At 68.9% G+C, this 42,598-nt stretch carries 39 protein-coding genes (1 of these 39 cut by a window edge); 16 read left to right on the forward strand and 23 right to left on the reverse strand.

What is annotated here, in order from left to right; genetic code table 11:
• Both AB7P10_RS14640 and AB7P10_RS14645 read right to left on the reverse strand, forming a co-directional pair.
• Window positions 1-1,352, reverse strand: the 5' portion of a protein-coding gene (locus AB7P10_RS14640; protein ID WP_428294581.1) for a PhoX family protein. Its footprint begins 895 nt before the window's first position; only the first 1,352 of its 2,247 coding nucleotides appear in the window; its start codon is at window positions 1,350-1,352; the stop codon falls past the left edge of the window.
• A 112-nt stretch (window positions 1,353-1,464) separates the two neighbouring features.
• Complete coding sequence (locus AB7P10_RS14645; protein ID WP_428294582.1) at window positions 1,465-2,664, reverse strand: glycosyltransferase family 4 protein; 1,200 nt, start codon at window positions 2,662-2,664, stop codon at window positions 1,465-1,467.
• 130 nt (window positions 2,665-2,794) lie between these two features.
• Here AB7P10_RS14645 and AB7P10_RS14650 point away from each other — a divergent pair, with 130 nt between their 5' ends.
• Window positions 2,795-3,397, forward strand: a complete 603-nt coding sequence (locus AB7P10_RS14650; protein WP_428294583.1) for a hypothetical protein — start codon at window positions 2,795-2,797, stop codon at window positions 3,395-3,397.
• Between the two features lie 7 nt (window positions 3,398-3,404).
• Here the strand turns inward: AB7P10_RS14650 and AB7P10_RS14655 are convergent, their stop codons facing one another.
• Complete coding sequence (locus tag AB7P10_RS14655) at window positions 3,405-5,051, reverse strand: aminotransferase class III-fold pyridoxal phosphate-dependent enzyme (RefSeq protein ID WP_428294584.1); 1,647 nt, start codon at window positions 5,049-5,051, stop codon at window positions 3,405-3,407.
• A gap of 61 nt (window positions 5,052-5,112) precedes the next feature.
• Here AB7P10_RS14655 and asd point away from each other — a divergent pair, with 61 nt between their 5' ends.
• On the forward strand, window positions 5,113-6,003 hold the full coding sequence (gene asd / locus AB7P10_RS14660) for an archaetidylserine decarboxylase (RefSeq protein ID WP_428294585.1): 891 nt from the start codon (window positions 5,113-5,115) through the stop codon (window positions 6,001-6,003).
• Window position 6,004: 1 nt separating this feature from the next.
• Here the strand turns inward: asd and arsH are convergent, their stop codons facing one another.
• The 11 genes from arsH to AB7P10_RS14715 form a co-directional block, all read right to left on the reverse strand.
• A complete protein-coding gene (gene arsH, locus AB7P10_RS14665; protein ID WP_428294586.1) occupies window positions 6,005-6,721 on the reverse strand; it encodes an arsenical resistance protein ArsH in 717 nt (238 codons plus the stop codon).
• Window positions 6,708-7,145 carry an arsenate reductase (glutaredoxin) gene (gene arsC / locus AB7P10_RS14670; RefSeq protein WP_428294587.1) on the reverse strand — a complete coding sequence of 146 codons (438 nt, stop codon included), beginning with the start codon at window positions 7,143-7,145 and terminating at the stop codon, window positions 6,708-6,710. The genes arsH and arsC overlap by 14 nt, the downstream gene beginning before the upstream one ends.
• A gap of 4 nt (window positions 7,146-7,149) precedes the next feature.
• Window positions 7,150-8,175, reverse strand: a complete 1,026-nt coding sequence (arsB, locus tag AB7P10_RS14675) for an ACR3 family arsenite efflux transporter (protein WP_428294588.1) — start codon at window positions 8,173-8,175, stop codon at window positions 7,150-7,152.
• Window positions 8,176-8,247: 72 nt separating this feature from the next.
• Entirely contained in the window at window positions 8,248-8,748 is a 501-nt protein-coding gene (locus tag AB7P10_RS14680) for an arsenate reductase ArsC (RefSeq protein ID WP_428294589.1), read from the reverse strand.
• A 23-nt stretch (window positions 8,749-8,771) separates the two neighbouring features.
• Window positions 8,772-9,098 carry an ArsR/SmtB family transcription factor gene (locus tag AB7P10_RS14685; RefSeq protein WP_428294590.1) on the reverse strand — a complete coding sequence of 109 codons (327 nt, stop codon included), beginning with the start codon at window positions 9,096-9,098 and terminating at the stop codon, window positions 8,772-8,774.
• Window positions 9,095-10,351, reverse strand: coding sequence for an organoarsenical effux MFS transporter ArsJ (arsJ, locus tag AB7P10_RS14690; RefSeq protein ID WP_428294591.1), 1,257 nt, complete (start codon window positions 10,349-10,351; stop codon window positions 9,095-9,097). The genes AB7P10_RS14685 and arsJ overlap by 4 nt, the downstream gene beginning before the upstream one ends.
• Window positions 10,352-10,353: 2 nt before the next feature.
• The gene (locus tag AB7P10_RS14695; protein ID WP_428294592.1) at window positions 10,354-11,397 is read right to left on the reverse strand and encodes an ArsJ-associated glyceraldehyde-3-phosphate dehydrogenase; all 1,044 of its coding nucleotides are present in this window, start codon (window positions 11,395-11,397) and stop codon (window positions 10,354-10,356) included.
• Window positions 11,398-11,533: 136 nt separating this feature from the next.
• Window positions 11,534-13,129, reverse strand: a complete 1,596-nt coding sequence (locus AB7P10_RS14700) for a Na/Pi cotransporter family protein (RefSeq protein ID WP_428294593.1) — start codon at window positions 13,127-13,129, stop codon at window positions 11,534-11,536.
• Window positions 13,126-14,472: an SLC13 family permease gene (locus AB7P10_RS14705; RefSeq protein ID WP_428294594.1), complete on the reverse strand. Its 1,347-nt coding sequence runs from the start codon at window positions 14,470-14,472 to the stop codon at window positions 13,126-13,128. The genes AB7P10_RS14700 and AB7P10_RS14705 overlap by 4 nt, the downstream gene beginning before the upstream one ends.
• Window positions 14,469-15,371: a universal stress protein gene (locus AB7P10_RS14710; RefSeq protein ID WP_428294595.1), complete on the reverse strand. Its 903-nt coding sequence runs from the start codon at window positions 15,369-15,371 to the stop codon at window positions 14,469-14,471. The genes AB7P10_RS14705 and AB7P10_RS14710 overlap by 4 nt, the downstream gene beginning before the upstream one ends.
• The gene (locus AB7P10_RS14715) at window positions 15,368-17,035 is read right to left on the reverse strand and encodes a cation:proton antiporter (protein WP_428294596.1); all 1,668 of its coding nucleotides are present in this window, start codon (window positions 17,033-17,035) and stop codon (window positions 15,368-15,370) included. Before AB7P10_RS14715 ends, AB7P10_RS14710 begins: the two co-directional genes overlap by 4 nt.
• A 375-nt stretch (window positions 17,036-17,410) precedes the next feature.
• Between AB7P10_RS14715 and AB7P10_RS14720 the strand changes: the two genes are divergently transcribed.
• Complete coding sequence (locus tag AB7P10_RS14720; RefSeq protein ID WP_428294597.1) at window positions 17,411-18,892, forward strand: SulP family inorganic anion transporter; 1,482 nt, start codon at window positions 17,411-17,413, stop codon at window positions 18,890-18,892.
• A gap of 57 nt (window positions 18,893-18,949) precedes the next feature.
• On the opposite strand, the gene AB7P10_RS14725 is transcribed toward AB7P10_RS14720, so the two are convergent.
• The 4 genes from AB7P10_RS14725 to AB7P10_RS14740 are packed head-to-tail and all read right to left on the reverse strand — an operon-like array spanning window position 18,950 to window position 23,076.
• The gene (locus AB7P10_RS14725) at window positions 18,950-20,404 is read right to left on the reverse strand and encodes an NAD(P)-binding protein (protein ID WP_428294598.1); all 1,455 of its coding nucleotides are present in this window, start codon (window positions 20,402-20,404) and stop codon (window positions 18,950-18,952) included.
• A 20-nt stretch (window positions 20,405-20,424) separates the two neighbouring features.
• Entirely contained in the window at window positions 20,425-21,630 is a 1,206-nt protein-coding gene (locus AB7P10_RS14730) for a vanadium-dependent haloperoxidase (protein WP_428294599.1), read from the reverse strand.
• 46 nt (window positions 21,631-21,676) lie between these two features.
• Complete coding sequence (locus AB7P10_RS14735) at window positions 21,677-22,225, reverse strand: DUF3455 domain-containing protein (protein WP_428294600.1); 549 nt, start codon at window positions 22,223-22,225, stop codon at window positions 21,677-21,679.
• Between the two features lie 23 nt (window positions 22,226-22,248).
• Entirely contained in the window at window positions 22,249-23,076 is an 828-nt protein-coding gene (locus tag AB7P10_RS14740; RefSeq protein ID WP_428294601.1) for a class I SAM-dependent methyltransferase, read from the reverse strand.
• Between the two features lie 205 nt (window positions 23,077-23,281).
• Here AB7P10_RS14740 and AB7P10_RS14745 point away from each other — a divergent pair, with 205 nt between their 5' ends.
• The 3 genes from AB7P10_RS14745 (at window position 23,282) to AB7P10_RS14755 (ending at window position 25,435) form a co-directional block, all read left to right on the forward strand.
• Complete coding sequence (locus AB7P10_RS14745) at window positions 23,282-24,280, forward strand: AraC family transcriptional regulator (protein ID WP_428294602.1); 999 nt, start codon at window positions 23,282-23,284, stop codon at window positions 24,278-24,280.
• A gap of 109 nt (window positions 24,281-24,389) precedes the next feature.
• Window positions 24,390-25,091: a glutathione S-transferase family protein gene (locus AB7P10_RS14750; protein WP_428294603.1), complete on the forward strand. Its 702-nt coding sequence runs from the start codon at window positions 24,390-24,392 to the stop codon at window positions 25,089-25,091.
• Entirely contained in the window at window positions 25,085-25,435 is a 351-nt protein-coding gene (locus AB7P10_RS14755; protein ID WP_428294604.1) for an EthD family reductase, read from the forward strand. Before AB7P10_RS14750 ends, AB7P10_RS14755 begins: the two co-directional genes overlap by 7 nt.
• Here the strand turns inward: AB7P10_RS14755 and AB7P10_RS14760 are convergent.
• Window positions 25,399-25,989 (reverse strand): sigma-70 family RNA polymerase sigma factor, encoded by a 591-nt coding sequence (locus tag AB7P10_RS14760; RefSeq protein WP_428294605.1) that lies wholly within the window; start codon window positions 25,987-25,989, stop codon window positions 25,399-25,401. The two genes, AB7P10_RS14755 and AB7P10_RS14760, sit on opposite strands and share 37 nt — an antisense overlap.
• Window positions 25,990-26,212: 223 nt before the next feature.
• Here AB7P10_RS14760 and AB7P10_RS14765 point away from each other — a divergent pair, with 223 nt between their 5' ends.
• Entirely contained in the window at window positions 26,213-26,401 is a 189-nt protein-coding gene (locus tag AB7P10_RS14765) for a hypothetical protein (protein WP_428294606.1), read from the forward strand.
• Window positions 26,402-26,427: 26 nt separating this feature from the next.
• On the opposite strand, the gene AB7P10_RS14770 is transcribed toward AB7P10_RS14765, so the two are convergent.
• Together AB7P10_RS14770 and AB7P10_RS14775 are read right to left on the reverse strand one after the other, a co-directional pair.
• Window positions 26,428-27,048, reverse strand: coding sequence for a DAPG hydrolase family protein (locus AB7P10_RS14770; RefSeq protein WP_428294607.1), 621 nt, complete (start codon window positions 27,046-27,048; stop codon window positions 26,428-26,430).
• A gap of 8 nt (window positions 27,049-27,056) precedes the next feature.
• Window positions 27,057-27,545: a c-type cytochrome gene (locus AB7P10_RS14775; RefSeq protein WP_428294608.1), complete on the reverse strand. Its 489-nt coding sequence runs from the start codon at window positions 27,543-27,545 to the stop codon at window positions 27,057-27,059.
• A gap of 279 nt (window positions 27,546-27,824) precedes the next feature.
• Between AB7P10_RS14775 and AB7P10_RS14780 the strand changes: the two genes are divergently transcribed.
• The 3 genes from AB7P10_RS14780 to AB7P10_RS14790 all read left to right on the forward strand — a co-directional run bounded on the left by AB7P10_RS14780 (window position 27,825) and on the right by AB7P10_RS14790 (window position 31,908).
• Window positions 27,825-28,133, forward strand: a complete 309-nt coding sequence (locus AB7P10_RS14780; protein ID WP_428294609.1) for an ArsR/SmtB family transcription factor — start codon at window positions 27,825-27,827, stop codon at window positions 28,131-28,133.
• Window positions 28,134-28,194: 61 nt separating this feature from the next.
• Entirely contained in the window at window positions 28,195-29,652 is a 1,458-nt protein-coding gene (locus AB7P10_RS14785; protein WP_428294610.1) for an FAD-dependent oxidoreductase, read from the forward strand.
• A gap of 78 nt (window positions 29,653-29,730) precedes the next feature.
• A complete protein-coding gene (locus tag AB7P10_RS14790; protein WP_428294611.1) occupies window positions 29,731-31,908 on the forward strand; it encodes a PhoX family protein in 2,178 nt (725 codons plus the stop codon).
• Between the two features lie 32 nt (window positions 31,909-31,940).
• Here the strand turns inward: AB7P10_RS14790 and AB7P10_RS14795 are convergent, their stop codons facing one another.
• Entirely contained in the window at window positions 31,941-32,888 is a 948-nt protein-coding gene (locus AB7P10_RS14795) for a LysR family transcriptional regulator (protein WP_428294612.1), read from the reverse strand.
• A 123-nt stretch (window positions 32,889-33,011) separates the two neighbouring features.
• Here AB7P10_RS14795 and AB7P10_RS14800 point away from each other — a divergent pair, with 123 nt between their 5' ends.
• The 5 genes from AB7P10_RS14800 to AB7P10_RS14820 all read left to right on the forward strand — a co-directional run bounded on the left by AB7P10_RS14800 (window position 33,012) and on the right by AB7P10_RS14820 (window position 38,520).
• Window positions 33,012-34,223, forward strand: coding sequence for a hypothetical protein (locus AB7P10_RS14800; RefSeq protein WP_428294613.1), 1,212 nt, complete (start codon window positions 33,012-33,014; stop codon window positions 34,221-34,223).
• 25 nt (window positions 34,224-34,248) lie between these two features.
• Window positions 34,249-35,214: a Bug family tripartite tricarboxylate transporter substrate binding protein gene (locus AB7P10_RS14805; RefSeq protein ID WP_428294614.1), complete on the forward strand. Its 966-nt coding sequence runs from the start codon at window positions 34,249-34,251 to the stop codon at window positions 35,212-35,214.
• Window positions 35,211-35,693, forward strand: a complete 483-nt coding sequence (locus tag AB7P10_RS14810; protein ID WP_428294615.1) for a (2Fe-2S)-binding protein — start codon at window positions 35,211-35,213, stop codon at window positions 35,691-35,693. The genes AB7P10_RS14805 and AB7P10_RS14810 overlap by 4 nt, the downstream gene beginning before the upstream one ends.
• Complete coding sequence (locus tag AB7P10_RS14815) at window positions 35,690-37,795, forward strand: molybdopterin cofactor-binding domain-containing protein (protein ID WP_428294616.1); 2,106 nt, start codon at window positions 35,690-35,692, stop codon at window positions 37,793-37,795. The genes AB7P10_RS14810 and AB7P10_RS14815 overlap by 4 nt, the downstream gene beginning before the upstream one ends.
• A 71-nt stretch (window positions 37,796-37,866) precedes the next feature.
• Window positions 37,867-38,520, forward strand: a complete 654-nt coding sequence (locus AB7P10_RS14820; RefSeq protein ID WP_428294617.1) for a glutathione S-transferase family protein — start codon at window positions 37,867-37,869, stop codon at window positions 38,518-38,520.
• A gap of 21 nt (window positions 38,521-38,541) precedes the next feature.
• Here the strand turns inward: AB7P10_RS14820 and AB7P10_RS14825 are convergent, their stop codons facing one another.
• Complete coding sequence (locus tag AB7P10_RS14825; protein WP_428294618.1) at window positions 38,542-40,962, reverse strand: UvrD-helicase domain-containing protein; 2,421 nt, start codon at window positions 40,960-40,962, stop codon at window positions 38,542-38,544.
• 235 nt (window positions 40,963-41,197) lie between these two features.
• On the opposite strand from AB7P10_RS14825, the gene AB7P10_RS14830 reads away from it, so the two are divergent.
• The gene (locus AB7P10_RS14830; RefSeq protein WP_428294619.1) at window positions 41,198-42,175 is read left to right on the forward strand and encodes a GMP reductase; all 978 of its coding nucleotides are present in this window, start codon (window positions 41,198-41,200) and stop codon (window positions 42,173-42,175) included.
• Window positions 42,176-42,598: the final 423 nt, after the last annotated feature.

Below are 42,598 nucleotides of genomic sequence, written 5' to 3' on the forward strand. Positions count from 1 at the left end.
AACCGGGCCACGTACAGCGTGCCCTCGTCCAGGTACTTGTGGCCGGCGGCCATGCCACCGCCCACATCGGCCGGGTCCCACGGCGCGGCGGAGACGAACTTGTAGACGTACTCGTTCTGCGAGTCACAGCCCATGTAGAAGGCCAGCGGCTGGCCGGCCACCGGGATGCTGCAGACGGCGGCCTCGTGCGCGAAACGGCCCATGGCCACGCGCTTGGCCGGCGTCGCGCCCGGGCGCAGCGGGTCGATCTCGACGATGTAGCCGAAGGTGTTGGGCTCGTTGCGGTAGTCCTGCGCGGCGGTCGCGCCCGGAGCGGAGACGTCCCAGCGGCCGAAACGGCTGTCGGTACCGGCGGAGGCCACGGCCGACCAGCCCTGCGATCCCGCGGTGGCCGCCGCGTGGGGCGCGCGGATCACACCGTAGCGCTGGCGCGCAGCCTTGGTGCGTGCATCCACGTCCACCGATCCACCGGGCATGAAGAAGTAGGCGGCCCAGTTCTCCTCGCAGGCCAGGTAGGTGCCCCAGGGGGTCTTGCCATGGCCACAGTTGTTGAGCGTGCCACGCGAGGTGGCACCGCTGGTGTCGTAGCGGGTCACCATCAGCGACCGGATGTCCGCCAGGTGCGCGGCCGGGCCGGCGATGTCCATCACGGTCTGGGCCGTGACGCGGCGGTTGAGGGCCGAATCGAGCTGCAGCGCCCAGTTGCCACCCGTCCTGCGCAATTCGGCGATCGACACACCGTGGTGGTTGATCTCCTTGAGCACCTCGGACTCCAGGCGGGTGCCCAGGTCCCAGCCGCCGAACTGCGAGAACTTCTTGCCACTCACGCCGTTGGTGGTCTGGCCGGTGGGGTGGAAGAAGTGCGCGTCGGCCGAGCTCTCGTGGTTGACGGCCAGCACCGCGCGGCCGGTGTCCTGCGTGGTGTAGTTGCCCAGCGCGTCGACGTAGAACAGGTCCATGCCGTCGTGGTGGTCGCCGATGCGGCGGCTCCAGTCGTCGGTCTCGGCGCCCGTGTTGGAGTACGCGGTTTCGGTGCTGAAGAGCCGGTCGCCCGTGGCGTGCAGCACGCTGTAGCTGTAACCAGCGGGCAGCACCACGTCGTCGAGCAGGCTCTTGTCGATGGCGCTGAAGCCCAGCCCGGGCGCGCTGGGCGCGGTGGGCGCGGGGGCATCGTCGCCACCGCCTCCACAGCCCGCCAGCAAGGGAATGCTGGAGAGCGCGGCCAGGCCCACGCCGCCGCGGATCAGGTGGCGGCGCGTCAGCGGCGCGCGCGTGCCGCGCGCCAGCACCTGCTGGAAGTGCTCGTTGGGGGAGTCGTTGAAGCTGTCGTCGTTGTCGTCGTGGTGAGACATGGGGTGCGGTTCCGTGATGGGTTGAAAGACCCGCGCAGTCTCCGCACAACGCATGACGATCCCGTGAATCGGGCCAAAGCCTCCGCGTGTCGCTCTGGAACCGCCCGCTTCATCAAGGCGTCACATCCGGCATGGTCTGCAGGAACAGGTCTTCCACCTGCCGCGCGATCTGCTGCCAGTCGAGCTGCGCGACCTGCGCGCGCGCCTGCTCGCTGGCCTGGGCAATGCGCTGCGGCTGCGCCGCCAGCTCCGAGGCCACGCGCAGGTAGGCCGTGTCGTCGTTGACATCCACCAGCCAGCCATTGCCATCGTGTCGCACCCAGTCCGCCGCCGCCGCGGTGCTGAAAGCGAGCACGGGCAGGCCGCTGGCCAGCGCTTCAACGGTCACGTTGCCGAAGGTCTCGGTGACGCTGGGAAACAGGAAGAGATCGGCCGACGCGTACCAGGCAGCAAGTTCCTCGTGCCGCCGCATGCCGCCAAACACCGCCTGCGGGCAGCGTTGCTGCAGGCTCTCGCGCAGCGGGCCGTCGCCCACGAACACGAGTTTCACGTCGGCATGCACCGCGCGCATCGCGTCGAAGGCTCTCACCACCAGGTCCAGGTTCTTTTCGGCGGCCAGGCGACCCACCGCCAGCAGCACGATGCTGCGCGGCGTGGCGCCCCACGAGGCGCGCAAGGTCTCGCTGCGCTGCCCGGGGTTGAAGAGCTGCGTGTCGACGCCGCGCGCGACCACCTGCACGTTCTCGAAGCCGATGCCCATGAGGTCGGCGCGCAGCGCCTGCGTGGGCACCATGGTCAGGCGCGTGAGGTTGTGGAACTTGCGCAGGTAGGCCACGATGGGTTCGCGCAACCAGCCCACGCCGTAGTGCTCGCTGTAGGCGTGGAAGTTGGTGCGGAAGTCCGAGGTGACTGGCAGGCGCAGGCGCCGCGCCGCCTGCAGCGCCGACCAGCCCAGCGGCCCTTCGGTGGCAATGTGCACCAGGTCGGGCCGCTTGAGTGTCCAGGCCTGGATCAGAGCGCGCTTGCCCGGCAGCCCGAGCTTGAGTTCGGGGTAGCGCGGAATCGGCATGCCGCGCATCAGCACCTCTTCGTAGCCGCTGTGGCTCAGCGCCTGGTCCACGCGCGTCTGGCGCGGCCGGATCAGCTGCACCTGGTGGTTGCGCGCGCACAGGCCCTGCACCAGGCGCGAGAGCGTGAGCGAGACGCCGTTGATCTCGGGCGGCCAGGTCTCGGTCACCACCGACAGGCGCAGCGACGGGCGGGGGGCGGGGTATTCCTCCACCACGATCTGATCGGAGTGCACGGTGGTCATGCGGCGATCTTGCGCAGGCATTGCAACAGTCTCGTGACAGCGCGCGGCTGTCACCGGCCTTTCACACGCCGACAGGACCATGTCATGCGTTTGACGCCTTCCCTCCGACTGCAACCCACTGGAGCCCTTCGTGAACGACTTCTTCAAGACCCTGGACATCCAGCGCTGGGACGACCACCGCTACTACCACCACAGCCGCATCAACCAGACGCTGCATCTGGTCAGCGCGGTGAGCTTCGTGGTGGCCTATGCGCTGCTGTGGACGGACCCGATCCTTTCGGCGCTGATCGCCTGGCTGGTGTCGATGACGAGCCGCCAGGCGGGCCACTTCTTCTTCGAACCCAAGGGCTACGACCATGTGAACCAGGCCACGCACGAATACAAGGAAGAGATCAAGGTCGGCTACAACCTGCGCCGCAAGGTGGTGCTGATGGCCCTGTGGGCGGGCACGCCGCTGCTGGTGTGGGCGGTGCCCGGCGTGTTCGGCCTGTTCGAGCCTCACACCGACAACACCGGCTTCATCCGCCACGTTGGCGCGCTGTGGCTCGCGCTGGGCGCGGGCGGCCTGCTGTTCCGCACCGTGCACCTGTTCTTCCTCTTCGACGCGAAGACCGGCCTGGTGTGGATGACCAAGATCCTGACCGACCCGTTCCACGACATCAAGCTGTATCACCGCGCGCCGCTGTACCTGCTGCGCGGCCAGCTGATCGACCCGGGCGTGGCCGTGAAGTGATCGGCCTCTAGCCCCGCAGGTGCCGCCACATCTCGCGCAGCACCTGACGGCGGATCGCCTTGTGCGTCAGCGCAGGCGCCGTCCACCACCAGCCCTGTGTCTGCATGTCCTGCGCCGCCGCCACGCAACGCCGCAACACCTCCTCGAATTCATCGTCATGCAGGTTCAGGCCGAAGATGAAGCGCCCCGTGCCCACCCAGCTCAAGGCCAGCCCGTGCCAGCGCAGGAAGTACTGGTACATCCAGTGGTAGCGGCCGGGCTGCGTGTAGGTCAGTGTCCAGATGCTCTGCAGGTGGGCCGCGCGCACCGGGAACCCGTGCGCGGCCATGGCGTCGTTGAAGCACTTCGCGCGCGCGTCCCACTTCGCGTCCTGGTCCGCGTACATCGCCTGCACCTCGGGCGTCTGCAGGCGCCGCAGGAAGGCGTTCATGCCACCCATCACATAGGGATGGGCGTTGAAGGTGCCGCGCGCGAAGCACACGTCGGCCGGGCGTTCGGGGCGAAAGCGCTGCATCAGGTCGGCGCGCCCGCAGACGACGCCCACGGGGTAGCCCCCGGCGAGTGTCTTGCCGTAGGTGACCATGTCGGCGCGCACGCCGAAGTAATCCTGCGCGCCGCCGGGCGCGAGCCGGAAGCCCAGGAACACCTCGTCGAAGATCAGCACGATGCCGCGCTCGGTGCAGACCTCGCGCAACCGCTTCAACCACGCGGTGTAGGCCGCGCGGTCGTAGCCGGCCGTGCGGCTGCCGTCGACCAGCGTGGAGTCGCCCGGTGCGTTGCGGTTGGGGTGCAGGGCCTGCAGCGGGTTGACCAGCACGCAGGCAATGTCGCGCCGCGTGCGCAGCACCTGCAGGCTCCTGTCGTCCATGTCCTTGAGCGTGTAGGTCTCGCGCGGCGGCATCGGGTTGCCGGGGCCGGGTTGCACGTCCTCCCACCAGCCGTGGTAGGCGCCGCAGAAGCGCACCAGGTGCTTGCGCCGCGTGTGGTAGCGCGCCAGCCGAACGGCCTGCATGACCGCCTCGGTGCCCGACATGTGGAACGAGACCTGGTCCATGCCGGAGATGGTTTTGAGCCGCTCAATGTTGTCGGCCACGCAAGGGTGGTAGGCACCGAGCACCGGCCCGAGCGCGGCGCCCATCCGCGCGCCCTCTTCCATGCAGGCCTTGTAGAAGTCGACGCCGAACACGTTCACACCGTACGAGCCAGTGAGGTCGATGAAGCGGTTGCCGTCGAGGTCGGTGACGCTGCAACCGTCGGCGGACTGCACGAACGCGCCTACCTTCAGGCGCTCGCGCACCAGGGGGCTGAACGGGAAGGGCACGCGGTAGCTGCCGGTGAACTGCAGGTCGGCCAGGCCTTCGCGGGCCTGGGCGCTCAGGGCCAGGCTCTTCTCGTAGCGCTGGGCGTAGCCGGCGCAGAGCATCTCGAACGAGGTTCTGCGCAGGCGGGCGATGTCCTCGGGCGCGCCGTCGCAATCGAAGAAGCGGGTCTCGTCCCAGGCATAGCCCGGCAACCAGCCTGCCAGGCGTTTGGCCATGCGCGAATGGCCCGCGAGCGAGCGGTGCTTGGCGCGCGAGAGCTGCAGGCGCTGGCGCAGGTAGGGCAAGGCCAGCACCAGAGAGCCCAGCGGAAGGGCATAGGAAAGATAGGACATGCGGCACTCGCTCCAGGGCGGTTGATGTGTGTCGTTTGTAGGTCGCCCACATGACGCACGTATGAACATTGCAAGACAGCTCCAGCGCCTCGCCCTCCACGAGGACATCAACTTCCTGCTGACCAACCGCGTGCCGCGCGCGGCGCTCACGCGCTTCATGGGCTGGTTCAGCCGGATCCGCCACCCCTGGGTGCGCGGCACCTCCATGGCGGTGTGGCGCGCCTTCACCGACCTGGACCTGAGCGAGGCGAAGAAGACCGCGTTTGACAGCCTGCACGACTGCTTCGTGCGCGAACTGCGGCCCGGCCTGCGGCCCGTCGACCCGCGCCCCCGGGTGCTGGCCAGCCCCTGCGACGCGATCGTGGGCGCCTGCGGGCGCATCGGCGACGACGCAGGCGCCCAGGTGTTTCAGGCCAAGGGCTTTCCGTACCCACTCACCGACCTGCTCGGCAGCGGTGCGCGTGCGCGCGCGCTGATCGACTCCCTGCGCGGCGGCCACTACGTCACGCTGCGCCTGACCTCCAGCATGTACCACCGCTTCCACGCCCCCGCCGCGCTCACGCTGGAACACGTGACCTACCACAGCGGCGACACCTGGAACGTGAACCCCATCGCCTTGAAGCGCATCGAGCGCCTGTTCTGCAAGAACGAGCGCGCCGCGCTGCACGCACGGCTGGACGACGGCACGCCGCTGCTGCTGGTGCCGGTGGCGGCCATCCTGGTGGCCAGCATGCGGCTGCGCGCGGTGGACGTGGCGCTCAACGCGCAGTACCGCGGCCCGCACGAGCTGCCCTGCAACGCGCGCTACGACAAGGGCGAGGAAATGGGCTGGTTCGAGCACGGCTCGACCATCCTGGTGTTCACGCCCCAGGGCTTTGCGCTGTGCGATGGCATCGAGACCGGTCACCTCATCCGCATGGGCGAGGCGCTGCTGCAACGCGCCCCGCACTGAGTCAGATCGCCGCCTGGTTCACGCGTCGCATGAGCTGTTCGGCGCTTTCCTTGCGCTCGCTGTAGCGGTCCACCAGGTAGGGCGCCACGTCGCGCGTGAGCAAGGTGAACTTCACCAGTTCTTCCAGCACGTCCACCACACGATCAAAGTACGCCGAAGGCTTCAGGCGGTCGTGCTCATCGAATTCCTGCCAGGCCTTGGCGATGGACGACTGGTTGGGGATGGTGAACATGCGCATCCAGCGGCCGAGCACGCGCATCTGGTTGACCGCGTTGAACGACTGCGAACCGCCGCTGACCTGCATCACCGCCAGCGTCTTGCCCTGCGTGGGCCGCACCGCGCCGAGCGAGAGCGGGATCCAGTCGATCTGCGCCTTCATGATGCCGGTCATGGCGCCGTGGCGCTCGGGCGAGCACCACACCATGCCTTCGGCCCAGGCCGCGAGGGCACGCAGTTCCGCCACCTTGGGGTGCGTCTCGGGCGCGTCGTCGGGCAGCGGCAGGCCGCTGGGGTTGAACACGCGCGTCTCGGCACCCATGGCCTGCAGCAGGCGGGCCGATTCCTCCACCACCAGGCGGCTGAACGAGCGCGCGCGCAACGAACCGTAGAGCAGCAGGAAACGCGGCGCGTGCGTCGACGCCTGAACGGGGCGAAGGCGCTGGGCATCGAGCACCCGGAAGGACCCGTGATCGAGTTGGGGCAGGTCAACGGGGGCCATGAATGCGCACCCCCTTGTCATCCACCACGCGCTCGCCATCCTCCTTGCTGAAGGCGCCCTGCTGCGGCCGCGGCAGGATGTCGAGCACCAACTCGGAGGGCCGGCACAGGCGCGTGCCCAGCGGCGTGACCACGATGGGCCGGTTCATCAGGATCGGGTGCTGGCCGATGAAGTCGAGCAACTGCTCATCGCTCCAATGCGCGGCACCCAGGCCCAGCTCGGCGTAGGGCGTGCCCTTCTCGCGCAGGATGTCGCGCACCGTGCCGCCCATGTCGGCCACCAGGCGCTGCAGCGTCGCGCGGTCCGGTGGTGTCTTGAGGTATTCGATGACCTGCGGTTCCTCGCCGCTGTTGCGGATCAGCGCGAGCACGTTGCGCGAGGTGCCGCAGGCGGGGTTGTGGTAGATCGTGACCGTGGGCTTCATGGCCTCATGCTCCTGCAAGGTGTTCCGTGGGGCGGCGGGCGTTGATGAGGGCCACCAGCGAAAGCATCACCGGCACCTCGACCAGCACGCCGACCACCGTGGCCAGCGCCGCGCCCGAGTTCAGGCCGAACAGCGAGATGGCCACCGCCACGGCCAGTTCAAAGAAGTTGGAGGTGCCGATCAGGCAGGCCGGGCCGGCGATGTCGTGCCGCAGCCGCAGCCATTTCGCGCCCCACCAGGCAATGAAGAAGATGCCGTAGGACTGCAGCACCAGCGGCACGGCGATGAGTGCGATCACCAGCGGCTGCGCGACGATGGTGCGCGCCTGAAAGCCGAACAGCAGCACCACGGTGGCGATGAGCCCGGCGATCGACCAGGGCTTGAGCCGCGCCACGAAATCGCCCACGGCGTGGTCGGAGCGGCGCACCAGCAGATGCCGCGTGGCCAGGCCGGCCAGCAGCGGCAGCACGACGTAGAGCATGGTGGAGAGCAGCAGCGTTTCCCAGGGCACGGTGAGCTCCGTCACGCCCAGCAGGAAGGCCGCGATGGGCGCGAAGGCCACGACCATGATGAGGTCGTTCACCGAGACCTGCACCAGCGTGTAGCTCGCATCGCCTTTGACGAGCTGGCTCCAGACGAACACCATGGCCGTGCAGGGCGCCACGCCCAGCAGGATCATGCCGGCGATGTACTCGTTCGCCGAGGCCGGGTCGACCCAGGGCGCGAACAGGTGGTGGAAGAACAGCACGCCCAGGGCGGCCATGGTGAAGGGCTTGATGAGCCAGTTGACCACCAGGGTCAGCAGCAGCGCCTGCGGCTTCTTGCGGACGTCGCGCACGGCATGCCAGTCGATCTGGATCATCATCGGGTAAATCATCACCCAGATGAACACCGCCACCACCAGGTTGACCTGCGCCACCTCCAGCGCCGCCACCGCCTGGAACACCGCGGGGCCGGCCAGGCCGAGCCCCACACCCAGCAGGATGCCCAGCGCCACCCAGACCGTCAGATACCGTTCGAACAATCCCATGCGCAACCGCCCTTGAGAGAAAACAAAAGGCCCGGGCGCGGTGCGCGCCCGGGCTCCAGCAAGCATTGTCGATCAGGCGCGGACCTGCCCGATGCCGGCCAGTTCCTTTTTCAGCGCCAGGCGATCGAGCTTCTCGATGGGCAGCACGGTCAACAGCGCCACGCGCCGGCTCAGGACCATGAAGGCGTCGTTGAACGCGCGCTGGATCACCTCCTCGCCGCCCTTGACCGATGCGGGGTCTTCGACACCCCAGTGCGCCGACATCGGTTGACCCGGCCAGACCGGGCAGATCTCGCCGGCAGCCTTGTCGCACACGGTCAGCACGAAGTCCATATGCGGCGCGTCGGCCGCGGCGAACTCGCTCCAGTTCTTGCTGCGCAGGCCTTCCGTCTTGAAACGGTTGCGCGCCAGCAGATCGATGGCGCGCGGGTGGACCTGTCCGGCCGGGTGGCTGCCCGCGCTGTACGCGCGGAAACGGCCCGCGCCCTGCTGGTTCAGGATGGCCTCGGCCATGATGCTGCGCGCCGAGTTGCCGGTGCAGATGAAGAGGACGTTGTAGCTGGACTTCGACATGGGGACCTTTCGGTGGGGAGGGTTCAGGAACAGTCGGTGCAGACGACCGCATTGACTTCACACGGCTGCCCTTCGCAGCAGTGCGCGGTGAGAAAGCCCAGCAGCCCGTTCATCCGGTCAAAGCTGGCGCGGTAGATCAGGTGTCGGCCGTCGCGCTCGCTGCTGGCCAGGCCGGCATGCACCAGTTCCTTGAGGTGGAACGAGATCGCGGTGGGCGAGGTGCCCAGCTGCTCGGCCATGTGGCCGGGCAGCACCCCCTGTGGCCCGGCCACCACCAGCATGCGGAAGATGCGCAGGCGCGTTTCCTGCGCGAGCGCACCGAGCGCGCGGATCACTTCGTCTTCGTTCATGGCGCGGTCCTTGGGTGGTCGAGGGGCACATCGGCTTGCTTCGTCATGGGCAGTTGCAGCGTGAGCAGCCAGCAGATCGCCAGCATCGTGGCCGACCCTGCCAGCACGTACAGCAGGCCGCCCCACTGGTACAGCAGGCCGGACATGAGCGTGCCCATGAAACGGCCCAGCGCGTTGGCGGCGTAGTAGAAGCCCACGTCCTCGGCGGCTTTTTCCGAACCGGCGTAGGCCAGGATCAGGTAGGAGTGCACAGACGAGTTGACCGCGAAGGCGAAACCGAACACGCCCAGGCCACCGACCACCACCCATTCGAGGTGCGGCACCTGCGCGTACACCGCCACGGCGATGCCGATGGGCACCAGCGCGAGCAGCGCGGACCACAGGCGCGCGGCGGGCACCTCGGCGCTCAACCCGTCGGTGCTGCGGCGCACCAGTTGCGGCGCGAGCGCCTGCACCATGCCGTAGCCGATCGTCCACGCCGCCAGGAAGCCCCCGACCATGGTGAAGGTCCAGCCCTGCGAATACAGGAACACCGGCACGCCGACCACGAACCACACGTCGCGCGCACCGAACAGCACCACGCGCGCGGCGGCCAGGGCGTTGATGCCGGCGCTCTTGGCGAACAGCTCCTTCGCCGACTTCGACGCCTGGCTCTTGCCCATCATCGCCGGCAGCGAGCTGAGCACGCCCAGCAGCACCAGCGCAAGCAGGCCGGCCATGCACCAGAGCGACACCCGGAGCCCGAACGCTTCGAGCAGCAGACCGCCAAGGAAAAAGCCTACGCCCTTCATGGCGTTCTTGCTGCCGGTGAACCAGGCCACCCACTTGAACAGCTGGCCCGAGCCCTGCTCTTTCGCCTGCGCCTGCGTCACCTTGATCGCCGACTTGCTCGCGGTCTTGGTCAGGTCCTTCGCCACGCCGCAGATGCCCTGCGCCAGCACCACCCAGGCGACCGACATGACCGCCGTCCAGCCCGGGTCGAGCAGGGAGAGCAGGGTGAAGCCGGTGATCTGCGTGACCAGGCCCACGGTGAGCATGCGTGTGATGCCGTAGCGTGTGGCGAGCCAGCCGCCGATGAGGTTGGCCAGCACGCCCGCGGCTTCGTAGAGCAGGAAGAGAAAGGCGAGCGCGAACGGCGAATACCCGAGCTTGTAGAAATGCAGCAGCACCAGCATGCGCAGCGCGCCGTCGGTGAGCGTGAAGCCCCAGTAGGCGGCGGTGACGATGGCGTAGTTGCGCGCGGCGTGGTTCATGCTCAGATACCCGCCTCGCGCATGTGGCAGGCCAGGTCGACCATGCGGCAGGCATAGCCCATCTCGTTGTCGTACCAGGCGTAGACCTTGAGCAGCGTGCCGTCGGTCACCAGCGTGGAGAGCGCGTCCACGATGCTGGAGCGCGTGTCGCGCGCGTAGTCCACGCTCACCAGTGGGCGCGTCTCGTAGCCCAGGATGCCGGCCAGCGAGCCTTGCGCTGCCTTCTCGAACAGCGCGTTCACCTCCTCGGCCGTGGTCTCGCGCTTGAGCTCGAACACGCAGTCGGTCAGCGACGCATTGAGCGCCGGCACGCGCACCGCATGGCCGTTGAGCTTGCCCTTGAGTTCGGGATAGATCAGCGCGATGGCGGTCGCGCTGCCGGTGGTCGTCGGCGCCAGGCTCATCAGCGCGCTGCGGGCGCGGCGCAGGTCCTTGTGCGGCGCGTCCACCACCAGGTTGGTGTTGGTCGGGTTGTGCAGCGTGGTGATCTGGCCATGGCGGATGCCGATGGCCTCGTGCACCACCTGCACCACGGGCGCCAGGCAGTTGGTGGTGCAGGACGCCGCGGTGACGATGCGGTCGCGCGCCGGGTCGTACTGCGTGTGGTTCACGCCCACGACGATGTTGAGCACACCGCCCACCTTCACCGGCGCGGCGACGATGACGCGCTTCGCCCCCCGGTCCAGATGGCCCTGGATCGTTTCAGGCGTGAGGAACTTGCCGGTGCATTCCAGCACCAGGTCCACGCCCAGATCGCCCCAGGGAATGTCGCCGGGCGCGGCGTGCGCGCTGAAGCCCATGCGGTGCGGGCCGATGCGCACGCCGTCTTCGCCCTCGGCCGCAATGTCGGCGCGCCACTTGCCCTGCACGCTGTCGAAGGCCAGCAGGTGCGCAGTGGCGGCGGCCCCGCCCTTGATCTCGTTGAGGTGCACCACCTCCAGCCGGTTGCCCGCGCGCGGGTCGTCGTCCTGCCGCTCGGCGGCCCCCATGGCGGCGCGCAGCGCCAGTCGTCCCATGCGGCCCATGCCGTTGATGCCCACCTTCATGTGTTGCTCCGTTCAGAAGTCACTGCAATGATTCAACAAGTGTTGAACTATCTCATGGATGCGTGACAGGGATGTGACACAGCCCCGGAAACACCCGGCGACCCTGGGGTCAAGGCAGCAGACCGGGCGCCTCCTTTCAGGCCACGCGCCCGGCACCGATCCGCTGCCGGGCCTTGGCGGCTTGCTCGACAGCGCGGCGCAACGCGCTGAAGCGCCGCAGCATGCGCTCCATCTCGGGCAAAGCCAGGCGCGCGGCGGCGCCCGACGTCAGCAGGGCGGCCTTCAGGTCCTCGTAGCGGGCATGCATGGCGCGCGTGTCCGCGTCCAGGGCTTCGAGGTCCGAAGCCCCGAGCACCGGATCGCAGCGGTCCAGCAACGCCCGGGCGGCGCCGGCAAACGCCAGGTGGGCATCCACCAGCGGCGGGTCGCCAAGGGGTGGCAACGGCAATGCCGCGGCCAGCTGTGCCTGCTCCGCGCAGGTCTCGTGGTAGCGCTGCACGCGCAGCAGCTGGGCCAACCGGGCGCTGGACGCCTGCGACATGGCGGTGCGCCGCAGCCGTTCCACAAAGCGTTCGATCGCCGCATCGAGCCCCGCCACGACGACCTGGTCGCGGGCCACCGCCGCCGGGTCCGCGCCTGCCAGTACCCCCCGGGTCATGCGGTGCGCCACCTGCCCGGTTCGCGCCACCTCCTGTTCGAGCGCATCCAGCGCCAGGGTCGGCACCGCGAGCACGTTGTCGTCCAGAAAGCGGGGTTGGGCTTCGTCTTCCTCGCGGGCACGGAAGCGCCGCAGGAGCCAGCGGGTCAAAGGCTCGGCCAGTGGCCAGATCAACAGCACGCCCAGCACGTTGAAGGCGGTGTGGAACAGCGCCAGCTTGGCGGCCGGGTCGGGCGGCAGGTCGAGGGCCTCGCGGGCCTGGCCCAGCACAACCATGATCCAGGGCAGCAGCAGCAGAGCCACGGTGCCGGTGAGCAGGTTGAAGACCACATGGGCCACGGCGGCACGCCGTGCGTTCGACGTGGCACCGATGGCGGCCAGCACCGCCGTCACGGTGGTGCCGATGTTGGCGCCAATGACCACCGCCGCCGCCCCTTGCATGTCGAGCAGCCCGCCCTGCGCCGCGGTGAGCGTGATCGCCATGGCCGCGCTGGACGACTGCATCAGCACCGTCATCAGCACACCGATGGCCAGTTGCGCCAGCACGGTTGCCGCACCATCCCCCTGCGGCAGGCTGAGCTGCCCGGCGAAGCCGCCAAAGGCCTCCTGCAGCAAGGCGATGCCCATGAACAGCAGGCCGAAGCCGGCCAGCGCGGTGCCGAGGGCGCCGCGCCGCTGGCCCTCGCCGGTCAGGCGCAACAGGACCCCCAGCCCCACCAGGGGCATGGCCAGCGCCTCCACCTGGAACTTCAAGCCCACCAGCGCCACGATCCAGCCGGTCATGGTGGTGCCGACGTTGGCGCCAAACAGCACCCACAGGGCCGGCCCGAGCGCCAGCAGACCGGCGTTGACAAAGCCGATCGTGGCCACGGTGACCGCGCTCGACGACTGCACGAGTGTCGTCACCAGCGCACCCGCACCCAGTGCCTGCATGCGGGTGCGCGTGGCACCCGCGAGGATGCGGTGCAGGGCAGGGCCGGCCGCCAGCCTCAGGCCATCGGTCATCAACCCCATGCCCAGCAGGAACAGGCCCAGCCCGCCCGCCATCAGGCCCAGCGTCTGGAGCGTGCTCATGCGAGGAACCCGGCGGCCAGCGCGGTGATCACCGCGATGCAGACCAGGTTCAGCACCAGGCCGCAGCGCATCATGGTGGCCTGCGTCACCTGCTCCGTGGCGTAGACGAGCGCGTTCGGTGGCGTGGCCACGGGCAACATGAAGGCACAGGACGCCGAGACCGCAATGGCGACCGCGAACAGCGGCGGCGGCAAGCCCAGTGTGGCGGCCACCCCGAGGAAGATGGGCACCAGCAGTGCCGCCGAGGCGGTGTTGCTCACCAGCTCGGTCAGGAACACCACGAAGGCCACCACACCCAGCAGCAACAGCACCGTCGGTGCGCCCTGCAAGGTGTCGGTCAGCGCGCCGGCCAGGAAGCGGCTCGCACCGCTGGTGCCCATGACCTCACTCAGTGCCAGCCCGCCGCCAAACAGCAGCAGCACACCCCACTGCGTGCGCTGCTCGATCTGCGGCCAGGTGATGGCGCCGCTGGCCACCAGCGCCACGATGGCAGCCACCGCGACGACGCTGTCCACATCGGCCGCGACGCCCAGCGCGCGGCCCAGTGGCGCGGCACCGATCCAGCCCGCGGCCGTGAGGCCGAACACCAGCAGCGTGATGCGCTGCATGCGGGTCCAGGGCTCGGCAGGCATGGGCCCCGCAGGCGCGGGCTCCCGTCCGCCCAGCCGCGGGCGCAGCAGGAGGAACAGCACCCCCACCATCAAGGGCAGCAACACCACCACCAGGGGCACGCCGATGCGCATCCACTCGGCAAAGCCCAGGCCGACCTGCGCCGCCGCGATGGCATTGGGCGGACTGCCCACCAGGGTGCCGATGCCGCCAATGCTCGAGCTGTAGGCCACGCCCAGCAGCACAAAGCTGCGCTCTCGCACGCCGTCTCCCTCGCGCATCAGACCCATCGCCAGCGGCAGCATCATCGCGGCGGTGGCCGTGTTGCTGATCCACATCGACAGCAGCGCCGTGAGGCCGAACAGCATCGCCACTGCGGCGGCGCGCCGGCCCGCGGCCAGGCGCAGAACGGCTACCGCCAGTGCGCGGTCCAGCCCCTGCTGCCGCAAGGCCGCCGCGAGCGCAAAGCCACCGAGGAAGAGGAAGAGGATGGGGTGCGCGAACGACGCCAGCGCCGCGCGCAGGTCCATCAGCCCCGTGAGCGTGGCCAGCAAGGGCACCAGCAAGGCGGTGACGCTCAGGTGCAAGGCCTGCGTCATCCACAGCCCACCGATCAGCACGAACAGCGCCAGCCCGGTGCGCAGCGCCTCCGGCTGCGGTGCGTTGCCATAAACGAGCATGGCCACCGCCAGGCAGCCCAGCGCGCGCAGCAGCGGCGCCGCAGGCCAGGTCATGCCTCGCGCGTCGTTGACACCAGCACGTCGGTGCTGCCTTCGGACAGCACATGCTTGCTGACGCTGCCCAGCAGCAGGTCCTCGGTGGCCGAGCGGCCGTGTTTGCCCAGAACGACCAGGTCGCAGTCTTTTTCCTGCTCGAATTCGACGATGCGCTGCGAGGCGTCTCCCTCGACGATGCAGGGTTCCCAGTCGCCCGGCTGCAGGCCGCTGGCCGTCGCCAGCGAGCCGACCCGCTGGATGGCGTCCGCACGGGCCTGCTGGCGGTAGTGGTCGATCGTCGCGGCATCGACACCGGCGTAATGCAGCTTGGACTCGAACGGCACCTGGTAGGCGTTGAACAGCACCAGCCGCGCCTGTGGCGCCACCTGCCGCGCCAGCGCAACGGCATGGGCCGACCAGGGCGAGAAGTCCAACGCCACCAGCACACGGCGGTAGGGTTCGTGCGGTGTCTGCCGCACCACCAGCACGGGCCGTGTCGTGCGGCGCAGCAGCCGTTCGGCCGTGCTGCCCAGCACCAGGCGGCGCAGGAAGCCGGCGCCGCGCGCGCCCACCACGAGCAGGCCGGCATCCTGCGCCTCGGCCTCGCGGCCCATCTCCTGCGGCGGGACCCCGGTGGCTTGCACCGCCCGGATGCTCAGCGGGCGGCCCGCCTGAAGCGCGTCGATGGCTGCCTGGAGCTGCCGGTCCGCATCGTCACGCAGTTGCTGCTCCATCGCATGCCCGCTGCCCAGCCACTGGCGAAGCTCCTGCAACGCGCCGCCTGGCAGCACGTGCATCAGCGTCAGCGCCGCACCGGTCTCCTGCGCCAGGCGGGCCGCGCGCTCGGCGGCGTGCCGGGCGGGCGCCGAGAAGTCGGTGGCCGCGAGGATGGGGCCCAGCGATGTCCGGTTGCTCATGTCGTCTTCTCCTGTTCATGGATGTCGTGCGCCAGACGTGCCGCCGCATGGTCGGCCGCGTCGTCGAACGGGTTCAGCACCTGGGCCACGCCGGCGGCGGCCAGCGCGCGCCCGTGGGCGGCGTCGCGCACCGCGCCCACCACCTGGCCGCGATAGTGCACCACCTGCAGCGCATGCAACAGCGCCCGGTTGGACTCCCACTGCGGAAAGGTCGTGATCACCCAGCCGGCCTGCCGCAGTGGCAGGGTTTCGAGGAAGTCCGGGTCCTCGCCGTCGCCGAACAGCACCGGCAGGCCCTTGCCCTGCAGCGCGCGCACGGCTTCGGGGTCGAAGTCGACGCCGACCACCGCCACACCGTCGGCATGCAGTTGCTCGAACAGGCGACTGCCATAGCGACCCAGCCCGAACACGATGGCCTGGGCGTCGCGCACCGTGTCCTGTTGCGACTCGGCCGCGATCTCGCGCATCGGGTGGTCGCGCTCGAACACCCGCAACCACGGTGACAGCCGCTCGTACAGGGGCTGGGCATACAGGATCATGTAGGTCGACACGGTGATCGTCACCAGACCCACCAGCGTGGTCAGCCCCAGGGCCTGCACGCCCACGTGCCCGAGCGTGATACCCATGGCCACGAACACGATCGAAAACTCGCTGATCTGCGCCACGGTCAGACCGGCCATGAAGCTGGTGCGCCGGCGGTAACCCATGTACCCCATGATGGCCATCACGATCAGCGGGTTGCCGATCAACACGAACAGCGACAGCACCATGGCCGGCACCACCTCGGCACCGAGCGTCGAAAAATCGAGCCTGGCGCCCAAGTCGATGAAGAAGAACAGCAGCAGGAAGTCGCGGATACCGGTCAGCCGCGCGCTCATGGCCTCACGGTAGGGTGTGGAGGCGAGCGAAAAGCCGGCCAGGAAGGCACCCGCCTCCTTGCTGAATCCCGCCCACTCGCCCAGTGCGGCCAGCGCCACACCCCAGGCAATGGCAAAGACCAGCAGCAGTTCCTGCGAACGCGCCATCGAAGCCACCACCACCGGCAGCACCCAGCGCATCAGCACGTACAGGGCCGCGGCCGCCAGCGCCAGCCGCCACGACAGGGACACCAGCACCGCCATCCAGCCCGCGGCGCCTTCGCTCCCGTCGCCGGTGCTGCGCAAGGCGCTCATGGTCATCATCGCGATCACCACCGCCAGGTCCTGAACGATCAGGAAACCCACCGCGATGCGACCGTGCAGGCTGTCGAGTTCGCGCTTGTCGGACAGCAGCTTGACGATGATGATGGTGCTGGAGAACGTCAGCGCCACGGCCACGTACAAGGCCTCCATCGCGCCCTTGCCCAGGGCCAGCACCAGGGCGAATCCGATCACGATGGTGAAGGCCAGCTGACCCAGGCCGGTGGCCAGTGCCACCGGGCCGATGTGGCGCACATGGTGCAGGTCCAGCTTCAGGCCGACCGCGAACAACAGCACCGCCACGCCCACTTGCGCCAGCAGGTCGATCTGGTCGTGCGCGGTCACAAGACCCAGGCCTGCCGGCCCGACCGCGATGCCGACCACGATGTAGGCGATCAGAACCGGCTGGCGCAGCCGCACGAAGACGGCGCCAGCCAGTGCGCAGATCAGCAGGAGGACGGCGAATTCGGTGAAAGGGCCGGGCATGGGGGCAGGATAGGCGGAGGTTGAGGCGGTGTCGATCCGGCGCGAGCGTACATGTTCGGTGATGCGCGCGCGCAGGCGGTTGACGCACGTCAATGCCTGCGAGCCGGGCTCCGTGCGCCATGCTGGCCGCATCGCCTGAACCCCTGCCGATACAATGACGCGGTGCAACATACCGTGGCAACCTCCACCCACACCCCGGTGTCGTACCCGGGCTGGGGCCTGCCACGCGGGTACTTCTGCTCGGTGACGCCGCCGTAATCCCCAGCCGGGCGGCGCCGCTGCCCGCCTCGCACCCCGCCCGACCGGCGCCGTCCGGTCACACCCTTCCCACCCTTGCCGCCCCGCCTTCGCCCGCTCCGCGCGGGCCGTCATTCCATGTCCCTTCAAACCCTTCGCCAGGACTGGCTGTCCAACGTGCGCAACGACCTGCTCGCGGGCCTGGTCGTCGCGCTCGCGCTCATTCCGGAGGCGATCGCCTTCTCCATCATTGCCGGGGTGGACCCGAAGGTGGGTCTCTACGCCTCCTTCTCCATCGCCACCATCATCGCCTTCGTGGGCGGACGCCCGGGCATGATTTCGGCCGCCACCGGCGCCATGGCGCTGGTGATGGTCACGCTGGTGAAAGACCACGGACTGCAATACCTGCTGGCGGCGACGGTGCTCACCGGCGTGCTGCAGGTGGTCGCCGGCTGGGTGCGGCTGGGCGCGCTCATGCGCTTCGTCTCGCGCTCGGTGGTCACCGGTTTCGTCAACGCGCTGGCCATCCTGATCTTCATGGCGCAACTGCCCGAGCTCACGAACGTGACCTGGCACGTCTACGCCATGACCGCGGCCGGCCTGGTCATCATCTACGGCCTGCCGTACATCACCAAGGCCGTGCCCTCACCGCTCGTGACCATCGTGGTGCTCACCGCGCTCGCCATCGCGCTGGACCTGGACATCCGCACCGTGGGCGACATGGGTGAACTGCCCGACAGCCTGCCGGTGTTCCTCATTCCGGACATCCCGCTGAACTGGGAGACGCTGCAGATCATCTTCCCGTACTCGCTCACGCTGATGGTGGTGGGCCTGCTCGAATCGCTGATGACCGCGACCATCGTCGACGAACTCACCGACACCCGCAGCGACAAGGACCGCGAGTGCGTGGGCCAGGGCGTGGCCAACATCGCCACCGGCTTCATCGGCGGCATGGCGGGCTGCGCCATGATCGGCCAGTCGGTCATCAACGTGAAGTCGGGCGGGCGCGGGCGCCTGTCCACGCTCACCGCAGGCGTGGTGCTGCTCATCCTGGTGGTGTTTCTGGGCGACTGGGTGGCGCGGATTCCCATGGCCGCCCTGGTGGCCGTGATGATCATGGTCTCCATCGGCACCTTCAACTGGGGCTCCATCCGCAACCTGCGCGACCACCCGAAGAGCTCCAGCGCGGTCATGCTCGCGACGGTGGCCGTGACGGTGGCCACCCACGACCTCGCCCAGGGTGTGCTGACCGGCGTACTGCTCTCGGGCTTCTTCTTCGCGCACAAGGTCGGCCAGATCCTGCGCGTCACCTCGCACAGCGAGGACGAAGGGCGCTCGCGAAACTACCAGGTCACGGGCCAGGTGTTCTTTGCCAGCGCCGAGCGCTTCGCCAACGCCTTCAACCACAAGGAGGCCATCGACAAGGTGCGCATCGACGTGAGCCGCGCGCACTTCTGGGACATCACCGCCGTGAGCGCGCTGGACAAGGCGGTGCTCAAGTTCCGCCGTGAGGGCACCGAGGTCGAGTTGATCGGCCTGAACGAGGCCAGCGCCACCCTGGTGGACCGCTTCGGCGTGCACGACAAGGAAGGCGCCGGCGACCTGCTCATGGGCCACTGAACGAGAACCGGGCGTGACCGACGACAAGAAGGTGCCGGCCTGCGGGGACCAGCCGGCCTACGGCCCGAGCGTGGCGGACGCCGCCACCTGAGCAGCCCGGCGCACGCTGGCACCCGCATCGCTCAGCAGTTCGGCCATGCGTGCGTGCCCGGGTCCGCGAACCTGTTTCAGCCGGGCCTGCAGGGCCACCCACGCCGGGTCGGCTCGCGTCTGCAAGCTCTCGAACAGGCCCGTGTAGGCCTCCAGCCGCGCGCTTCGCAACCACGTCTGCAGTTCCGGGCGCTGCGACCAGCGCAACTGGTTTTGCGCCGTCTGCAGGTGCATGCGCAGCCAGTCGATCGGCTCCTGCGGGACCAGCACCGGTGTGCTTAGCGCGTTCTTCTCGTTCTCGTCGTGCACAGTCGCTTCCAGGTGCGCGATGAACGCGGCGCTGAAGGTGGGCGAGCAGCGGCGCACGTACTGCGGAACGATGCGGTTGCCCTGGAACACGGCCTGCACCGAACCACGCGGCAAGCCGCCCGCGCTGCAATGCACATGCACGTGGCCGGCCGTGGTCGCGATCTCGCCCTGGTCGAAGACGATGCGGTCGGTTCCGATGGACTGCACATGGCCCATGCGCACGACGTTCCTGATTCTGCGCAGCTGCGCCAGCTCGGCCTCGCTGACGATGGCGCAGCGGTACATCGTGGGTTGCACCGTAGGGTCGATGCGCTGCAGCAGCCGCGCCGCTTCCAGTCGGGCAAACAGGTCGGGCAGCGACCTGGCATCGCGCGCGGCCTCGAGCTCGGCCACGATGGCGGCCAGCGTCTGGTGGGCGAAGGCTTCGGTGGGTTGCACGTTGGCGCGGTTGAGCAGCCAGGCCTCGCGCGGCCGGACCCAGGTGATGGTGTCGGGGTCCACGCCGTGTTCCAGCAGCCACAGGGCGGTGTCCATCGCGGTCTTGCCACCACCGACGATCACGTGCCCCGCCACCGGCTGGCGCCACTGCGTCAGCTCGGTCGGGGTCAGGCAGGTCACGCCTTCGGCCACGGCGAAGCGCGGCGCGTGGGTGGCGGGCACCTGGGTGTCGGCCTGGGTCGCGTCCACCCAGCGCCGCTGTGCCACCAGCCGCTGGCGCTGGCCATTCACCAGCGAGATGGCCGTGCCATCCTCATCCACATCGTGCAGCGGCAACCAGTTCACACGGCCGCTGGGCAGCAGGCGTTCCCGCATCACGCGGTCGTAGTAGGCGCAGATCTCGGTGCCGCTGGCCAGTTCGTTGAGGCCCGCGTTCAGGCCTACCTCGTCGATGCGACCGTTGCCCAGTGGCATCGAATTCACGCCATAGATCGCCGAAGGGCCGTGCAGGCGCACGAAGGGATAGGCGTCGTTCCAGTGGCCGCCTGGCCGGGCGCGGCGGTCCACGATGACGATGTGGGCCGAGGTCTCGGCCACGAGCGTGTCGGCCATGGCCATGCCCACGGCGCCCGCGCCGACGATCACGTAGTCGGCCTCCAGCAAGTGTTCGCTCATCGCAATCTCCTCGCCTTGAATCATTGTTCGGCCGCGGCGCTGCGCTGCAAGGCCCATTCGCCGATGCGCTGGCCCATGGCGAGACCCACCTCGGTGGAGTTGCGGTAGTGCACGCCACCAAAGATGCGGGCCTGCGCCACTTCCTTCGCGAAATCGTCGGTGGTGTTCCAGCGGCGCACGACACCGGGCATCGTGGCGCTGTTGGTGCTGAGCACGGGCAGTGGTCCCTTGGCGGCTTCGGCGTTCAGCACCGTGGCCACGGTACCGGCCAGGATGCAGTGCGCGCAGGGGTACTCGGGGTGCATCGGCGTGTCGATCAGCGGCGCCCAGCCGGCGTCGCGCTCGGTGCCGTCGTGGCCATCGATATCGCCGTTTCGGATCGCAGTGACCGGCCGCCAGAAGTTGTGGTGGTACTTGGCGTCCATCACCGCAATCAGGGCGTCGTCCATGGACTGCGCGACGACCGCGAAGAGCCGCGCATTGGCCAGCACATCGCGCCCGGGCTGCTGCGCCACCGAGCGCACCACGCCGTGGTAGATCGCCGGCAGAGAGTAGTCCCAGAAACGCCCGATATCCGTCTGTTCCGCGCTGCGCTGCTTGCTGTCGCGCGCGCCCATCGACTTCAGCTCGTTGTAGTCGCGTTCCCAGGTTGCGCTGTTCAGCGCGGGAGGAGGTCCGGGGCGAAACTGATCCCCACGCTGCAGCATCCAGGGCTTGCGCTCAGACCAGCGCGGCGCGGCAGGTGCAGCGGTGGGGACGTAAGCGCCCGCAGTGGTGTGCGGGCGGTAGGTGTCGGCGCCACCGGGCATGTCGCCAGCGCGCCCCGCCAGCACGCGCTGCGCGGCTCGCTCGCCGGCGGCGAAGTGCGCGGCGCGCGACGCATCGTCGGGCAGAGCGGCCAGGGCAGCCTGCACCGCGGCATCAATGGCCGTGCGCTGCGTGGGAAGCAATTGCATGAACACGGCTCGGTGAGCGCCAGCTACCGCCGCGCCCACCGCATGCGCTGACGCGGCAGGCGCGCGCGCGGCTTCGCGTGTCGCCTCGTAGGCAGCCGTCTGCACCAGCGCCATCACGCGCACGGCCGGCGGCGTGCCGATGCGGGCCTCACCGACGATCTGCGCGGCGCGCTGGTTCCAGTCGGTGATGACATCGGCGCGCGTGGGCGCGGCCAGGGCGCTGAAGAAGAGTGGCACCGCGAGGGTGGCCATCCAGTTGCGGGTTTTCATGCAAATTCCTTCAATGGGTCAGAGAGGAGCCTGTCGCGCGCGGCGCTCAGGCGGGAACGAACAGGCGGTAGTCGGCGCGGTAGTCCACGCGCGCTTGCCGGCCGATCGAGGCGGCGTCACAGCCGCCTGCGGGCGCCACACCGCCTTCGGTGTGCAGCCGCTGGATGTAGGTGACCTGGCTCAGCACGCCCGCGGCGCCGGTGCTCTGGGTGGCCAGAAGCAGCCAGGGGATGGCGCCGGGCGCTGGCGCGTCGGCGCGAGCGCGCACGCTGCCGACAACGCGGCTGCCGTCGAACCCTGCCCAGAACGGGCCGGCGCCATGGCTGCCGATCGCTCGGCCACGCGCGTCGAACAACTGGGCCTCGGGCGCCAGGAAAGTCCAGGCCGGGGCGGATGCGCCCGCGACGGAGCGGCACTCGTAAATCTGCACGCCGCTGGCGGACACGGTGGTCAGGGCGCGCACCGAGTCGCCAGGCTGCAGTGCCGCGGGCACCACGCCGGTCGGTGCCGGCCTGGCGGCGCAGGCCACCAGGCCCAGCAGGGCGATGCCCACCAGCGCGGTGGCCAGTGGCTTCGGGCGTCTTGGATTCTTCATGTGGTTCTCCAGTGACCGGGGCTTCAGTGCCGGGTGACCACGATTTCGAGGTACTCGCTGGGCACCACCAGCGAGTCGGGGCCGGCCACGTTCAGCTCGTCGAGCAGGGCGGTGATGGCGCGTTCGAGCGACAAGGCGCCAGCGGCGTCGAGCGCGGCGAAGGCCTTGTGCGTGGGGCCGTACAGCTCGCGGAACACCGCGACGAAGTGCGCCGCCGAGCGGTAGCGGAAGTTGAAGTGCCGGCGCTGGCACCCGATCTGCGCGGCGTGGGCGCCGAAGAGCTCCACGACGTGGGGCTCGCTGCCCCACAACGCGGGCGACTGCACCCCCGCCGGCGGTGCAACGTGTGCGCCGATCACCTTGAACAGGCGGCCGATGAAGCCGGAGGGTGTCCAGTTCGCCAGCCCAATGCGCCCACCGGGGCGCAGCACGCGCAGCATCTCGCTGGCCGCGCGCTGGTGGTCGGGCGTGAACATGACGCCAAAGGTGGAGAGCACGGCGTCGAAGCTGGCGTCGGCAAAGGGCAAGGCCTCGGCATCGGCGATCTGGAACTGCATGGGCAGCTGCTCGGCCTGTGCGCGGGCGCGGCCCTTGTCCAGCAGCGCCTGCACGTAGTCGGTGGAGGTGACCTTGGCGCAGCGGCGTGCGGCAGCGAGCGAGGCGTTGCCGTTGCCGGCGGCCACGTCGAGCACCGCCTCGTCGGCGCGCACGTCGGCGGCTTCGGCCAGCGTCTCGCCGACGATCTGCAGGGTGGTGCCGATGACGGCGTAGTCCCCGCTGGCCCAGGTGGCCTGCTGGCGCTGCTTGATGGCGGCAAAGTCGGGGGCGGGTTTTTCGATGACGGTGTTCATGGTGAGAGGACTCCTGAAACGGTGGGTTGAACGCAGATCGGCGCGGTGTTTGCCGATGGGTTCATTCTGAAAATTCCGCGCCATTGACGCTTCACCTTGCGTTCGGCATATTTGCTCGCGCGTCCGCCATGGACGGGTCGCCACGCCGCGCCTGTGCCGTACGTCCGCGCGACTTGATCGAGACACCGAACGGCCGGAGCATTCGATGAGCCACGACCCCTTGTCCGATGTGCTGCGCAGCGTGCGGCTGCGCGGCGCGATCTTTTATTACGTCAGCTTTGACGGCGACTGGGCGGCCGAGACGCCGCCGTCGCCACAGCTCGCCGGCGCGCTCATGCCGGGCGCCGACCACGTGCTCGCCTACCACCTGATGGCCAGGGGAGAAGGTTGGGCGGCCTCGGACGGCCAGGCGCCGGTGCGGCTGGCCACGGGCGACATCGTCATGTTTCCGCGCGGTGACGGCCACGTGATTTCCAGCGCACCGGGCATGCATGCCATCGCCGACGAGAGCAGCTGGCGCTACGAGACGCGCAACGACCCCAAACCGATCCCGGTGGCCTACCACCGCGGCGTGCTGCGCCCCGGCCTGCCCGGCCCCGCCGACGACGCGCGTTCGGTCGTGGTGTGCGGCTTCGTGGCCTGCGACTTGAAGCCGTTCAACCCCTTGATCAACGCCCTGCCACCCCAGATGCACCTGCGCGCAGGTGCGCTGGGGCCCTGGACGACGCAGTTGCTCGACCAGGCGGTGGCGGAATCGCGCGAACGCCGCGCCGGCAGCGCCGCCATTCTGGAGCGCGCCAGCGAGTTCGTGTTCGTCGATGCCACGCGGCGCTATCTCGAATCCTTGCCAGCGGGTTCGGCAGGCTGGCTGGGCGCCCTGCGCGACCGGCATGTGGGCCAGGCCATCACGCTGCTCCATGAGCGCCCGGCGGAACCCTGGACCGTGGAGGAACTGGGGCGGCAGGTCGGCCTCTCGCGCTCGACCCTGCATGAACGATTCGTCGAACTGACCGGGCAGGCGCCGATGCAGTACCTGACGAACTGGCGCATGCAGCTCGGCGCGGGCCTGCTGCGCAAGGGCAACGCCAAGGTGGCCGCCGTGGCGCAGGAAGTGGGCTACGACTCCGAGGCCGCGTTCGCGCGCGCCTTCAAGCGCCTGGTGGGCCAGCCGCCCGCCGCGTGGCGGCGTGCGCAGACCGGGTGAGGCGTCGCGACACTCTTTGACAGGGCCGCAGCCCTGCCACCTTCAGGCCGTGGGGGCGTCTTTGGGTTGCGTTCGATCCGAACGGCCCTCCACACCGAAGCCCCTGCCCATGACAAGCCTGCGCCTTTACCACCACCCCATCTCCACCTCCAGCCGTCCGGTGATGATGTTTGCGACAGAACACCGTCTGCAGATCGACCACCAGGTAGTCGATCTGTTTTCCGGCGAGCAGCACGGCCCGGCATTCACGGCGATCAACCCAAACCAGGCGGTCCCCGTGCTGGAGCACGGCGTCTTTCGGCTGACCGAGTCGTCCGCCATCCTGAAGTACCTCGCGGACCTTGTGGAGTCGGACGCCTACCCGATCGACGCCCGGGAGCGCGCGCGGGTGAATGAAGCGATGGACTGGTTCAACACCGGCCTGTCGCGCGAGCTGGCCTATGGGTTCGCCTACCCGCAGCTGTTCCCGAACCATGCTCGCCCCGGTGCCGAAGCGCAGGCGGCCGGGCTGGCGTGTGTGCGGCCGCGCGCAGAGCGTCTGCTCTCGATCCTCGACGCATCGATGATCGGCCCCGACAGGCGCTTCGTGCTGGGCGAGCGCATCACCCTGGCCGACTACCTGGGGCTGGGCATCGTCACCGTTGGCGAGGCCGCGGGCATGGACTTCACCCCCTGGCCCAACCTGCGGCGCTGGCTGAGCACCATGAAGGCCAGGCCCGCCTACGCGCAGACGCACGCCGTCTTCACGGGCGCGTTCGGGCATGCGCGGACCCGCAACGCGATGGCCCTGACCGGAGAAGGCGCATGCTGACCAAGATCACCGCGCAGTACCGATGGTTCGAAGGCGCAACGTTCGACCACGCCTACTACGCCACAAAGCACATGGCGATCACGCTCGACGCTGTGAAGGGCTTTGGCCACGTGCGGCTGGAATCCGAGCAGGTGCAGTGGCCGCAGGGCGAGAAAAGCGGGCAGGTCGTGGCGGCCACCAGCGTCTATTTTCCGGACATGTCCAGTGCCCGGACAGCGCTTGCCGCCGCAGGGGATGCGCTGCGGATGGATCTGGTGAACTACACCAACATCCGACCCGAGATGCGCATCGCGCAGGTCAGCTCACATCAACCAGCCTCCTGGCAATTCGGACCGGCGGGCTGACACTTGGCGACTTCCACGCTGTCGTAGTCCAGCACCTGGCCCTGCCGGGAGAGCGCCACCCGGCAGCACTGCACGAACTCCTCGCGCAGCAGGCGGCGGCCGCGGCTGGCCCGCGTTTTCACCGCGGACAGCGACAGGCCTTGCCGCTTGGCCACCTGCAGCAGCGGCAGGCCATCGAGCTCCGCTGCGATGACGGTGTCGCGGTAGGTGCCAGGCAGTCGCCCGGCCACGGTGCGCAGGCAACTGGCGAGTTCGATCACCGCCGCGTCGTCTTCGTCCGGCTGCGCGTCGGCCAGTTCGTCGGGCAGTTCATCGGTCGGGCGGTGGCGCCGGTGGTGGTCCATGGCGGCGTTGCGCGCCACCGCATACAGCCAGCCGGTCAGGTTCTGTGGGGCCCGCGCTTCGTCGCGCGTGGCCGCCAGCGCCTTGATGACGACATCGTGCAGCAGGTCTTCGGCCACCTGGGCGTCGCCCGTGTGCTTGCGCAGGAAAGCCAGCAGCGAATGCCGCAACTCGGCGTACAGCTCGGTCACCTGGTTGTCGGCATCGGTCATGGGCGGTTCTCCAAACGAATGGGGCATGGTGCGCATCGAAGGGGTGGGCGCACGGCGGGCCAGCAGGAAGCGACAGGCGCGATTGTGGCGCCAGCGCAGACAAGCGGGTGACGCAAAGACGTCCGCAGGCGTCCAGGGTGGCAAAAAAACTGCGACTTCCGGCGCCCCGGCGCGTCTGTGCTGGCGTGACCCGTCCGATTCAGGCCCACCAGGAGAACACAGCATGTCCCGATCCCCGTCCCCCGCGCGCAGCAGCCTGCCCTGCTGCGCCACCGTCATCCGCACGCGCGGCACCAGCCCGGCGGCCCGGCTCACCCGCCGGTTCGACGAGCTGTTGGACCGGCTGGTGGCCTGGCGCTGCCGCCGGCACGAGGCCTGGCTTCGGCGTGGCTGGCCCAAGCTCCCCTTCTGAACCCTCACCGCGCGACGCGGTGACGTTCATGGGCGCGGATCGGTTTCGCTCGCGAAGAGCGCGGGCAGAAAGCGCTCGAACTGCCCGACTTCCTCGACGTTGTGGCGGATCCAGGCCCGGGCGCGTTCGGCATCGAAGACGAAGCGGCGCATCAGGGCGTTGAGCGGCCGTGCCCAGGGCGAGGCAAAGCCCACCGTCAGGCTGTTGACGTAGCGCGTACCACCCGGGACCGGCTCGAAGCGGTAGTCCATGGCGGCTGCCCGCAGGCCGTGCCAGCGCGGCCGGTGCCCGAAGCCCTGTTCATCGAGCCGCACGATGTCGCTGAGCGCATCCACCCGGTGGCGCGGATTGCCGCCGAACACCTCGACGATGTGCAGCTGCGCACCGACCCCGACACTGCCGTCGGCCAGGCGCCGCGTGTACGAGACCTGGACATGGTCCCGGGGGTGCCACACGTGGTAACGCAACAAGCGCTGGCCTTCGAAGTCCATCTCGCCCTCGAGGTGGCGGAACCACCAGGCCAGCATGGGCGGTGTGACGCCCCGCAGGGTGTCGTGCTCGATCCAGCAGCGCAGGCGGCCGTCCGGCAGCACCTCGATGCCGCTGCGCGCGCTGTCGACGGATCTGGGATGCCATGAGATCGTCATGCGGGGCCTCAGGGGAACTGCACGAAGGGACCGGCCGGCGTCTTGCCTGGTGGCAGCGCGGCGGGCGCGGGCTCTCCAGCCGGGCCGGCGGCCTTGATGTAGCGGTAGATGGCGCTCAGTTCGGTGTCCGACATGGCACGCAGATTGAACCATGGCATGGGCGGCCTCGGCTCCATGGCGCGGGCATGGCCAAGCCACTGCGCTTCGGTGATGCGGGCAAAGTAGAGCCGCAGGTTGGTGGCGTAGGTGGTGCCCCAGGGGCCTCTCCAGCCCAGGCTGTCACCGGTCAGCCACTGCGCCTCGGCCACACGGCCGGCCGACGCCATGTAGCCCGGCGTGTGGCAGTCGTTGCAGCCGGTGGTCTGCACCAGGTACCGCCCCAGGGCGACGGCGTCGCGCGGTCGCTGGGGCGCGGTGGGTGTCTGCGCAAGGGCCGCGAAGGCGCTCAGTCCTGCGGTGATGGCAACGGCCATGGCGATGTGTTTCGATGTCTTCAAGGGGTTCTCCTGTGTCGGTGACCGGATGGGTCGGGCCTGTGAATGACGGGCCCGCGGACCAAAGGTGGCAGTCCGCCACCCACCGCAAGCCCGCACGGCCTGACACCTTGTGCCGTCTCGTGCGTCTATCCCGTCGAATGCCCCACCTACACCGGACGACACCCCATGACACGCCACCCGAACCCGTCGATACCCCACCCTGCGCGGCCAGCGGCGGTTGACGCGCGAGCGGCTTGCCGCTACATTCGTTCGCAATTCTACGAATTACGAACACACCACATGGTCAAAACCCGCTGCGCGCCGTCGACGGTCGACGAAGAACTCGACGCCGAGGAACTCGCCGTGCTGCTCAAGGCACTGGCGCACCCGGCGCGCATCCGGCTGCTGCAGCACCTGGCGCACCACGGCACCTGCTACTTCGGCAACCTGTCGGATGTGGTGGACCTCGCACCGTCCACCACCTCGCAACACGTCAAGGTGCTCAAGGACGCGGGGCTGGTGCTGGGTTCGGCCGAAGAGCAGCGCACCTGCTACTGCGTCAACCCCGATCGTGTGGCCATGCTCAAACGCCTGGTCGGGGCGCTCTGAGCGGAGCGCTTTTTTTCGGTTCACATATTCGCCTATCGACGAACTACGAAGGAGTCACATCATGGCCGTTTCATCTCCATCCCCATCCCCGGTGGCCGTCATCGGCGCAGGCCCGGTCGGCCTGGCCGCAGCGGCCCATCTGCGGCAGCGCGGCCTGCCCGTCGTCGTGCTGGAAGCGGGTGGCAGCGTGGCCGCCCACCTGGACAGCTACCGGCAGGTGCGGCTGTTCTCGCCCTGGCGCTACAACGTCGACCGCGCCGCGCGCGCGCTGCTGGAAGCCGCGGGCTGGGTGGCACCCGACGCCGATGCCCTGCCGACGGCGGGCGAACTGGTGGACCACTATCTGGCCCCGCTGGCGCGCACCCCGGCCCTGGCACCGCACATCCGGTTCGGCGCGCGCGTGATGGCCGTGTCGCGCGACGGCTTCGACAAGGCAAGGACCGCGGGCCGCGAACACGCCGACTTCGTGATGCAGGTCCAGTCCGCCGAAGGATTGCGCGAACTGCGGGCCCGCGCGGTGATCGACGCCTCGGGCACCTGGTCGCAGCCGAACCCGCTGGGCGTGCACGGCCTGCCCGTGCCGGGCGAGGCGGGGGCGCGCGCGCGCATCGTGCACGGCATGCCCGATGTGCTGGGCACGCAGCGCAGCCGCTACGCCGGGCGCAAGGTGCTGGTGGTGGGTGCCGGCCATTCGGCCGCGGGCAACCTGCTGGCCCTGGCCACCCTCGCCGAGCAGGCGCCCGGCACCCGCGTGGCCTGGGCGGTGCGGGGCAAGGACCTGCGCAGGCTCTTTGGCGGTGGCGAGAACGATGGCCTGCCCGCTCGCGGCGAACTGGGCGTGCGCATGCGCACCCTGGTCGAACAGGGGCGGCTGGAGCTGCACCTGGGCTTCGGCATCCGCGAGGTGGTCGCAGGCCCCCAGGGCTTGAGTGTCTTCGCGGTGGACGCCAGCAAGGCCGTGATCGAAGGCATCGACGAGATCATCGCCGCCACCGGTGCCCGGCCCGACCTCGGCATCGCGCGGGAACTGCGCCTGCGGCTGGACCCGTGGCTGGAGAGCACCGACGCGCTCGCTCCCCTGATCGACCCCAACGTGCACAGCTGCGGCACGGTGCGCCCGCACGGGCACCGCGAACTGGCACACCCGGAACCGGGCTTCTACGCGATCGGTGCAAAAAGCTATGGCCGCGCACCCAACTTCCTGCTGGCCACCGGCTACGAACAGGCGCGCTCGGTGGTGGCCGCACTCGCGGGCGACCTGCGCGCGGCCGACGACGTGCAGCTCGAACTGCCCCAGACCGGCGTGTGTTCGGTCGACCTCGCACGACCCGCGCCCGCGGACACCGGTGCGGCCTGCTGCGGCGGCCCGGCCAAGGCAGACGCAAGCGCGTGCTGCGCGCTCGACGAGTCGAGCAAGGCCGAGGGCAAGGCAGGTTGTGGGTGTGGCGCGAAGAAGGCGCCGGCGCCAGCTGGTGAGGCCGTGACGCCGGCGAAGTCATCCGCGGCCTGTTGCGGCTGAACGGGTCCGGGCTGTCACCGGCTTTTCACACAGCCTGCACATGATCCGCGGTGATCCAATCCACCCACGGTCATCACCATGCCCCACGACAACATCCGCCCCAGCGCCCAGTTCAACGACGAAGACTCCAACCGCAGCGGCAACCCCACCTTTGACGAGGTGCTCGCCACCCGCCTGAGCCGCCGCGGCCTGCTGCGCGGTGGCATGGGCGTGGCGGGCGCCACCGCCCTTGGCGGCGCTGCAGCGCTCGCCGGTTGCGCCACCGCCTCCCAGGCGCCCTTGCCCGCAGCGGTCAACGTCCTGGGGTTCACGCCCGTGGCCAAGAGCCTGGCCGACGTGGTGATGATCCCGCCCGGCTACTCCGCCCAGGTCATCTACGCGCTGGGCGATCCGCTCACCGCCACCACGCCCGCCTACCGGAACGACGGCACCGACACCGACTTCGGCAACCGCGCCGGCGACCACCATGACGGCATGGAGTGGTTCGGCCTGGACGCCCAGGGCAGGCCTTCTGACAGCGCCACGGCGCGCGGCCTCCTGGTCATCAACCACGAGGCCACGACCGACGAGAAGCTCAGCTCCTTCTTCATCCACCCCACGGGCGGCACGGCCACCCTGCCGCGCCCGGCGGCCGAAGTGGACAAGGAACTCATGATCCACGGCCTGGCGGTGGTGGAAGTGGAAGGCCGCGGCAGGCAGTGGGCCTACAAACCCGCCTCGCCACTCAACCGGCGCGTCACCACCATGACGGAAGCCGCCATCCACGGCCCCGCACGCGGCAGCGAGCACCTGGTGACGAAGTACAGCGGCGACGCCACGAAATGCCGCGGCACGCTCAACAACTGCGGCACCGGCAAGACGCCGTGGGGCACCTTCGTCTCCGGCGAGGAAAACTGGTACGGCTATTTCTTTCGCGACGCGAAGGACGACGACGCGCGCAAGAAGGACAAGCAGGTGCAGGCCCTCAACCGCTACGGCCGCAAGGCCGGTGCGGCCAGCCGCCATGGCTGGGAAAGCGGCGGCTCGGCCGACACCTATGCGCGCTGGAACAACAGCGCCATCGGTGCCAGCGCGAAGGACGACTTCCGCAACGAGATGAACAGCTTCGGCTACATCGTCGAGATCGACCCCTACGACAAGTCGCAGGCGCTGCGCAAGCGCACCGCGCTGGGCCGCCTGGGCCACGAGAACGCCACCTTCGCGCGCGCCGTGGCCGGCCAGCCGGTGGTCGCCTACATGGGCGACGACGCGCGCGGCGAGTACATCTACAAGTTCGTCTCCGCCGCCAAGTGGGACCCGGCCGACGCCCGGCCCGCGAACCGCCTGGGCGCTGGCGATAAGTACCTCGACAAGGGCACGCTGTACGTCGCGCGCTTCAAGGCCGACGGCAGCGGCGAATGGCTGGAGCTGTCCATGAACAACCCGGTGATCGCCGGCAGTTCGTACTTCGAGTTCAAGAACGAGGCCGACATCGCCGTCTTCACCCGCCTGGCCGCCGACGCGGTGGGCGCCACCAAGATGGACCGCCCTGAATGGGGTGGCGTGAATCCGAAAAACGGCGAGGTCTACATCACGCTCACCAACAACAGCGCGCGCACGCCCGCCACCGCCGATGCCGCCAACCCGCGCGCCTACGCCGACATGAAGGGCAGCAAGGAGCAGAAGGGCAACGTCAACGGCCACATCGTGCGCCTGGCCGAAAAGCAGCCCGCCGACGCCGCCTTCCTGTGGGACATCTACCTGTTCGCCGCCCAGGCCGACGCCGACAAGGCCACGGTGAACCTGTCCAGCCTGAGCGACGAGAACGACCTGTCCTCACCCGATGGCCTGGTGTTCAGCAAAGCCACCGGCGTGTGCTGGATCCAGACCGACGACGGCGCCTACACCGACACGACCAACTGCATGCTGCTCGCCGCCCTGCCCGGCCAGCGTGGTGACGGTGGCAGCAAGACCTTGAAGCACGGCGAACGCAGCGTGACCACGCACGCGGGCAAGCCGCAGACGTCGGCCACGCTCAAGCGTTTCCTCGTGGGTCCCAAGGGCGCCGAAATCACCGGCATCACCGAAACGCCGGACGGCCGCGCGATCTTCGTGAACATCCAGCACGCGGGCGAGAACACGAAGATGAGCGACGTGAACGACCCCTCGAAATACGAGAGCCAGTGGCCAGCCAACGCGGGCTACGGCGCTGGCAAGCGCCCGCGCTCGGCCACCATCGTGGTCACGAAAAACGATGGCGGCGTGATCGGGAGCTGACCCGGCACCCGGACCCCGCCGGCGCGTCCATTTCAACGCCGGTCGGCGCGCCCGCGACCCTTGGGTGGCGGGCTTGCGCGGGCCACGTGCTTCGCCGCAACGGCGGCAATCGACTCGCGCAGCCAGCCTTGCGCCGCGTCGGCGTCGTTTCGGGCATGCCACGCCATGGTGAGTTCCAGCTCGGGCACGTCGAAAGGCAATTCGAACATCCGCAGGGGAAAGATCTCGACCAGGCTGCGCGCCAGCCGCTCGGGCGTCGTCAGCACCAGCCGGGCGCGCGCCGCCGTGGCGGCGGCGGCCAGCACATGCGGCGTGAACACGGCCACCGTGCGCGCCAGGCCCATGCTGCCTAGCGCTTCGTCGGCGCTGCCCGCGAACACGCCGCGGTAAGAGATCTGCACATGGCGCGCGGCCAGGTAGCGCTCCAGTGTCATGGCGCCCCGCATGGATTTCGGGGCCAGGCAGACATGGCGATCCCGGATCAGATGCCGCTCGTGAATGCCCGCCTTGTGCGCGAGCCGGAATGAAATCGCCATGTCGATCTGCCCGGTCGACAGCTCGTCCGACACCGTCTCCGAGGACATGTCCCGGCTCAGGATGCACAGACCCGGCGCGTGCACACGCAGGTACTCGAGCAGGTAAGGCAGCAGCAGGAAATCGGCGTAGTCGCTCATGCCGATGCGCACCTGCCCCTGCAACTGCATCGGATCAAAACTGCGTGCGCTTTGCAGCATCCGTTCGACGCCACCCAGCACATCCGACAACGGCGCCTCCAGGCGCAGTGCCAGCGGCGTCGGGCGCATGACGCTGCCTTCGCGCTCCAGCAGCGCATCGCCGAACACATCGCGGGCGCGCGCCAGCGCATGGCTCACCGCCGGCTGGCTCAGGTTCAACCGTGCAGCGGCGCGCGAGACGCTGCGCTCCCTGAGCAAGACATCCAGCACGGTCATCAGGTTGAGGTCGAATCGGTTTGAATTCATGGCACGAATCGGCAGCATTAATCGAATTCATTTTACTTATTGCAGGGAGATGCCTAAATTCATCGCACCCAGTGGCACCGGTATCTGAGCCCGACCCGCCCGACAACAAGGAGAGACAAACCGATGATCAAGGCCTCGGACACCATCGAAGGCAGCGGCCACCCGCTGGCCTTCCGGCTGGGCCACGGAGGACAACGCGCACGCCTGTTCGGCACGGACGCCGGAGCCGCCGTGCTGCGGGTCGAGGCCCGCGCCATGGGCGGCCATCAAAAGGAAGCCGTGGTCACCGAGGGCGAGGAAGGCGGCGCATGGCGCATGGTGAGTGATGAAGGACCGATTCTGGGCGGCTCCGATTTGGCACCGGCCCCGCTGAGCTTCTTCTGCGCTGGCCTGCAAGCCGACCTGATGGGCCGCATTCAGGCACTCGCGCGGCACCACGATGTGCATGTCGACGCGGTGTCGAGCACGGTCGAGAACCATTTCGCGTTCACCGGTTCATTCGTCAGCGGGACCGGCCAGGGTTCAACGCAGCCAGCGGTCATTGCCGTCTCGGTCCACGCGTCGGCACCGTGGGAGCGCGTGGGCCGCCTGGTGCGCGCCGCGGTGGAGGCTTCGCCGGCCGTCGCGGGTTTGCGCGCACCGCTGTCCAACACGTTCGCGCTGTACGTCAACGGCCGCCGCAGCGCCGTTCACGGCGTGCACGCCTCGCGCGAGCCGGATGCGGTCGACCCTTTCGTCTCGCACGCCAGACGCCCTGCCCCGCTGCCCGGAGCGGTCCCTCCGCAGGCGCTGATACGCCGCCTGAAAGACAGCGATGTAAAGCCAGGGGTGCTGCCGGCATCGGGCGGCAACGCGAGCATCGTGGTGCATGGCCAAGGCCAGACCCTCATGCCCGAAGGCGCCATGGCCGTGGAGTCGCGGCTGCACAAGCCGCCCGGCAGCTCCTTCGCGCTGACGACGGACGAGCGCGCCTCGGGCGAACAGGCGCCTTGCGGCCTGGCGCTGCTGTCCGCGGGCATTTCGTTCTGCTACCTCACCCAGCTGCTGCGCTACGTGCAGCACCGCAAATACGACGTGCGGGCGATCCGCCTCGTCCAGAACAGCCCGTACGCGCTGGAGGGCAGCGCCGCACAGGACACGCTGCGCGGTCGCGCAGGACCGGTGGACACCCACCTGTTCCTGCAGGGCACGGCGCCCGACGACACCATGCAGGAGCTGCTGCTCTACAGCGCCAGAACCTGCTTCCTCCACGCCGCGCTGGGCAGCGCCTTCGAACCCCTGGTGACGCTGTCGCTCAACGGTGGGCACAGCGCGCCGGTTCCACTTTCCCCGTAAGCAAGAACCTCAGACTGGAGACACCATGCAGATACAAAAATGCGTACTCACCCTGGTTGCGGCGCTGGGCCTGTGCGGTTGGGCCCACGCGCAGGACTACCCTGCCAAGCCGGTGAAAGTGGTCATGCCGTTTCCCGCCGGTGGCGGCTTCGACATCGTTGCGCGCATCGTGGCCAAGGGCCTGAGCGAGCAGACGGGCCAACCGTTCGTGGTGGAGAACAGGCCCGGGGCGGGCGGCACCATCGGCGCCGATGTCGTCGCCCGATCGGCCCCCGATGGCTACACGCTCGGCTTTCTCACATCGGGGCCGCTGGCGAACAACAAGCTGCTCTACAAGAACATGCCCTACGACGCCGACAAGGCGTTCGCGCCCATCGTGCTGGTGGGCGAGATTCCGCTGGTTTTCGTGGCGCATCCGGGCGTGCCCGTGAAGAACCTGACCGAGTACATCCAGTACGCGCGCAGCAACCCGGGCAAGGGGACCGTGGGCCATGCGGGCAACGGCACCATCGGTCACCTGGCGCTCGAACTGCTGAAGTTCGAGGCGAAAGCAAACGTGCTCTCCGTGGCCTACAAGGGCGAGGCGCCGGCCCTGGCCGATGTGCTCGGCGGGGCCATCCAGGCCGCGTCCGCGCCGATCGCGGCGTTCGTGCCGCACATCCAGGCGGGCAGGCTGACGCCGCTGGCCATCGCCGCCGGCGCGCGCTTCCCGGCTCTGCCCCAGGTCGCCACGGCGCGCGAACAGGGGTTCGATGTCGAAGCGTCGGTGTGGGCCGCCGTGGTGGCACCGGCCGGAACGCCCGGACCGATCCTCAACAGGCTCAACCGCGAGGTCAACGCGGTTCTGGCTTCGCAGGAGGTGCGCGACAAGCTGCAGCAACTCGGTGTGGTCGCGATCGGTGGCGCCGCCAGCCGGGTCACGGAACGCACAAGCACCGACACCACGAAATGGAAGCGCGTCATCGAAGCCGCGAACATCACGATCGAATGAACAGACCCATCCCGCTCACCGTCAACGGTCGCGCGCACGAGATCGACTGCGCGCCCGCCACCCCGCTGCTCGACGTGCTCCGTGGCCCCCTGCAACTGCGTGGAACGCGCCACGGTTGTGGTCTCGAACAATGTGGCGCGTGCCGGGTGCTGATCGACGGCGCACCGGCGTTCGCCTGCACGCGTGAGATCGGCACGCTGATCGACCGCGCCGTCCTGACGGTGGAATCGCTCGGCACGGTCGACAAGCCGCATCCGATCCAGCAGGCGTTCCTGGACGAACAGGCGGGCCAGTGCGGCTATTGCCTTTCGGGCATCCTGATGACCACCAAGGCGCTGCTCGATCGCAACCCCACGCCCACCCGCGAGGACGTGGTCGCCGCGCTGGATGCGCACCTGTGCCGCTGCGGCACCCACGGGCGCATCGTGCGCGCCGTGCTTCGGGCGGCGGCCAGGCTTCGCGAGGCAGCGGCGGCATGAGCGGGCTCTCCATCAGCCTCAAGGACAACCCGAGACTCGACCAATGGCTGCGCTTTCAGGACGACAGGACCGTGCGCATTGCCACCGGCAAGGTCGAGCTCGGGCAGGGCATCCTGACGGCGCTGGCGCAGATCGCCGCCGAGGAGCTGGATGTGGACGTCGCCCAGGTCCGGGTCCTGTCCGGCCACAGCGCCGAAGGGCCCGGCGAGGGCTACACCGCCTCCAGCTGGTCGATCGAACATTCGGGCGCCGCAATCCGCCAGGTGACGGCGCAGGTGCGCGCGATGGCACTGAACCACGCCGCCGCGCGCCTCCGGGTCGATGCCAGCGCGCTGTGTCTGGACCGTGGCCAGATCCTGCTGCGCGGCGCGCCCAGCGGGCTGGACTACTGGAACCTCGCGCACGAACTGGACCTCGGCGTCGAGGCGACCGGCAACGCCACAACCAAGCCGGCGTCCAGCCACCGCATCGTGGGCACGAGCACGCCGCGCATCGACCTGCCCGTCAAGCTCTGCGGAGGCGGCTTCATCCAGGACATGGCGCCGCCGGGCATGCTGCATGCGCGCGTCCTCAGGCAACCCGTGCGCGGCGCGCGCCTGGTGTCGCTGGACGAGGCGGCGGTCCGGCGCAAGGTCGGCTCGGCCTTCCAGCTGGTCAGGGTGGCCAACTTCGTGGCCTGCGTCGGCCGCGATGAGGCCACCGTGAAAGCGGCTGCCAACGCGGCGGGCGACGTGGCGGTGTGGGACAAGGCACCCTCACCCGCCATGGCGCAAAGCGCCGCGGACTGGATCGCGGCCCAGCCTTCGCACGACCGCATCTTCGGTCCGGCGTTCACCCACGCGGGACCAGCGCGCATCTCGGCGCGCTTCACGCGGCCTTTTCTCTCGCACGGTTCGCTCGCCCCGTCCTGCGCGCTCGCGCTGTTCCAGGACGGCCGCCTGAGCGTCTGGTCGCATGCGCAGGGCATGCATCCGCTGCGCGACAACATCGCCAGGACGCTCGACCTGCCCGCGGCGCAGGTGGTGTGCCACCACGTGCATGGGGCGGGTTGCTATGGCCACAACGGTGCCGACGATGCCGCGCTGGACGCCGCCATCGTCGCCCAGCAGCTTCCCGGCCAGGTCATCCGCGTGAGCTGGTCGCGCGCGGACGAATTCGCCTTTGAACCCCTGTCCTCGGCCATGGCGGTCACCGTGCATGCGGTGGTGGACAGCGACGGACTGCCCACGGACTGGACCACCGAGATCTGGAGCGCGGCACACGGGCAGCGTCCTGGTGTGGGGGGCGCTTATTTGCTGGCCGCCGACGCCCTGCCCCAACCACCGCCGCCGCGCAAGCCGTTCGACATCCCCGAAGACCGCGGCGGCGGTGCCACGCGCAACGGCCTGCCGCTCTACGACATTCCCGACAAGCGCATCGATTTCCATCTGATCCACGACATTCCCGTGCGCACCTCATCGCTGCGGGGCCTGGGCGCCACGCTCAACGTCTTCGCCATCGAAGGGCTGATCGACGAGCTGGCGGAACGCGCCGGCCAGGACCCACTGGCCTACCGCATGGCCCTGCTGGGCGATCCGCGCGCGCGCCGGGTGCTGGAGAAAGCCACGGCCCTGGCGGACTGGCCGCACCGCGGCGCCGGCGGCGAAGGCAAGGGCCTGGGGCTGGGTCTCGCCCGGTACAAGAACACATCGGCGTATGCAGCGGTGGTGGCCGAGGTGGAGGTCGAGGAAGCGGTGCGTGTCGGCCGGATCTGGTGCGCCGTCGATGCCGGCCTGGTGATCAATCCGGACGGCGTGATCAACCAGGTCGAGGGCAACATCGTCCAGGCGATCAGCTGGACGCTGATCGAGGAGGTGCGCCTGGGCACGCGTGGCGTCGAGTCCGTCGACTGGGAAAGCTATCCCGTGATCCGGTTCCGGGATGTGCCGGAGATCAGCGTCGAGTTGATGCCTGCGGGTGAATACCCCTCACTCGGCGTGGGCGAATGCGCGGGCGGGCCGACGGCGGCCGCCATTGGCAACGCCGTGGCGCATGCGCTGGGCCAGCGCGTGCACGACATGCCCATGACGCGGGAACGCGTTTTCGCATCGCTGATCGCATGACACACTTCCGCCACCCCACACCGATCGCATCACACCGCTGAAGCATCGCACTGCCCCAGGAGACCGACACCATGACGAATGCGAACCCGGCCAGCGTGCCCACCCTGTTCTACAGCCCGAATGCCTGCTCACTCGCATCGCACATCGCCCTGGAAGAGACCGGCACGCCCTATCGCGCGGTCGAAACCCTGCTGTCCGCCAAGGCGCACCTGACGCCCGAGTACCTGGCGATCAACCCGAGGGGCAAGGTTCCCGCGCTCATCGTCGAACAGGGTGTGATCACCGAGAACACGGCCATCCTGACGTACATCGCCACGACGCACCCCCAGGCCGGGTTGTTGCCCACCGACGCGTTCCAGCAGGCCTTGTGCATCGCCCAGATGGCGTGGTTCTCCAACACACCGCACATCTATCAGCGCGCGAAGTTCAGGCCCTACTACTTTGCCGATGACGAGAGCCTGCACCCCGGCATACGGGCCAAGGCCGAAGCCTCGTTCTGGAAATCCCTGCAGGAGATCGATGGCCTGCTGGCCGGGCGCCGATGGATGATGGGCGACGGCTACACCGTGGTCGACCCCTACGCACTCGTGTTCTACGGCTGGGGTGTGAGCAACCGCATGCCGATGGAAGAACTGAAGGACTACACGCGCCACAAAAACCAGATGCTGCAGCGGCCGGCGGTGAAGACCGTACTCGAGCGCGAGAAAAATCCACACATCCGCTGAGCGCGGCGTGCCGTGCCGGGCTCAGACGATCGGCGTGAGCTTGGCCACGCTCAGCGCCAGCCACTTGGTGCCGTGCCGCGTGAAGCTGACCTGCGCACGCGCGTCGTCGCCCACGCCCTCCACCGCCAGCACCTTGCCCTCGCCGAACTTGTTGTGGAACACGGCCAGGCCGGCGTGGATGTCGGTGCCGCGGTCGGGCTCGGGTGCGGTCTGGCCCAGGCCCTTGGGGTCACCGCGCTCCCTGAAGCCGGGTGACCATGACGGTTGCAGCGCGGCGGGCGCGCCGTGGCCGCCGCGCCGCCCGTTCTGCCACTGGCCGCCGCCGCCGCCAGCGGGTGCGCTCCATGCGGGTTGCTGCGGCGTGAGCCACTTCAGGCAAGCCTCGGGCAGTTCGTCGAAGAAGCGGCTCTTCAAGTTGTAGCGCGTCTGGCCGTGCAGCATGCGCGTCTGTGAGTGGCTCAGGTAGAGCCGCTTGCGCGCGCGCGTGATCGCCACGTACATCAGGCGCCGCTCTTCTTCCAGGCTGGCCCGGTCGCTCATTGAGTTCTCGTGCGGGAACAGCCCCTCCTCCATGCCGGTGATGAACACGCAGTCGAACTCCAGCCCCTTGGCCGCGTGCACCGTCATGAGCTGCACCGCGTCCTGCCCCGCCTGGGCCTGGTTGTCGCCCGACTCGAGCGCGGCGTGCGTGAGGAAGGCCGCCAGGGGGCTGAGGGTTTCGCCGGTTTCGGCATCCGGCGCCAGCGGTTCGTCCAGCACCGGCAGGTTCGGGTCCAGCCCCTGGCTCGCCGGGCTTTGCGTCAGCGGCTTGCCCAGCTCGTCCACCGGCAGCGTCACCGCATCGCGCCCGAAGCCCTCGATGCTCACGAAGCTCTCGGCCGCGTTGACCAGTTCCTCCAGGTTCTCCACGCGGTCCTGCCCCTCGCGCTCGGCGCGGTAGTGCTCGATCAGCCCGCTGTGCGCGAGCACCAGTTCGATGATCTCGCGCAGCGTGCTGCCCTCGGTCTGCTCGCGCACGATGTCGAGCTTGGCCACAAAGGCCCCGATGGCCACGCCGGCGCGGCCGGTGACCGCGCTGACCGCGTCGTGCAGCGAGCAGCCGGATGCGCGCGCCACGTCCTGCAGCTGTTCGATGCTGCGCGCGCCAATGCCACGCGGCGGGAAGTTCACCACGCGCAGGAAGCTGGTGTCGTCGTGCGGGTTCTCCAGCAGGCGCAGGTAGGCCAGCGCGTGCTTGATTTCGGCGCGCTCGAAGAAGCGCAGGCCCCCGTACACGCGGTACGGCATGCCGGCGTTGAACAGCGCGGTTTCCACCACGCGGCTTTGCGCGTTGCTGCGGTAGAGCACCGCCATTTCGCTGCGCGGCACATCCTCGCGCGCGAGCTGTTTCATCTCGTCAACCATCCACTGCGCCTCGGCGAAGTCGCTGGTGGCCTCGAACACGCGCACCGGCTCGCCCGCGCCCGCATCGGTGCGCAGGTTCTTGCCAAGGCGGCTCGTGTTGTGGCTGATGAGCTGGTTGGCCGAGTCGAGGATGTTGCTTGCGCTGCGGTAGTTCTGCTCGAGCTTGATCTGGTGGCGAACGCTGAATTCGCGCACGAAGTCGGCCATGTTGCCCACGCGCGCGCCGCGAAAGGCGTAGATGCTCTGGTCGTCGTCGCCCACGGCGAACACCGCGTTGCCCGCGCCCGGCAGGCCTTCGAGCGGTGGCGTGCTGAACATCTTGATCCACGCGTACTGCAGGCGGTTGGTGTCCTGGAACTCGTCGATAAGGATGTGGCGGAAGCGCCGCTGGTAGTGCTCGCGCACCGGATCGTTGTCGCGCAGCACCTCGTAGCTGCGCAGCATGAGTTCGCCGAAGTCCACCACGCCCTCGCGCTGGCATTGCTCCTCATAGAGCGCATACAGCTCGACCTTCTTGAGCGTCTCGGCGTCGCGCGCGACCACATCGCGCGGGCGCTGGCCGTCTTCCTTGCAGCCGCTGATGAAGTACTGCACCTGCTTCGGCGGGTAGCGCTCGTCGTCGACGTTGAACTGCTTGCACAGGCGCTTGATGGCCGAGAGCTGGTCCTGCGTGTCCAGGATCTGGAAGGTGGCGGGCAGGTTGGCCAGCTTGTGGTGCGCGCGCAGGAAGCGGTTGCACAAGCCGTGGAAGGTGCCGATCCACATGCCGCGCACGTTCACCGGCAGCATGCTGGAGAGGCGCGTCATCATCTCCCGGGCCGCCTTGTTGGTGAAGGTCACGGCCAGGATGCCCCCGGGCGTGACCTGCCCGGTCTGCAGCAGCCAGGCGATGCGCGTGGTGAGCACCCGCGTCTTGCCCGAACCGGCCCCCGCCAGGATGAGTGCATGCTCGGGCGGCAGCGCCACGGCGGCGGCCTGCTCGGCATTGAGGCCCGCGAGCAGCGGGGAGGACGGGGCAACAGGGTCTTCAAACAGCATGGAGCGATTGTAGGAAGCGGCTCGATCAGCGACCGCCCATACGGCAATCCGTATACACCTCATACCCGAAGGGCAAGCGCGGCAGGTTTCCCGCGCGCGTGCGGGGCGCCTACAATCGGGCACCGGGCCCAAGCTTCTTGCGCCCGGTTTTTTGTTGGCGCTCGCCGCCAGCAAAGCCGGCCAGACCAAGCGCTCTCTTCGTTCTTCAACGACTTTTCTGGAGCCTGGTTCTCAAATGGAAATATTCGACTACGACAACGTCCTGCTGCTGCCGCGCAAGTGCCGCGTGGAGAGCCGTTCGGAATGCGACGCCGGCGTGGAGCTGGGCGGGCGCACGTTCCGCCTGCCAGTGGTGCCGGCCAACATGAAGACGGTGGTGGACGTGCCGATCTGCACCTGGCTGGCGCGCAACGGCTACTTCTATGTCATGCACCGCTTCGACCTGGACAACGTGCAGTTCGTGCGCGACATGCACGCCGCGGGCGTGTTCGCCTCGATCTCGCTGGGCGTGAAGGCGCCCGACTACGCCACCGTGGACACGCTGGCGGCCGAAGGCCTGGTGCCCGAGTACATCACCATCGACATCGCGCACGGCCATGCCGACAGCGTGAAGAACATGATTGGCCACATCAAGCAGAAGCTGCCGGCGTCGTTCGTGATTGCGGGCAATGTGGCCACACCCGAGGCGGTGATCGACCTGGAGAACTGGGGCGCGGACGCGACCAAGGTGGGCGTGGGTCCGGGCAAGGTCTGCATCACCAAGCTCAAGACGGGTTTTGGCACCGGCGGCTGGCAGCTCAGCGCGCTCAAGTGGTGCGCGCGCGTGGCCACCAAGCCCATCATTGCGGACGGCGGCATCCGCAGCCACGGCGACATTGCCAAGAGCGTGCGCTTCGGAGCGACCATGGTGATGATCGGTTCGCTGTTCGCGGGACATGAGGAGTCGCCAGGCGAGACAGTGGTGGTGGCCGGCGAGCGCTTCAAGGAGTACTACGGCTCGGCGAGCGACTTCAACAAGGGCGAGTACCGGCACGTCGAGGGCAAGCGCATCCTGGAGCCGATCAAGGGCACGCTGGCGGAGACGTTGGTCGAGATGGAGCAGGACGTGCAGAGCTCGATCAGCTACGCGGGCGGCACGAAGCTGATGGACATCCGCAAGGTGAACTACGTGATCCTCGGTGGGGACAACGCGGGTGAACATCTGCTGATGTGACGTCCCTCGGGGCTTGGGTATTTCGCGCCACCACTTCGCGGGCTCGGGAGCGCTTGGCGCTCTGTTCCGCTCATGTCCCCCGGACCGGCTGCGCCGGTCCTCCTCCTTGACTTCGCTCCACAGAACGCCAAGCGCCCCCGAGCCTGGGGCGGCGCAGGCACACCCATAGACTGAGTGCCAACGAGGTCATCGGCGACCGGGGTGACCGGCGCAGCGAAGTCAAGGAGGAGAGGCGGCGCAGCCGCCTCGGGGGACATGAGCGGAGCCGGTCACCCCGGTCGCCGATGACCGGAGCCGCCGGTGACAAAACACAGACCGACAGCAGCGACCCCACCATCCCGTGCAAGCGCGACCTCGGATCGTCCAGCGCATCCACGAAACTGTAGAGGTTCAGCCCGGGCAGGGCTTCGCACACCGGCACCA

Origin of the sequence: Hydrogenophaga sp., assembly GCF_050182545.1 — a bacterium.
Taxonomy (GTDB): Bacteria; Pseudomonadota; Gammaproteobacteria; order Burkholderiales; family Burkholderiaceae_C; genus Hydrogenophaga.

Excerpts from the sequence above, each read along its gene's own strand:
- AB7P10_RS14645 (WP_428294582.1), bottom strand. The coding sequence starts at position 2,664 with ATGACCACCGTGCACTCCGATCAGATCGTGGTGGAGGAATACCCCGCC.
- AB7P10_RS14655 (WP_428294584.1), bottom strand. The coding sequence starts at position 5,051 with ATGTCCTATCTTTCCTATGCCCTTCCGCTGGGCTCTCTGGTGCTGGCC.
- asd (WP_428294585.1), top strand. The coding sequence starts at position 5,113 with ATGAACATTGCAAGACAGCTCCAGCGCCTCGCCCTCCACGAGGACATC.
- arsH (WP_428294586.1), bottom strand. The coding sequence starts at position 6,721 with ATGGCCCCCGTTGACCTGCCCCAACTCGATCACGGGTCCTTCCGGGTG.
- arsC (WP_428294587.1), bottom strand. The coding sequence starts at position 7,145 with ATGAAGCCCACGGTCACGATCTACCACAACCCCGCCTGCGGCACCTCG.
- arsB (WP_428294588.1), bottom strand. The coding sequence starts at position 8,175 with ATGGGATTGTTCGAACGGTATCTGACGGTCTGGGTGGCGCTGGGCATC.
- AB7P10_RS14680 (WP_428294589.1), bottom strand. The coding sequence starts at position 8,748 with ATGTCGAAGTCCAGCTACAACGTCCTCTTCATCTGCACCGGCAACTCG.
- AB7P10_RS14685 (WP_428294590.1), bottom strand. The coding sequence starts at position 9,098 with ATGAACGAAGACGAAGTGATCCGCGCGCTCGGTGCGCTCGCGCAGGAA.
- arsJ (WP_428294591.1), bottom strand. The coding sequence starts at position 10,351 with ATGAACCACGCCGCGCGCAACTACGCCATCGTCACCGCCGCCTACTGG.
- AB7P10_RS14695 (WP_428294592.1), bottom strand. The coding sequence starts at position 11,397 with ATGAAGGTGGGCATCAACGGCATGGGCCGCATGGGACGACTGGCGCTG.
- AB7P10_RS14700 (WP_428294593.1), bottom strand. The coding sequence starts at position 13,129 with ATGAGCACGCTCCAGACGCTGGGCCTGATGGCGGGCGGGCTGGGCCTG.
- AB7P10_RS14705 (WP_428294594.1), bottom strand. The coding sequence starts at position 14,472 with ATGACCTGGCCTGCGGCGCCGCTGCTGCGCGCGCTGGGCTGCCTGGCG.
- AB7P10_RS14710 (WP_428294595.1), bottom strand. The coding sequence starts at position 15,371 with ATGAGCAACCGGACATCGCTGGGCCCCATCCTCGCGGCCACCGACTTC.
- AB7P10_RS14715 (WP_428294596.1), bottom strand. The coding sequence starts at position 17,035 with ATGCCCGGCCCTTTCACCGAATTCGCCGTCCTCCTGCTGATCTGCGCA.
- AB7P10_RS14720 (WP_428294597.1), top strand. The coding sequence starts at position 17,411 with ATGTCCCTTCAAACCCTTCGCCAGGACTGGCTGTCCAACGTGCGCAAC.
- AB7P10_RS14725 (WP_428294598.1), bottom strand. The coding sequence starts at position 20,404 with ATGAGCGAACACTTGCTGGAGGCCGACTACGTGATCGTCGGCGCGGGC.
- AB7P10_RS14730 (WP_428294599.1), bottom strand. The coding sequence starts at position 21,630 with ATGAAAACCCGCAACTGGATGGCCACCCTCGCGGTGCCACTCTTCTTC.
- AB7P10_RS14735 (WP_428294600.1), bottom strand. The coding sequence starts at position 22,225 with ATGAAGAATCCAAGACGCCCGAAGCCACTGGCCACCGCGCTGGTGGGC.
- AB7P10_RS14740 (WP_428294601.1), bottom strand. The coding sequence starts at position 23,076 with ATGAACACCGTCATCGAAAAACCCGCCCCCGACTTTGCCGCCATCAAG.
- AB7P10_RS14745 (WP_428294602.1), top strand. The coding sequence starts at position 23,282 with ATGAGCCACGACCCCTTGTCCGATGTGCTGCGCAGCGTGCGGCTGCGC.
- AB7P10_RS14750 (WP_428294603.1), top strand. The coding sequence starts at position 24,390 with ATGACAAGCCTGCGCCTTTACCACCACCCCATCTCCACCTCCAGCCGT.
- AB7P10_RS14755 (WP_428294604.1), top strand. The coding sequence starts at position 25,085 with ATGCTGACCAAGATCACCGCGCAGTACCGATGGTTCGAAGGCGCAACG.
- AB7P10_RS14760 (WP_428294605.1), bottom strand. The coding sequence starts at position 25,989 with ATGACCGATGCCGACAACCAGGTGACCGAGCTGTACGCCGAGTTGCGG.
- AB7P10_RS14765 (WP_428294606.1), top strand. The coding sequence starts at position 26,213 with ATGTCCCGATCCCCGTCCCCCGCGCGCAGCAGCCTGCCCTGCTGCGCC.
- AB7P10_RS14770 (WP_428294607.1), bottom strand. The coding sequence starts at position 27,048 with ATGACGATCTCATGGCATCCCAGATCCGTCGACAGCGCGCGCAGCGGC.
- AB7P10_RS14780 (WP_428294609.1), top strand. The coding sequence starts at position 27,825 with ATGGTCAAAACCCGCTGCGCGCCGTCGACGGTCGACGAAGAACTCGAC.
- AB7P10_RS14785 (WP_428294610.1), top strand. The coding sequence starts at position 28,195 with ATGGCCGTTTCATCTCCATCCCCATCCCCGGTGGCCGTCATCGGCGCA.
- AB7P10_RS14790 (WP_428294611.1), top strand. The coding sequence starts at position 29,731 with ATGCCCCACGACAACATCCGCCCCAGCGCCCAGTTCAACGACGAAGAC.
- AB7P10_RS14795 (WP_428294612.1), bottom strand. The coding sequence starts at position 32,888 with ATGAATTCAAACCGATTCGACCTCAACCTGATGACCGTGCTGGATGTC.
- AB7P10_RS14800 (WP_428294613.1), top strand. The coding sequence starts at position 33,012 with ATGATCAAGGCCTCGGACACCATCGAAGGCAGCGGCCACCCGCTGGCC.
- AB7P10_RS14805 (WP_428294614.1), top strand. The coding sequence starts at position 34,249 with ATGCAGATACAAAAATGCGTACTCACCCTGGTTGCGGCGCTGGGCCTG.
- AB7P10_RS14810 (WP_428294615.1), top strand. The coding sequence starts at position 35,211 with ATGAACAGACCCATCCCGCTCACCGTCAACGGTCGCGCGCACGAGATC.
- AB7P10_RS14815 (WP_428294616.1), top strand. The coding sequence starts at position 35,690 with ATGAGCGGGCTCTCCATCAGCCTCAAGGACAACCCGAGACTCGACCAA.
- AB7P10_RS14820 (WP_428294617.1), top strand. The coding sequence starts at position 37,867 with ATGACGAATGCGAACCCGGCCAGCGTGCCCACCCTGTTCTACAGCCCG.
- AB7P10_RS14825 (WP_428294618.1), bottom strand. The coding sequence starts at position 40,962 with ATGCTGTTTGAAGACCCTGTTGCCCCGTCCTCCCCGCTGCTCGCGGGC.
- AB7P10_RS14830 (WP_428294619.1), top strand. The coding sequence starts at position 41,198 with ATGGAAATATTCGACTACGACAACGTCCTGCTGCTGCCGCGCAAGTGC.